A 57,671-nucleotide genomic window follows, 5' to 3' on the forward strand; every position below is an offset into this window, starting at 1 on the left:
TCATTGGCTTTTGTTTGAAGAACGTTCCCTTCTTCATCCACTAGTTCAAAGTCGAATTCATTTGCTTGTAAGGTGCGGCCGGTCAAGACTTTCTCGGCACTTAGTACGACACTGCCTGCTTGTGGCGTATAGCCGTTTTCAAAGACTTGATTGCCCTCATACGTTGCTGTTGCCACCAGTTGCCCGTCTTCATCGGTGACTTTCACAACAACGCCAATTTCTTTCGTGTCATAGGTAATGGTACTATCTGCGCCAACTTTTTCTCGAATCGTATAGCGGTATTCGCCGATTTCGTCATACGTCAATTCATCGAAATAGATTTGGCCAGTTGCATCATTGGTTTTCGTCTGTACTACATCGCCTGCTTCATCGACTAGTTCAAAGGCAAACTCGTTGGCTTCTAACGCGCGTCCCGTCAACACTTTCTCTACATTCAAGACCACACCGCCAGCTTTTGGCGTATAGTCATTTTCAAAGACTTGATTGCCTTCGTATTCGGTAACTGCCGTGAGCTGTCCGTCTTCATCGGTGACGGTCACAACTACCGCAAGTTCTTTTGCATCGTAAGTGATGGTGCCGTCAGTTCCTGCTTTCTCACGAATGGTGTAGTGATACTCACCTGTTTCCTCGTAAGGGAGCGCGTCAAAGTAGATCTTGCCCGTGGCATCATTGGCTTTTGTCTGAAGTACGTTGCCTGCTTCATCGACTAGTTCAAAATCAAATTCATTTGCCTGTAACGTACGACCAGTTAAGGTTTTCTCGGCACTTAGTACGACACTGCCTGCTTGTGGTTGATAGCTGTTTTCTAAGACTTGATTGCCTTCATATTCCGCTACTGCAATCAACTGCCCGTCCTCATCGGTGACGGTCACAACTACTGCAAGTTCTTTTTCATCGTAGGTGATGGTGTCGTCAGTTCCTGCTTTCTCACGGATGGTGTAGCGGTATTCACCTGCTTTATCGTAAGGAAGAGCGTCAAAGTAGATCTTGCCAGTGGCATCATTGGCTTTTGTCTGAAGCACAGTTCCTGCTTCATCAACTAGTTCAAAGTCAAATTCTTCTGCCTGCAAGCTTCGACCCGTCAAAATTTTCTCAGCATTCAAAACGACACTGCCAGCTTTTGGTGTATAGTCATTTTCAAAGACTTGATTGCCTTCATAGACTGCTGTCGCAATCAACTGATTATCTTCTTCTGTCACTGTCACAGTTACCTTTAGTTCTTTGTCTGTATAGGTGATGGTTGGATCGCTGTCGGCTTTTTCCCGAATCGTGTAATGGTACTCGCCAGGCTCATTGTAAGTGATGTCGTCAAAGGTGACTTGACCGTTACCGTCATTGGTTTGGGTTAGAATCACAGAGCCAGCTTCATCCACCAGGTAGAAAGTAAATTCGCCGTCTTTCAGCTCGCGTCCATGAAGCAGCTTCTGGACATTCAAAGCATGGGTCGTTTCTTTGATTTCTCGCTTGTTGGCTAGCTCAAAGACATAATTGACTTCTTTATCAGAGATAGTGAAGGTGTACTGAGTCGCATCTCGTTCGTATCCTTCTGGTGCGGTGATTTCTTGGATCATATAATCGCCGTAACGCAGATTATCGATCCGATCAATGGCGTTGCCGTTTTCCATGATTTGATTGTTTTTGACCACCAGATTCGACAAGATGACTTCATAGGTATTTTGCGCATTTTTGCGGCTTAATTGGAAAACTGCTTCTTCATCGATCCCTCGTTCTTTGGTGCCATCGGCATCGTATTTCACGATCGTCAAGGAGCCGTTCGTCCCAGAAGAGGTTCCGCTGCCGTCTGTCGATTTGATGGTGATTTCTTTGGTCACTGTGTGAATCTCGATCTCACTACCCGTTAAATTGACACTATTGGCCACCCGTTCATTGTTCAAAATCCCAGGATCAAGCTGTGTTTGATAAACGATAAAGTACGGTTTATCAATCATTTCTTCAAAAGCGATCACTAACGATTGCGTACCTGCTACCACATCCGAGGTGATTTTCGGATTGTCCTCGTTGGTGAAGGTGACTTTTTCTCCTTTTTCCCACGTGCCATTGTTTAAGACCGCTTCATACACGTCTACGATCACGGCATCGTTGGCATCGCGTAAAAAGGTGTGCTGATTGTAGTTGATGGTATCGGTGACTACCGCATTGTGGATTTTGCGACTGTCAGCGTTGATCATGATTTCCCAATCGATCAACCGATTGTTGTCGGCATTCTGGCTGCCGTTTTTCATCAACCAGTCCGTTTTTGCGGACTTGTCGACTTGGCCATCGGCAGTCAAGGTTGTGTCATTGTCCGTCAATGTGATGGTATTTTTGTAGGTAAATACCTCTTCAGCTGCTTCGGTTGCCAAGAAGACCGCCAGTGTTTCAGACGTTTCTTTCAGCAAGGTGATCGTAACTTTCTTCGTATCAGGATCATAGGTGTAGATGTAATCCTCATTCTCCACCAATTGTTCTTTCAGCGCTCTGACTTGCGTCGTATACCCAGTTACTGTGACCGTGTAAAGCGCCAAGTATTTCAAGGTTTGGCCTTCTTGCAGCTGGTCAGTGATGACTGCATCTTTGTTGATTTTTTCTTTGTACGTATTGAATAGCCCCATCCAATAGACTTGATCGCTAGAAGCGGTCTGCTCATCAAAAATAGTTCCTAGGTCTCGATTAAATACGGTTTTAATCGCGGTGGCGACATCTTCGCCTTCACCAATAAATAGGCCGTATTTCAAGGCATTTTTTAACCAACTGGTGTCCATCCATGTATTGGTTTCAGAAGCTTCCGTGAACGTATTGCCAGCTTCGTCTTTATAATGGACAAACGCTGCATTACTAAAACGTCCGGTAGAGCTGCCCGGTAACGTACCCTGTTGCACGATATCAAAGCTGGTTTTGAAGTTGACAGTGATCGTTGCTGAAGTCGTTTGGTACGCCCCTTGCAGCTTGATGCGAAAACCCGTCTCAAGTTCCTTCGTTGTGCCGTCCGTCAGTGTTTTCGTTTCTTTGATCAGCTCCAGCGTATAGTCGGTATCAAGAACCAAAGGCTCGGTCACGCCGCTCGCCGTCACTACCAGCGTATCCGCCAACAAGGCCAGTGCGCTGCTGTTTGCGCCAGAGATCAATTGATAGCGGTCTTCGATGATCAGGTCGCTAACTGTTTGCTGATTGGTATTGGCATCAATCTTCCATGCGACAGTCTTCGTCTCATAATCTTTGGTGCCAGCTGTTTTCACGACACCGATCGTTTTGGTTGGCGTCACGATCCCACTGCCCGTCAACGAGGTATTTTGATTGTCGCGGACCGAAGCGTAGTTGTAAATACGGGTATCGGCTAAAACCGATTCATACAGCTGGGTATCGTATTGAATCTTGTAGTAGCCAGCTTTGGCAAACGTGATGCCAAAGCGTACGATTTCCCCCTCTTTATTCTGTTGTTCTGTCCCATCAAAGGACCAGTCCTCTGAAGGGATTGGATTACCGTCTTTGTCAGTGATCACCAAAGTTTCTGGAACAAAAAAGTGCAAGGCTTTTTCAGGATCTGTTCCCGAGTAGGTCTGATCCAAAACTCTGGCTTGATCTTTGTCCAATGTAACGGAAATTTCCCAAGATGCTCGTTTCGTTTCTGGATCGTAGCCTTTAAATCGTTTGTATTCTGATTGTTCATCGTAGGTAACCGTTGCTTCTGCGGTTTTTTCTGTAAAATCGCTACCGTTGATTGTTGCCGTGTTTTTGAAAGAAGAAGCCGTTGGATCGGTGACTGCACTATTGATCACGATTCGAACCGGTTGATTAACCGTTTGATTGAAGGTAAACGTGTTGTTGACGCTGTTAAAGGTATATAAGCCATCGGTACGAACCCACTCCTTGGTAGCTTCATCGTACAAGTAGCCCGTCGAGGTACTATAAGATAAGCCTTGAGGCATCTTATCGGTGATCACCACATCGTGCAATTCACGACTGGTTTGGTTAAAAATAATTTCCCAAACCACTGAACCGCTGGAAGTCACATTACCAGTCTTAATGATATCGACTTCATAAATCGGCAATGTAATGATGATCTCATGACCATCTTCATCGTAGATCCCAGTATGAATCGTCACTTCTTCAGTAACAGTACTCACACTTAATTCCGTGATTAGATCAATGGTCCCCGAACGATTGGATAATGTCTGTGCGGCCTCATTAAACGTGACGGTCAATGTACCATCATGATCCAAGGTAAAGGTTCCGATCGATTGTCCGCCAGAACGAGTCAATTCGCCGCTAACGGTATTATGAATGGCAAAATAGTCTGGCAATTGATACGTATAATAATCGCCTGCGCGAATTTCTTCCGTGTCTGCTAACGACCAGTCAAAATGGATTTTGATGTTGCCGTTATACATCGGTGGATTTTCGGCAGTGAAGGGTTGATCGTTTAAGTCAGTGATCCGAACATTATCAAATAGCTGCACGCCCCGTTCATTTAGGTTGGCACTAAGATTCTCCGCGGTAGCCGAAGCTTCCGTTTCCGTCTCAGCATCTGGTGCTCGCGGTTGAATACTGTTTTGATTCAATGTCGAAGATGCTTGGGTTTCTTGACTCTCGCTAGGGACGGTAGTTGGTGCTTCTGTAGATTGAGTAGTCGTAGGTTGTGTTTCCTCTGTCCCAGATGAGTCCGTCGGTGCTTTTTCCGAATCGATCGTTTCGCTCTCTGCTTCGCTACTTGCTAGCGTTTCTGTCGTCCGTTGCGTGCTATCGGTTGCGTTAAGTGCTTCCGCCAATATGATCGTTGGTTCACAAACAATTGAACCAAGCAACACCAGCAAACATATATAGATAGAAAATGGCTTTTTCATGATTATTCATTCCTTTTGTATAAAGTTTTTTTATTCAATTGATTTCGGAAGTGCTCCACGAATAAAATTGTTCAACAGTGAGCAAGATATCCCAACAAACAACTGCTTTTTTCCCCCTCCCCATGATTCTACGATTTAGGTCTTTGCTACTTGCATCAAACGTGTTACTACTATCCCACACTTCTATTTTCCCAAATTATCACGTGGTGATGTATTCAAAAAAAATTCAACAGGTAATTTTTTTGAATACATGTAAAAACATGATACTATTTAGTCAAAAGGAGGCTTGGAGGAAAATATGTTACGGAAATTGTTATCATCCACTTCACAAAAGAAACTACAGCTGATTGAGTATTTATTGGACGATCAAGGCACCAGTCTTCACGATTTAGCACTGAAATTTTCTATCTCCATGTCCTCAGCAAAAACCTATATCGCAGAAATTGACAATGAATTTTCGTTTCTGGACTTACAATTTGATGATTTTTCAGCGGTTCGCTTGCACTTACATCCCTTTGCTACTCGTTTGGATATTTACAGCCACTTTTTGAACCGTTCTTCTGCGTTTCAATTACTGGAATTATTGTTTTCTTCCAGTTTTACCAGTTATGATATGCTGGCGCTGGAATTAAATTTAAGCAAATCATCGATTATTCGTTTAATTAAGAGGATCAACTTGATTCTGGCTCCTTTTGATTTCTTTATCGCAACCAAACCTATCCAGTTAAAAGGCAATGAAAAGAATATTCGCCAATTTTTTCTGATTTTCTTCTTGGAGAAATACCAATATGAATTTATCGACGCCAACATCAATCAAGAACAGGAATTTTTGAAAATCGCCCATATTATGGCAGCAGCGACGCCCTTAAATCTCTATTTTTCCGATATCAAAAAGATCGCTTTTGTCATCTATATCAATACGAAGCGTGACCGTTTTGCTGCCTCTGAAACCAATGCGGATCATATCGAGTATTTTTTAGAAAAAATCGACTTGAGTGAATTTACTGGCTACACCCGTGCCTATGTAGAAAAAATGGTTGGCTATGTCACGACGCACATTGGGCAAGACCCCGCTGTCTTTCACAAAACCAAACAAGAATTTTATCATTTGACGAAGCAATTGTTTCGAAAATACAACTACCGTGAAAGCAATTTTGAAGAAAAGCTGGATGCCGTCGTCTTTTCCTATTTTCTTGGGATCAATCTGCAGGTTCCTTACTGCATTTTGGATGATCGCTTCGACCGCTTTGTTGCTAATTGTGATTTTGTTCAGCAAGCAGTCAACCAAGACATCATTCAGCTTTTGACCCATTCGAGTTTACCGATCATTCGACCAAGTACGATCAATTACCTGATTTATATTTTTCATACTTCTTTTCCCAATTTTGCCAAAGAAATCATCGACGCCAATGCTGACTTTCACTTAGCCTTGTTCTATGATACGAATAGTTACCATACGGAATTTATCCAGACGAAAATTCAACAGTTTATTCCCTATCAGCTAACGATCACGATTTTAAATCCTCTAGACTCGTTTTCACTGACTATGCTGGATGAGACCTATGATCTGATCATCGGCAATCTGACACCTTCAAGCAGAAAAAATGTGTTTCATTATGCGGATATCAATCTGACTTCAAATGACTTGGCTTTTATTGCGCAGCAGATTCAGGAAAAAGGGATCGCCAATTTACAAAAACGGCAGGAAGACCGATGAAAAACAAAAAAGCCCCTCAAAAGGAGCTATTGAAGTGCTATCCCTTCAGAAGTTAGAGCAACTTCTGAGGATACAAGCTTCGTTTCACTTTTGGCGGGGCTTTTTAGTATGCCAAGAGCGTTCAACATTTGATCCTATATAACTACAAAAAAAGCTTGCCATTCCGAAGAATGACAAGCTTTTCCGTCACACTGAGTTAATCAGGTGCTGGGCATTGATTAGTTTTGGCTGTTCAATGCGTCTTCAGCAGCCATTTGTGCTTCGATGTCTGAGATGCTGTAGACATTTTCGCTGGCAACTGTTACTTCTTTTGGTTCCATTTCACGGTAACGAGGCATACCAGTACCAGCTGGGATGATCTTACCGATGATAACATTTTCTTTCAATCCAAGAAGTGGATCTTTCTTGCCGCGGATCGCTGCATCGGTCAACACACGAGTGGTTTCTTGGAAGGACGCAGCAGACAAGAAGCTGTTGGTTTCCAAGGATGCTTTCGTGATCCCTAATAGGACTGGACGGCTAGTTGCAGGAACGCCGCCGGCTACCAATGTGTCGTAGTTGCGGTCTTTAAAGTCGGCGATATCCAACAATGTTCCTGGCAAGATGCCTGAATCACCTGGATCCATGACGCGGACTTTACGCAGCATTTGACGAACCATTACTTCGATATGTTTGTCGCCGATTTCTACCCCTTGCATCCGGTAAACGCGTTGAACTTCTCGTAATAGGTAGTTTTCAACAGACAAGACATCGCGAACTTGTAACAGTTGTTTTGGATCGATCGATCCTTCCGTCAATGGCGCACCACGATGGATAAAGTCGCCTTCTGCTACTTTCATCCGGGCAGTATAAGGAACGGTATACGTACGCGTATCGGTTTCCCCTTTGATGGTCACTTCTTTGGTCCGAGTTGAAGGGTCTTCTGAGATATCGATGACTTCTCCGGTAACTTCGGTAATGACCGCTTGTCCTTTCGGATTACGGGCTTCAAAGATTTCTTGGACACGAGGGAGACCTTGCGTGATATCGTCTCCGGCAACCCCGCCGGTATGGAAAGTACGCATGGTCAACTGAGTACCAGGTTCACCGATTGATTGGGCAGCGATGGTACCGACTGCTTCCCCAACTTCAACTTCAGAACCAGTGGCTAAGTTGCGGCCATAACAATGTTTACATACACCATGTTTGGTGTTACATGTAAAGACAGAGCGAATGGATACTGTTTCGATACCAGCGTCCACGATGGCTTTAGCTAAATCTTCAGTGATCAATTCATTGACCCCTAGAAGGACTTCGCCAGTTTCAGGATGGATCACTGATTTACGTGTGTAACGTCCAATCAAACGTTCTTCTAAGGATTCGATGATTTCGTTTCCTTCGCGAATTGCTTGAATGTCTAAACCACGGTCAGTGCCACAATCGTCTTCACGGATGATGACATCTTGGGCAACGTCAACTAGACGACGTGTCAAGTAACCGGAATCGGCTGTTTTCAAGGCGGTATCGGTCATCCCTTTACGGGCACCATGGGTCGAGATAAACATTTCCAAGACAGATAGACCTTCACGGAAGTTTGAGATGATCGGCAATTCCATGATTCGTCCGTTAGGCGCGGCCATCAATCCACGCATCCCAGCAAGCTGAGTAAAGTTGGAGATGTTACCACGGGCACCGGAATCAGACATCATGAAGATTGGGTTTTTCGCTTCCAATGATTCCATCAGTTTTAACTGAATTTCATCTTTGGCTGCATTCCAAACACCAATAACTCGTTCATAACGCTCGTCATCGGTAATCAAACCACGACGGAATTGTTTCGTGATCGTTTCTACTTGTTTGTGGGCATTGTCGATGATGTCATGTTTTTCGTGCAAGTTCATGATATCAGCGATACCAACGGTGATACCTGCCATTGTTGAATGGCTGTATCCTAAGTCTTTCATGCGGTCAAGCATGCGTGACGTTTCAGTGATGCGGAAACGTTTGAAGACTTCTGAAATGATATTTCCTAAGTTTTTCTTCTTGAATGGGCCCACAAGCTCTTGTTCTTTAATGAAGGCAGGCACATCTGTACCAGCTTCAATAAAGTACTTGTCTGGTGTTTGAACCGTCAAGTTGTAGTCAGTCGGTTCGTTCAAGAATGGGAATTCTGGCGGCATGATCGAGTTGAAGATCACTTTACCTACCGTTGTTACCATCAAACGTTGTTTTTGTTCAGACGTGAATGGTTTGTCCCCTAAAGTGTTTGGATTGATGGCGATCCGTGTGTGTAAATGCACGTAGCCATTGCGCCATGCCGTAACTGCTTCGTCCATGTCACGGAAGATCATGCCTTCCCCTTCACGGCCTTCTTCTTCCATCGTCAAGTAGTAGTTCCCTAGGACCATATCCTGAGATGGTGTTACAACTGGTTTTCCGTCTTTTGGATTCAAAATGTTTTGGGCTGCTAACATCAGCATACGTGCTTCTGCTTGCGCTTCTTCGTTCAATGGTACGTGAACGGCCATTTGGTCTCCATCGAAATCGGCATTGTAGGCTTCACAAACAAGTGGGTGCAAACGAATGGCACGGCCTTCAACTAAGACTGGTTCAAATGCTTGGATACCTAATCTGTGAAGCGTAGGTGCCCGGTTCAATAGCACTGGATGTTCTTTGATAACATCTTCTAAAACATCCCAAACTTCGTCTTCTTGACGTTCGATTTTGCGTTTGGCATTTTTGATGTTTGACGCGATTTCACGAGAAACAAGCTCACGCATCACGAATGGTTTGAACAATTCGATCGCCATTTCTTTTGGCAGACCACATTGGTACATTTTCAGGAATGGACCAACGACGATAACTGAACGACCTGAGTAGTCGACCCGTTTTCCTAGCAAGTTTTGACGGAAACGACCTTGTTTCCCTTTCAACATGTGAGAAAGAGATTTCAATGGGCGGTTCCCTGGCCCTGCGACTGGACGGCCGCGACGACCGTTATCGATCAAGGCATCGACTGCTTCTTGCAGCATCCGTTTTTCATTTTGAACGATGATGTTTGGTGCATTCAAGTCTAACAAGCGTTTCAAACGGTTGTTACGGTTGATTACACGACGATACAAGTCGTTCAAGTCACTTGTGGCAAAACGTCCACCTTCTAATTGCACCATTGGGCGCAAATCAGGCGGGATAACTGGGATAACGTCCATGACCATCCAGCTTGGTTTGTTTCCTGAAGCACGGAATGCTTCTAAGATATCCAAACGGCGGATCGCACGCGTCCGTTTTTGACCAGTTGCGTTTTTCAATTCTTCTTTCAATTCAGCAACTTCGCCTTCAAGATCAACGCCATCTAATAATTGTTTGATGGCTTCGGCACCCATCGCTGCTGAAAATTCTTGACCGTATTGGTCACGTTTTTCACGGTATTCCCGTTCAGTCAATAGTTGTTTTTTCTCAAGGCTGGTGTTTCCTGGTTCAATCACTACGTATGAAGCAAAGTAGATGATTTCTTCCAATGCACGTGGGCTCATGTCTAAGACAAGACCCATCCGTGAAGGAATGCCTTTGAAGTACCAAATGTGTGATACTGGTGCTGCTAATTCAATGTGTCCCATGCGTTCACGACGCACTTTTGAACGTGTTACTTCCACGCCGCAACGGTCACAAACGATGCCTTTATAGCGGATCCGTTTGTATTTGCCGCAAGCACATTCCCAGTCTTTGGTTGGACCGAAAATACGCTCGTCAAACAACCCTTCGCGTTCAGGTTTTAACGTACGGTAGTTAATGGTTTCTGGTTTTTTTACTTCACCATAAGACCAGCTTCTGATTTTTTCAGGAGAAGCCAAACCGATTTGCATACTTTCGAATTTATTTACATCGATCAAAAAAGGTTCCCTCCATTTCATTTCATGGACATATCCGATAGAACGGGGGCTATTTCCGCTAGTGGCGGAAATAGCGAGGGCCGTCTATTATTGCAAGCGATCTTCTGCTGTCTCGATTTGTTGGTTCAACGCGTCGGCGGCATTTTTAGCTTCTGTTTGTGCTTTTTGTTCTAATTCGCGGGCTGTTTGTTGCTCCGCAAATTTTGTTAAGGCATCAACGGTGATCAAATCATCATCGTCATCATCCATATCACGTAGTTCGATCTCTGCATCATCGATATCTAGGACACGCATGTCTAGACCCAGTGATTGCAATTCTTTTACTAATACGCGGAATGATTCTGGTACACCTGGTTTTGGAATTGGTTCCCCTTTGACGATCGCTTCGTATGTTTTCACACGACCAACCACGTCATCTGATTTGTAGGTCAAGATTTCTTGCAAGGTGTAAGCAGCACCATATGCTTCCAGTGCCCAAACTTCCATCTCTCCGAAACGTTGTCCACCAAATTGGGCTTTTCCTCCCAATGGTTGTTGAGTAACCAATGAGTAAGGTCCAATGGAACGGGCATGCAATTTATCATCGACCATGTGGGCCAATTTGATCATGTACATGACACCAACGGAGATGCGGCCATCAAATGGTTCGCCGGTACGTCCGTCGTAAAGCACTGTTTTGGCATCGCTGGCCATTCCTGCTTCAGCAACCGTTGCCCAAACATCTTCATCGCTGGCACCATCAAAGACTGGTGTTGCCACGTGAATGCCTAGTTGACGCGCAGCCATTCCTAAGTGTAACTCTAATACTTGTCCAATGTTCATCCGAGAAGGTACCCCTAATGGGTTCAGCATGATGTCGACTGGTGTGCCATCTGGTAAGAAAGGCATGTCTTCTTCTGGCATAATGCGAGAAACGACCCCTTTGTTTCCGTGACGTCCGGCCATTTTATCCCCTTCATGGATTTTCCGTTTTTGAACGATATAAACGCGAACCAGCATGTTCACACCTGGTGACAATTCATCGCCAGCTTCGCGGGTAAAGATTTTGACATCGTGGACGATTCCGCCGCCGCCGTGAGGCACGCGTAGAGAAGTGTCACGCACTTCGCGGGCTTTTTCACCAAAGATTGCGTGCAATAAACGCTCTTCTGCTGAAAGTTCCGTTACCCCTTTTGGCGTGACTTTCCCAACAAGCAGATCGCCATCTTTGACTTCCGCACCAATGCGGATAATCCCCATTTCGTCTAGGTCTTTCAATGCGTCTTCCCCAACGTTCGGGATTTCGCGAGTGATTTCTTCAGGTCCTAATTTTGTGTCGCGGGCTTCTGATTCATATTCTTCAATATGGACAGAAGTGTAAACATCATCTTTCACCAAACGACGGCTCATGATGATGGCATCTTCATAGTTGTACCCTTCCCAAGTCATGAATGCGACTAAGACGTTTTGTCCTAGTGCCATTTCGCCTTGTTCCATAGATGGGCCATCTGCTAAGATGTCGCCTTTTTCGACTTTTTCACCAAGTGCTACTAATGGACGTTGGTTGTAGCTGGTTCCTGAGTTTGAACGACGGAATTTGGTAACAGAATAAACGTCCAATGCGCCATTGTCACGACGAACGCGCACTTCGGCTGCATCCACGTATTCTACGATCCCATCATGTTTACATAACAAAGCAGCTCCTGAGTCATGTGCTGATTTGTATTCCATACCAGTACCAACCCAAGGTGCTTTCGGATTGATCAATGGTACAGCTTGCCGCTGCATGTTGGCACCCATCAAGGCACGGTTGGAGTCATCGTTTTCCAAGAAAGGAATACATGCGGTTGCGACTGCGACTACTTGTTTTGGTGATACGTCCATGTAGTCGACTTTATCGATCGAAACTTCCAAGTTTTCAGAAGTAGCACGCGCCATAACAACGTCGTTTACGAAAGAGCCGTCTTCATTTAACAAGCTGTTTGCTTGGGCCACAACGTAGTGGTCTTCGGTATCGGCAGTCAAGTAATCGATCTTGTCAGTAACACGGCCTGTTTCGCGGTCAACTCGACGGTATGGTGTTTCAATGAAGCCATACTTGTTGACTTTGGCATAAGAGGCCAAGCTGTTGATCAACCCGATGTTTGGTCCCTCAGGCGTTTCGATCGGACACATACGGCCATAGTGGGAATAGTGAACGTCTCGGACTTCATAGCCGGCACGGTCACGGGTCAAACCACCAGGTCCTAAGGCAGATAGACGACGTTTATGGGTCAACTCACCCAGTGGGTTTGTTTGGTCCATGAACTGTGACAACTGAGAAGAACCAAAGAATTCTTTGATACTTGCGACAACCGGACGAATGTTGATCAATTGTTGCGGTGTCAAGGTTTCGGTGTCTTGGATCGACATCCGTTCACGCACGACACGCTCCATCCGAGCAAGCCCGATCCGGAATTGGTTTTGCAATAATTCACCAACAGAACGAATCCGACGGTTTCCTAAGTGGTCGATGTCATCGACATTGCCAATGCCTTCCATCAAGTTGAAGAAGTAGCTCATTGAAGCAATGATGTCTGCTGGACGAACCGTACGTGTAGCAGTATCTGGATAGCCATTACCGATCACGTTGACTTCTTGTTCTGGATCTTTTGGTGAAAAGACTTTGATGACTTGGACGGTCATTGGTTCGGTCACGACCCCATCTTCTGATGGATAGTACGTTACACTGTTTAAGCCATTATCGATAAATGCGCCTAGTGTTTCCATGACTTGGTGAGTCAAAACAGTGCCTTTTTCAACAATGATCTCGCCTGTTTCAGGGTCAACCAAGGTTTCTGCTAAGGTCAAGTTCAATAGACGTGTTTTCAAGTCTAATTTTTTGTTTACTTTGTAACGACCAACATTTGCTAAGTCGTAACGTTTTGGATCGAAGAAACGTGCGTTCAGCAAGCTGCGTGAGCTGTCTGCTGTTTTTGGCTCGCCTGGACGAAGACGTTCGTAAACATCTTTCAATCCTTCTTCGGTACGAGAATCGCTTGCGTTTTTATGCAAGTCTTTTTCGATCGTGTTGCGCAATGATTCACTGTCGCCGAAAATTTCAAAGATCGTGTCATCAGAACCAAACCCTAGGGCACGGACTAAGACCGTCAAAGGAATTTTACGGGTACGGTCAATCCGTACGTAAGAGATATCTTTGGCATCAGTTTCCATTTCTAACCACGCACCGCGGTTAGGGATAACAGTTGAACCAAAGCCTTCTTTGCCGTTTTTATCGACTTTGCCATGGAAATATACACCTGGAGAGCGGACCAACTGAGAAACAATAACCCGTTCTGCCCCGTTGATGATAAAGGTTCCTTGTTCAGTCATTAATGGGAAATCACCAAAGAATACTTCTTGGGATTTGATTTCCCCAGTTTCACGGTTCGTCAAACGCAAAGTAACATGTAATGGTGCCGAATAGTTTGCATCATGGGCACGGGCTTCTTCTACTGTATACTTTGGTTCTTTCAATTCATAATCCACAAATTCTAGGGACAAGTTACCGTTGAATCCTTCGATTGGCAAAATATCTTCAAACATTTCTCTTAGGCCCTCATCTAGGAACCATTGGTAAGAGTCGGTTTGAATTTCAATCAAATTCGGTAATTCTAATACTTCACTGATCCGTGCGAAACTTCTACGTTCGCGATGCTTTCCGTATTTTACTACGTGTCCAGCCAAGCTCTTCACCTCTTCATAAAGTCTTTCAAAAAGGCTATCCGATTATTTACAAAACTGTAACAAATATTAAATATAGGTTACAGAAAGCATTTTTTGCGGCTTTTAGGCAAAAAAAAACCAAAAATAGAACGGATGCATTGGGCATTTTCTACTTTTGTTTCCTTATTCCTAAGCCGAAACGGACAATATTTCGTTTCTGCTTTTTTCGTTCAGATAGTTTTTGCAACTCCTTATTATACAGATGAAGCACTTTTCTGTCAAGCTTTCATTGGAAGTTACAATGCTTTTCTGACGCACCCATTTCCTAAGATTTTCTAAAGAAAAAAATGAACCGAGTGCGGACTGTTTTTCGTAAGAAACTACTTTGCTTTTTGCCGATTTCTTGCTATGCTAACGAAAACGTTACACGTGAAACATTAGGAAGGATATCCTTATGACGACAAAAGAAAAAATACTGACCTTATTACAAAAAGAAGATACTGTACTGTCCGGAGAAAAACTAGCCCAAGCCTTGTCGATCTCTCGTACAGCAGTCTGGAAAGCCATTAAAGAACTTGAGAAAGAAGGCTATCATTTCGAACACTTGGCCAACGGCTATCGCTTTGTCTCCGCTGACCGCTACGATCAAGCAGCACTTGCAGCCGCCTTGCCGATGATCCCCACGATTCAAATCAAGGATGCTGTTGAGTCCACCATGAAAGAAGCCAAGATCGCCGCTTTGGATAATGGACTGGCAACCCCCGCCCTTTTTTTGACCGAAACGCAAACAGGCGGTCATGGCCGCTTCGAACGACCGTTTTTCTCACCGAAAAAACAAGGGATCTACATGAGCTTGCTCTTAAAACCCAACCAAGCGTTTCAAGAATTGCCGCAATATACCGTTTTGGCTGCGGTGGCAGTCGCAGAAGCCATCGATGCCCTTCTAATGAAGGAAACGGCCATTAAGTGGGTCAACGATCTGTACTTAGATGGAAAAAAAATCTGCGGTATTTTGTCTGAAGCAACCAGTGACTTTGAAACAGGCCGCATTACCTCGGTTGTGATCGGTATCGGCATCAGTTTTTCGATTCCGCAACAGCAGTTTCCAGTAGAGATTCGGGAAAAAGCGACTTCACTCTTTCCTGGTGAAGAGTATCCAACCTTTTCTCGGGCAACCTTGATCCAAGAAATTTGGCGCCGTTTCTTCCAATTATTGGCAAAGCTGCCTGACATGGATTATATGGCCCGCTATCGGCAGAAATCCTTCGTTTTGGGCCGCACCGTTCGGTTTACACAACAAGGTGTGACCTATGAAGGAATCGCCAAAGACATTACTAACACCGGTGAATTAGTGGTGGAAACAGCAACGGAGCGCAAGGTGCTTTCTTCTGGAGAAATCAGTTTGGAACGGTATTGATGCTGCAAAAAGTCGCAAATCCGCTTGCTGATTCGCTGCTTTCGTAAGGAATCAGTCAAGCATAAATGCTCCATAAACAGATCTGCTTATTCCGAGGGGTCATACAAAAGAACAACCTAGGCAGCTCCCCTTTCTATCGGGTTTAGCCACCGTCACTAAAACTTTACTGTTGCAATCAGGATCGCAGAGAAAGCGAGCCTCATCTTTTCATACTAAGTAGGATGCTCGTTCTTTTATCATGTCTTTTCTACAGTTTTTATGCGCTATTTCATTCCCCACATAAAAAAGATCGACCTGCTCTTTCAAGAGCGGGTCGATCTTTTCTTTTACAGCAATTGCCACAGCAGACACAAAAGTAAGCCCAAGGCATAGCTGCTGTTGAATAAAATCATGTTCTTAATCGAATAGCCGAAGCTACGTGGGTGGGGCAGGCTGGCTTGATGCTCCTTCAAGTTTTGGCGGATTTTTGGCAGTGTCAGAAACACGAGCAATATCGGCCATTGAAAGAGTCCAAACAAGAGGCCCAATAAAATAGCGGCATAAGACGCCAACATCATGCCTTGAAACAGACGGATACCTGCTTCGCGACCGATGTAGTACACCAGCGTGTAGCGATGGTTTTCGATATCGGCTTCCAGATCCCGTAAGTTATTGGCTAACATGATGTCAGCAATCGTGAAAATCAATGGCAAAGATGCCAACACGATGGCACACACAGCCCAGAGGTTCCCTACTAAGCCAAAGGTTCCGTTCGCAAAATCAAGTGCCAGATAAAACACTTTTTGATCAATGGTATTGATATAGATCGTGATGGCAAAAATCCCTAATCCCATCGTTACACCGCTGAATACCTCGCCTAAAGGCATCCGCGATAACGGAATGGGGCCAAAGGTATAAAAGACCCCGATAAAACAAACCACCAGCCCCATCACTAGCAGCAGCCAGCCGGTAACAAAGGTCAAGTAAAGACCGATCAGTAAGGTTCCTGCCAGCATCGCAAAAATCAGATTGCGAACAGTAGCTTCTGAGATGTTTTCGCGCCCGATCACATTGTGCTGGTATTTGTAGGTCTCTGATTTGGCTTTTTTGAAATCCATATAATTGTTGATGGACGTCGTCGTCAAATCAAACAGCAGCATCCCCAGAAAAAAAATTACAGTATTCAACGGATGAAATTCATGAAAATACACCAACGAGAACAACACACCCATAATGAAGGGGAAGACACTCGCCACCTTGGTGCGGATCTCCACCACTTCTAAAAACACTGAAAGAGACATCTTTCACTCCTCCTATTCTAAATCAGCACGATCACCCATCGTGTAGCCTGATTCCTCTGACAGCTCAAAGGTATCTTTGATGCCGTCTGTTACGTACACTTTATCTTCTTTTGTGATAAAGATCGCATCGGTTCCCTTTTCGGTATGCTGTTCGATATAAGCCAAGCCTTCTTTGACTCCTTTATCAAACGCCACCGTAGTCAACCCGTCACCATCGATGGATTTGTCAGTGATCACAGTCACACTTGCTACATCGCTATCGTAAGGATAGCCAGTCTCAGAATCAAAAATATGGTGATACGTTTTGCCGTCTACTTCTAAGTAGCGTTCGTAGATCCCTGAAGTAACTACTGTTTTATTGGTTTCTTTGATACTGCCGATAATCGAGCCGCGAGATTTGTTTGGATCTTGGATTCCGACATTCCATGGCTCATCTGCACCGCGGTTGCTATGACCTAACACATAGACATTCCCGCCCAAATCGACGATCGCGGAAGTCACGCCATTGTCCTTCAGCACTTTGACGACTTCATCCGTGATGTAGCCTTTGGCGATCGCACCAAGGTCAAGGATCATGTCCTTGTCTTTTAAATACACCGTGTGGTCTTCGTCGTTAAACTCGACTTGTTCATAATTGATATGTTTCAACGCTTCATCGATCTCAGATTGCTCTGGCTTGCGGGCATCATCAAAGCCGATTCGCCATAATTGGGTGATCGCACCGATAGCCATATTAAAGCCGCCTTCTGATTTCACACTATAATCATAGGCTTCTTTCAACAAATAATAGATATCATCTGAGACCTTCACTGGCTTGATGCCAGCTTGCGCATTGATTTCATCGATCTCTGATCCTGCTTGGTTGATGGTGATTTTATCGCCTAACTCTCTGATACGGTCAAAGGCAGGCTTCATAGCGTCCTCTTTGCCTTCATCATAAATGCGAATCCGAGTATAAGTACCTAATAAAAATTCTTCTTGAAAATATGGTTCTTCGCGCAGCGTCGTTGCTTCCTGATCACTGCCACAGGCTGCCAACATTGTGCCTAAAAAAACAAACATCAGAAAAAACGTTACTTTCTTTTTCATGATTTTCCTCTTTTCTATTGTCTTCAACCTTCATATAATAGCCTTTTTTTGGCAGAATGAAAAGGGGCATTCCGTGATTCCTCAACGTATTTTAGGAATCCTTAATCGAACCTTTTCTTCTTTGTAAAAAACAGTTCTTTTTTAAAAAAACCTTCCCACCAGATTGCTTCCTTTTGCACGAACTTGCTTTTGTGACCTTGTTGCCCACGAAAAAAAGACAGCACTCAAAACGAATGCTGTCCTCTTAATGGAAAGAAGTTGTGATTATTCAGTAACGAAGTTATCCACTTCGATTGTTGTTTGGTCGCCTTTTTCAGCGGCATTCAACAATTGTTGTGCATAGATAACAAAGCTGTGGAAGCTGTGGGTTGCCCCTGAAACAACATCCATGTCTGCCACAGAGCCGTCTTCGGCATTGACTGCAGAAACAAAGGCTTCATTGAAGTTTGGAATGAACTCTTCTGGACTTGTACCAGATTTTGCTTCCATGTTTTCGTTGTATGATGCATCATCTTTTTTCGACTCGCCTGCTTCGTTTAGGTAGTCGTAGTTTGATTCAGAGATTTTGCCGTCAGCCACAGTCATTGAGAAGACTACACGGTAACCGTTTGAGTAGTTCTTTTCTTCTAATGTATAGGTTCCGTCTTTCAAGTCTGCACCATTGTCGATTTCAATGGTTTCCGTGTTGCCTGCTTGCGCCGCTTGAATCAATTGTTGTGCATAGTTTTGGAAGGAATCAAAGGAATGAGTCGCGCCAGAAACTACTTCGATTGAAGAAGGGCTTTGTGCGGCAACTAACTCTTCATTGAATTTAGGAATAAATTCTTCTGGGCTGATGCCTGCTTTTTCTTTCATTGTTTCATTGTATTCAGTGTTTTCTGTTTTTGATTCGCCATCCGCATTGACGTTGTCATATTTTGATTCAACAATTTTGCCGTCTTTGACTGTGATCTCAAATGTGACACGGTAGTCGTTTTTATAGTTCTTTTCTTCTAAACGATACGTACCATCTTGCATTGGCTCGCCTGCAACGACGGTTGCTTCTGAGCTTTCTGTAGTTGCAGAATCGCTTGCAGAAGTTTGTGATGTACTTTCACTAGTTGACGAAGAACCTGTATTGTTGTCGTCTGCTCCGCATCCCCCTAACAATAATGCTGCGAATGAAAATACCGCCATACCTACAATCAATTTCTTTGCTTTCATAATTATCCACCTTTTACTTGTTTATTTTCCCCACAAAAAAGTTTGTGATACATCTAACATTGTAAAGTAAATTTACGAGATGTCAACCGCTTCCTTTCCGCTTTTTCAATAAAAAATGACTTATTTTTTGATTTTCGCAAGTTTTCACGAATTTCAGGAAATATGCGTTTTTTTCATCAGAATCGTTAGACAAATGAACCATTTGTCTATATAATAGGAACGATTGTGTAATTATTATCATAGATTATTTTTATTAAGGAGAGATTTGCAATGGCAAAGAAAAACATTGTCGTTGTCGGTGCCGGTTATGCAGGCGTTTCTGCTACGAAGTACATGGCAAAGAAATTGAAAAAAGACAATGATGTTGAGATAACATTGATCGACCGTCACTCTTATCATACGATGATGACTGAACTGCATGAAGTCGCTGGAGGACGTGTAGAACCTACCGCAATTCAATATGACTTGCAGCGCTTGTTCTCACGCAAGAAAAATGTTCGTTTAGTAACCGATACAGTAACTGGGATCGATAAAGAAAATAAAACCGTCCAAACAAAATTAGGCAGCTATTCATTTGACTACTTGATCTTAGGGATGGGTGGCGAACCGAATGACTTCGGTACACCTGGTGTCAAAGAAAATGGCTTTACTCTATGGTCATTTGACGATGCTGTCCGCATTCGCGAACACATTGAAAAAACTGTCGCAAAAGCAGCGATCGAACCAGATGCAGCATTACGCAAAGCAATGTTGACCTTTGTCGTTTGTGGTTCTGGATTTACCGGGATCGAAATGATCGGTGAACTGATCGATTGGAAAGATCGTTTAGCTTCCGATTATAAATTGGACCCAAGTGAAATCAGCTTGAAAGTCGTTGAAGCAATGCCAACGATCTTGAACATGCTTGATCGTAACGATGCAGCCAAAGCAGAACGCTACTTGAAGAAAAACAATGTTGATCTTGTCTTGAATGCACCAATCGTTGAAGTGGCACCTGACCACATCAAACTAAAAGATGGTTCAACGATCCCAACCCACACATTGATCTGGACTGCCGGTGTCAAAGGAACTAGTGATGCTGCTGATTTCGGTTTAGAAACAGCCCGTGGTTTCCGTCTAGTTGCCAATGAGTACATGGAAGCAAAAGGCTACGAAGACAAAAACATCTATATTATTGGTGACTTGGTTTACTTCGAAGAATTCCCGAATACACCAACACCACAAATCGTGCAAGCAGCTGAACAAACAGGTCACACTGCAGCAACGAACATCGTTTCAGCCATCAAAGGCGGCGAAAAACATAAATTCAAAGGAAACTACCAAGGATTTATGGTTTCCATCGGTGCCAAATGGGGCGTGGCGAACTTATTCAATAAGATTCACCTGAGCGGTTTCTTAGCGATCATTATGAAACACATCGTTAACTTGAAATACTTCTTTGATATTCGTTCTGGTTACTACATGTTCCAATACTTGATGCATGAAATCTTCCACATCAAAGATGACCGGACAGTCGCTCGTGGTCATACGTCTCGTTACGGTAACGTCTTGTGGAGTGTTCCGCTTCGTATTTTCTATGGTCTTGTCTGGTTCGTTGAAGCCTTCAAGAAAATTTTAGGTACGAATGGGGAAGTCTTCAAACCTGGTACTTGGTTCGGTGAAGGTTCTTGGTTCCAAGGCAACAGCGTATTCCCTTGGACTTGGGAATATCAAACAGTCGCTGATGCAGCAAGTGGTGCTAGTGAAGCAGCCGATGCAGCAAGTGCCGCTAGTGGTGCCGGTGAAGCAGCCGATGCAGCGACACAAGCCGCACACTTCGGTTTGAGCTATGCCTACGGTGAGCAACCAATGATCGTGATTGAAAAATCACCTGACTGGTTCACAAAAGTTATGCAATTTATCATGCCAAACAACGACGTTGCAATGTTCTTCCAAAAATTCATGGTCTTCTTTGAAATTGCTTTAGCTCTTGCATTGATGGCTGGTCTCTTCACTTGGTTAGTAAACGCAACGACTATCGTTTTAGTGTTGACTTTCTGTATGTCTGGTATGTTCTACTGGGTAAACATCTGGTTCATTCCAGTTGCATTTGCCTTGATGAACGGTTCAGGACGCGCAGTCGGTTTAGACCGTTGGGTAATCCCATGGTTGCAACGTACCCTTGGAAAATGGTGGTACGGTACCCCTCGCTCCTTATACGGCAATAAATAAGCCAGCAAAATAGAATACCTGTACGACTTCATGAGACTAAGACATTCTGATTTTCAATCAGTGTCTTGGTCTCTTTCCAAGTACAGAACTTTTTCTTGATCGTCCTTGCACAGAAATCGGTGGATTATTGAGGATTCAGCTAGTAGAATCTTGTCTTCTTATGCTAGAATGAGACACATCACATGAAAGAACAGGAGTCTTTTTTGATGAAATTAAAAGAATTTATCCGCGATGCCCATTTAAAACCATGGGATGGCGTCATCATACTTGTTTTGATCCTCAGCTCTTTTTTACCGATTTTTATTTTTGGCCAGGCGCAAACAGCGGACAAAGAAGCCGTCTTGCGGGTCGATGGGACAGAAATCAAGCGTTTTGACTTAGTTGAAGGTCAAAAAACGTACACCTATCTTTATGAAGATGAAGATGGCGATACCAATTTACTGGAGATCGAAGGGGATCGGATCCGAATCAAGGAAGCCGATTGCGGCGACCAGATTTGTGTCCGCCGTGGCTGGGCTAGTAAAAATGGGGAAACCATCGTCTGTCTGCCTCATAAATTGGTGATCGAAATCCAAGCCGCAGATGGGAGTGAGACCGACGATCTAATCTATTGATCGTTTGCTTATGAGTCGATTACAACGAATAATTTTCATCTCACTGCTGGTCGCCCAAGGGGTCGTGATTGGTTTAGTTGAAAATATGATCCCTTATCCATTTGCCTTTGCGCCTGGTGCGAAACTAGGTTTGGCAAATTTAATTACCATTATTGCTTTGTTCACCATGCCAAAAAAAGACAGCTTTCTCTTGATTTGGCTAAGACTGATCTTAACGACGTTACTAGGAGGAACGGTTTCGACCTTCTTATATAGTATGAGCGGTTCCTTATTGAGCTACTTTGGGATGTCTTTGGTGAAACAGTTGGGGCCTAAGCGTGTCAGTATCATCGGCATTAGTGCGGCCGGCGGGTTCTTACACAACGTCGGACAGTTGATCACTGCCTCATGGATCGCTCAATCTTGGAGCGTGATGCTCTACTTGCCGGTCCTGTCTTTCTTTGGGATCTTGTCCGGGATCGCTATCGGAATCGCCGCCAACTACTTGCTGCGCCGTGTCGAAACACTGCGCCGTTTTCAAATTGATTATGAACGCCAGACCAAAGTCAAATGGCGCTCGGATTCAGAATAAAGGAGTTAATTATGAAACTTCATTCCATGTGGCAAGAGTATCCAGCACTGCAAGCTGACTTATCTGCCTCCTTGCAATTGATGGAAAAATCATTAAAACTAAAAAACAAAGAGGTCGAACAAGCGATCCTGTCCATGATCCATTCAGGTGGGAAACTGCTGCGTCCTGCTTATCAGCTGCTCTTTTCTGCTTATGGCAGCGACAAAGGTCGCGAAAAAGCTGTCGCATTGGCGGCCTCGATCGAAATGCTCCACACTGCCTCGTTGATCCACGACGATATCGTCGATCATGCGGACATCCGCCGCAAGCTGCCGACCATTCGTTCCGAATTTGGCAATGATGTCGCTGTCTATGCTGGTGATTACCTCTTCGTCTGTTGCTTTAAATTGATGGCGGATTATGCCAGCTCCATGAAAAGCTTGCAGATGAATTCCCGTAGTATGGAAAAAATCCTGGCCGGCGAATTAGGACAAATGAGCAAACGATACGATTTGTCCGTCACTGTCGAGGATTACTTAGAAAACATTCGCGGCAAAACCGCTGAATTGTTTGCTTTAAGCTGCTTCATCGGAGCTTACGAAAGCGGCACCTCCTTGCGCTTTGCCAATCAAGCCCGTGAGATCGGTGAAGCCATTGGCCTTGCCTTTCAAATCATGGATGACGTCTTGGATTACAGCCAAGATGCGGCTGCTTTAGGAAAACCAGTATTGGAAGATGTTCGGCAAGGCGTCTATTCCCTGCCGCTGTTAATGGCACTGAAAAGTGACCGCCAACAGCTGCTCCCATTGCTGGAAAAACAAGACGCCATGACGGACACCGACACCCACGAAGTCTATCGGATCGTCCAAGAAAGTGCTGGGATCGAGGAAGCCAAGAAACTCGCAGCCGACTATACGAAAAAAGCTTTGCAGGCGATCCAGAAATTACCTGAGACCAAAGATGAAACCAAAACGTATCTTTACCAGATCACTGCTCAGATCCTTGGGCGAAGCAATTGATCTAATGAACGAACACCAAAAAGCATGGTCGCTGCCAAAAGCGATCATGCTTTTTTAGTTGAGCAAGGGAATCCCTCATGAACTCATTTCTCTTTGGGCAAACACTAAATCTGCAGCAACATAGGAAGAGGTAAAGGTTTTGCGGTATTGGTTTGGTGTATAGCTGGTTTCACGTTTGAAGATCCGGGCGTAATAACCCGCATCATCATACCCCACTTGTTCAGCGATAGCAGCAATGGAATCCTCCGTAGTAACCAGCAGCTTTTTGCTTTGTTCTATTCGATAAAACGTCAAATATTTAGTAAAAGTCATCCCAGTGGCTTCTTTAAAAATCCGGCTGATATAGTTGCGATGCATGTGGCTGAAAGCAGCAAGGACATCTAAGGTGATCGGCTCTTGATAGTTGAGATGGATGTATTCAATGATCTGATTAACTTGTTCAGCAATATTATCAGTGATCGCTGACGTGGAATAGTGCAATAGGGAAATTTGATTCAACGAGAGAATACTACGGTGGATACTGTGCTGAAGCTCTTGCTTGCTTAAAGGCCGCACTAAGTAATCAATGGCTCCGCAGCGCAGTGAGCGATGAAGATTGTCGAAGTTCTTCGTCTCGTCAATCAAAATCAGTTTGATGTTCGGCTGTTTTTTCATGACTTCGGCTGTCCAATAAAAAGGATCTTCGGCCTCATTAGAGATTGACAAGATGAGGATATCAACGTGTACTTTCCCAGCGATCGCTACCGTTTCAGCCATTGTCCAAGCATCTTGCAAGAGCGTGGCGTTAAAAAAATCTTTTCTGACCACTTGTTTTATCTGATTTCGTTCCTTTTCATCTGGGGTAGAAACTAAAATGTAGCACATGAAAGCAGCTCCTTTCCTTGTTCTCTTTTTCAAATTATACCATATTTAATCATTTATCATTAAGTTCATTGCTTTTTATGAACAATAACAACACATGTTAAAAATATAACAATCTTGGATAAAATTGTCCTGAAACAGCATAGAACCCTCCTAAAGAAAACGCTTACTTTCGCATATAATTAAAGTATAAAAAACAAGGAGGATGATTGATATGATGACAGAGACAAAGATGCACAGTCCCTTAACACTGGTTGATTCCTTAATGAAACAAGCGTCAGACGCCCAAGAACTTTATCGTACTGCCTCGCAAGAAACGGTTGATTACGTGGTGGGAAAAGCTGCAGAGAAACTGACCAGCCACTCGATGCACTTAGCAAAATTGGCACAGAAAGAAACCGGCTTTGGAAACGCAGAAGATAAAAACATCAAAAATTTATTTGCCAGTGAAATATTATATAACAGTATCAAAGATATGCCGACGGTTGGAATCGTAGAAGAAATTCCTGAGAAAAAGATGCTAAAAATCGTTGCGCCATTGGGGGTCTTAGTTGCTTTGATCCCCTCCACCAATCCTACATCCACCACGATTTTCAAAGTACTTTTGGCATTGAAAACGAAAAATGCAATCATCTTGTCCCCTCACCCCCGAGCGCTGCAGGCAATCAAGGAGACCGTGTCCCTCTTTAAAGAGGTGCTGCAAGCATGCGGATTGCCGATCGATTTGGTTCAATTACTAGAAGAACCGACAATTGAGGATACCCAAAAATTGATGGCACATCCCGATACCGATCTAATCTTGGCTACTGGTGGTAAAGCGATGGTTCGAATCGCATATTCTTCGGGCAATCCAGCAATCGGTGTCGGCCCTGGTAATACCCCTGCACTGCTAGAAAAATCTGCAGACATCGCGAAAGCCGTTGATCAGATCATCCGTAGCAAAACCTTCGATTATGGGACGATCTGCGCCTCTGAACAGGCATTAGTCGTTGAGCAATCGATCAAAGATACAGTGATCTCTGAATTGAAAGCAAATCACGGCTACTTTTTGAATCAAGAAGAGTCTGAAAGGCTGGCTGATTTTATCACCACGGCTGAGGGCGGTCTGAATCCCCGGATTATCGGTCAGCCAGCAGTTAAAATTGCCGAAATGAGCGGTCTATCGGTCCCAAGTGATACGAAAATCCTCGTTTCGGAACAGACGGTCATCGCTAAAGACAATCCCTATGCGCGGGAGAAACTTTCGCCGATCCTCGCGTTTTATACCGTGGCTGATGCCGAGGAAGGCATTCGTTTTTGCCAAGAGTTGCTAAAGATCCAAGGTGCTGGACACACCGCTGTCGTTCATACCAAAGACGATACCTTTGTTCGTGAATTTGGGCTGGCGATCCCTTCTGCCCGAATCTTAGTCAATACCCAAGCAACTTTAGGAGCCATTGGAGGCACCACGAACTTAAATCCTTCCTTGACTCTAGGTTGCGGGTCCCATGGAGGCGGCAGTACTTCAGAAAATATCCATGTCGCACAGCTTTTAAACACTCACTACATCGCTTACGATGTCGAAAAATAAAGAACCTAGGTGCTTCAAGATAAGCGGCTGAACAATACAGCCCCTTCCTTTCATAAAAACGAGCAGGGAAGAACGATCCATTCGTTTTTCCCTGCTCGTTTTTTCTTCTATTTACTAGTTAACGCATCGTCACAAATTCTTCTGACCCTGTCGGATGAATGGCAACGGTTTGATCAAAGTCTGCTTTTGTAGCACCCATTTTGATGGCTACAGCGAAGCCTTGCAGCATTTCATCGACACCGATCCCGATGCCGTGCAGACCGATGATTTTTTCTTCTTTTCCTAAGCACACCAATTTCATCTCACATTTTTGGCGATACTCATTTAAAGCAAAGTACATCGGTGTAAAGCGCGAGCGATACACCTTTATCTGCTCTTGGCCGTATTTTGCCAAGGCTGCTTCTTCGGATAAACCAATCGTGGCAATCGGTGGATGAGTAAAGATGACCGTCGGTACTAAGTGATAATCCAAGTACGCATCGCTTTGACCGTTGAACAAGCGTTCAGACAAGCGACGACCGGCGGCGATCGCAACCGGGGTTAAATCCAATTTTCCGATGACATCCCCCACCGCAAAAATCGAGTCAGCTGTGGTATTTTGATATTTGTCCACAATGATAAACCCTTTTTCATCCAATTGGACATCGGTGTTTTCCAGACCTAACTTATCCGTATTCGGCACGCGACCACCAGCAAAAAGGACGCAATCGCCGGTCAAGGTTTCGCCATTTTCAAAGTGAACGAGATACTCGTCACCTTCTTTAATGATACGAGAGGCCACGTAGCCTGCATAAGTTTCGATTCCTGATTCTTGGTACATCTCCACGAGATTATCCGCAAGCATCTTGTCAAAGGTTCGTAATGGCCGCTCTTTGCGGTACGCCCAAGCCACTTGGCTGCCCAGCTGTTGGCTGACACCGCTGATTTCGGCTGCGATGTAGCCTGCCCCTAAGACGACCATACGCTTTGGTGCTTCTCGCAACGCAAAAAAACCATTCGAGTCAATGGCGTACTCACCGCCGGGAATATTCATCGCGCTAGGTTTTCCACCGGTGGCAATCAAAATGTTTGCTGCATGGTAGTTTTCCCCATTGACGGTAACCGTGTGGTTATCCACAAACTGTGCATAACCGTGGATAACTTCTACATTGTTACTGTCTAAGCCTTTTTGATAGGCTGTGTGTAAAAAATCAATGTATTTTTCACGGTTATCCACAAGCTCAGTAAAATTAAATTTATCCACATGTGGATAAATGCCGTAGCTAGTTGCGTCCCGTTTGATCATTTCTAACATCTCACTAGCTTGCCACATGACTTTTTTCGGTACACAACCGACATTGACACAGGTGCCGCCTAATTCATTGCCTTCGATCAATAATACTTTGGCGCCGTGCATCCCTGCCCGATTGGCTGAGGCGATTCCGCCGCTGCCGCCACCAATTACTATGTAGTCGTAGGTTTCCATATTTGTTGTTTCCTCCTTAAGATTGTCTATGTTCTCATCGATCCTTTTTGGCTGGATTGATTCAACAAAAAAAGCCGAGAGAAACTCTCGACCTTATTTTTTCTTCCGAATCATGTCTCCGACTTCCACCGGTTCTTTGACCGGCATCGTCAACAGCATCATAGGATTTGGTGCACGATCGATGGATTCACCGTCTTCATTATACATGACTTCGACGGTTTGGTGAAAGTGATGGAATCCGGGACCGTAAAATTCGATTTCATCGCCAACGGAAAAGTGGTTCCGTTGCCGAATCGTAGCTGTTTTCGTTGCCGGATCATACGCCATGACTTCCCCAATAAATTTGTATTGCGGAATTTTCCGACGCGGACCAAACAACTGCTCATTTTCACTTGGGGTATCGTAGTAAAAGCCTGAGGCAAGCTCGCGCTGCGCAACTTTCCACAGTTCATCGATCCATTCTTGTTTGCAGACATAGTTCTCTGGATCGGCCATGTAACTGTCCACGGCTGCTTTATAAACGTTCGCCACAGTTGAAACATAGTGGATCGATTTCATGCGGCCTTCGATTTTGAAACTATCCACGCCGTTTTCAATCAGATCAGGGATATGTTCGATCATCGACATATCCACGGCACTCATGGAAAACTCTTCTTCCACTGTCCCGTTTTTAGTCAAACTGTTTCGTTCCGTTGCAAAGGGCATGTCAAACAGATCATATTTCCAGCGGCAAGATTGCGAACAGCCGCCGCGATTGGCGTCTCGCATCGACATATGATTGGACAAAGTACAACGGCCAGAATAAGAAATACACATGGCGCCATGAATAAAGGCTTCGATCTCCACGCTAGTATTTTTGCGGATCTCAGCGACTTCCTCCATGGACACTTCTCGGGCGAGAACGACCCGTTCTAGGCCTTCTTCCCGCCAAAATTCCAATGTTTCATAGTTCGTGGCACTAGCTTGGGTGGACAAATGGATCGGTAGACCTGGCGCTTCTGTTGCGCAGATCTGGATCAAAGCGGGATCAGAAACGATCACTGCCGAAATACCGACATCTCGCAATTCCCGAAAGAATTCCCCTGCACCTTCTTGATTGCCCTCATGGGTCACCATGTTGGCTGCTACATAGACTTTTGCGTTGTGGGCTTTGGCAAAAGCCACCCCTTCCGCCATTTCTTCATAGGTAAAGTTTCCCGCGCGACTCCGTAGACCATAGGCATTGCCGCCGATATAGACAGCGTCAGCGCCATAGTGGATCGCTGTTTTTAATTTTTCTAACGTACCAGCTGGTGCTAACACTTCTGGTCGTTTCAATGCTTGTTTAACGGTCATTTGTTCTTGCTCCTTACTTGATATCGTCAGGATCGATGGCATAAAATCCAGTGTCCAACCCACGTTCTGCTGGATGAAGTTGGGCAACTTGTTCACTTAGCACAGTTGCTTGCTCTGCTTGCCACTTCCCACTTTCTACAAGGGCCTTGGCTTGGGCAAACAGCTTAGCAATTGCCACAAAGGCAGCCCCTCGTGTATAGATTCCGTCCAGCTTCCAGGTTTGAAAGCCTGTTGCGGCTAATTCCCCCAGCTGCAGCATCAGATTGATGTCGTTATTGGCAAAAATGTGCGTGCCGTGGCTATCTTCATAAATGGAATAGTGAGTTTCTTCTTTTTTCGGTTCAGATAAAAACAACCCACGGTCGTGGTTCTTTTCTTCCGATTGTTGGGTATAGTTATAATAATTTTGTAAAAGCGGACGCTTCGATTGGTGAATACAGGTCGCACCATAAACCAATACTTCCACAGGAATATTTAGTTGCGGTGCCATGATTTTCATTTCCTCGAAAGGAACTTCTCGCGCTAAAACGGCTGCCTTTGCTCCTTTTTGTCCCCAAAAATTGATTTGACGAGCGCTCGTTACTAAGGTTTCCCCTGCATAGATAAATGGCAAGGCACATTCTGGATTTTGCTTCATGCGGTAAATGATCCCAGGATCTCCGAGAGCGATTTGATCGGCTTGATTGGTCTTCAGAAATGCTAGGTATTCTGGAATCCGCTTCATTTTTTCTGGATGCATGATGCCATTGACTGCGATCGTCACTTTCTTTCCAGCTTCGTGGGCCATGTCGATCAGTCTGATTTGCTCTTCACGAGAAAAAGAGGCCGGTAGGCGCAGCCCGAATGTCTCTTCTCCAAAAAACAATGTATCAACATAAGGGATGAGCTGCTGTGCTTGCTCGATCGATTCCACCGTGGCGATAATCTCAACCATAATACTCCTCCTTTTTTCAACTCATTCATAGTATCACACAGCAGAATTCTTTCCAAGAGGTCTCGTTACTCTTTTTTTCACGAATATCGCTTTTTCCGTTAATCAACCGTTGTCATAAAGCTATTTAGAAGGATATTTTTTTGTGAATCATCAATCATAATTAATAGAGATCACTTGATCACTACTAGACATAGCAAGACAAAAAAGCGACGTTTCTATGGGTGCCGATTACTCGACCATAGAAACGCCGCTGCCGTTATTGGCTCGACTTAAACTTGTTGCAAGACCCGTGCTTGTCCCTCTTTGACATTGAGAGTGATCGATCCTTTGGAAGCACCAATCGTCACTTTGTCACCTAAATGAATTTGTCCTGATAGGAGTGCTTCACTTAAACGGTCTTCGACTTCTTTTTGCAATGCTCGACGAATCGGCCGTGCCCCATATTCTGGATCAAAACCAGCTTTACCGATCACATCGATGGCAGATGGCGTGATCTTCAATTGGATGTCTTGGTTGCTTAACCGTTTGATGATCGCTTTGCTCATAATCTTCACGATTTCGTGAATCTCCCCTTCACCTAAGGATTGGAAGACCACTGTTTCATCCACACGGTTCAAGAACTCTGGACGGAAGGCTTTTTTCAGCTCTTCTAAGATCCGTTTTTGCATCGCTTGGTGATCTTTCGTTAAATCAGTGACATTGAATCCAACGCTTTTTTCTTCGCGGATTTGTTGGGCACCGATATTAGAGGTCATGATCAAAATCGTGTTGCGGAAATCGACCTTCCGACCTTTGGCATCCGTCAAATGTCCATCATCTAGCACTTGCAAGAGGATATTGAAGACATCGGGATGGGCTTTTTCCACCTCGTCCAATAAGATGACGGAGTAAGGTTTTGAACGGATTTTTTCCGTCAATTGCCCACCTTCATCATAGCCGACATAGCCTGGCGGTGAACCGATCAAACGGCTCGTGCTGTATTTTTCCATAAATTCGGACATATCGACACGAACCAAGGCATCTTCACTACCAAACATCGCTTCCGCTAAGGCTTTAGCAAGCTCGGTTTTCCCGACACCAGTCGGGCCTAAGAACATGAAGGAACCAATTGGACGGTTGGGGTCTTTCAACCCACTGCGGGCGCGACGGATTGAACGAGCGACTGCTTTGACCGCTTCTTCTTGACCAACTACCCGTTGATGCAAGATCTTTTCAAGATCCAACAAGCGTTCGCTTTCTTTTTTCTCCATCTGTTGCAAAGGTACACCAGTCCATTGGGAAACGACCGTAGCAACATCTTCTGCAGTAACACTATCGGCATAGCCTGACGCTTCTTTGACTTCCATAAACGCCACTTCCGTCAGTTGTTGGGTCAATTTCTTTTCCTTGATCCGCAGACGAGCTGCTGCTTCAAAATCTTGCTGGCGAATGGCTGCTTCTTTTTCTTCGATCAAGTTAGCGATCTCGTTTTGTAGATCTGCCAATTCCGAACTTTCATCGGTTTTGTCTAGACGCACTTTGGCTGCTGATTCATCCATCAAATCGATGGCTTTATCTGGTAATTGGCGCGAATTGATGTAACGTACGGACAATTGCACAGCAGCGTGTAACGCATCATCAGAAATTTCCACCCCATGATGTTCTTCATAACGAGGACGCAAGCCCCGTAAAATTTCTTCCGCTTCTTCTGGTGTTGGTTCGTCGACTTGCACTCGGGCAAAACGGCGTTCTAACGCAGAATCTTTTTCAATGTATTTTTGGTACTCATCTAATGTCGTGGCACCGATAGTTTGCAATTCTCCACGGGCTAAGGCTGGTTTCAGGATATTCGAGGCATCAATCGCCCCTTCGGCTCCGCCGGCCCCAATCAGTGTATGCAATTCATCAATGAATAAGATGATTTGACCATCTTGATAGATCTCATCGATAATTTTTTTCATTCGGTCCTCAAATTCTCCACGGTATTTCGTTCCAGCAACTAAAGCCCCCATGTCCAGCATCATCAAACGTTTGTTTTGCATGTCTTCTGGGACTTCCCCATTGATGATTTTTTGGGCTAAGCCTTCGGCGATCGCGGTTTTCCCAACACCAGGTTCCCCAACGAGAACAGGGTTGTTTTTGGTCCGACGGCTAAGGATCTGGATCAGCCGTTTGACTTCTTTGGCACGACCGACAACAGGATCTAGTCGTTTTTCACGGGCTAATTTGGTCAAATCACGGGCTAAGGAATCCAAGGTCGGTGTTCCTTGCTGCGCTTTGGCTTGGGCTGGACGACGACGACCAGCACTTCCGTTGGTTTTGCTTTCATTGAAGCCCATTTTTTTCTTCAAAAGCTGACGCATTTTCGCGAGACTCAAGCCGAGATTCAGCATGATTCGTGAAGCCAAAATGTCTTCGTCTCTTAATAAGCCTAATAATAGATGTTCGGTACCGATTTGTGGAGCCCCTAAACGCTTGGCTTCATCCCCTGCATAAGCAAATGTATGTTTTGCTCGTGGTGAATACGCGAGATAGGCGTTTTCTGGGTATTGACGAACGGTGCCGTACCCTGTTAAATGTTCGATTTCTTCACGAATATCGTTTTCTGTGATATTCATTTCCCGTAACGTTTTGCCAGCGATCCCGTTTTGTTCAATGACCAGTGCCAATAGAATATGTTCAGAACCTACCGCTTGGTGCTTAAAGTATTTTGCTTCTTCTTGGGCGATAGCCAAAACGGCTTTCGCGCGTTGGGTGAATAATTCATCCATCTCTTTCACTTCCTGTCTTCGTAACTTAATCGTTCTAGAATTGCATGGAGCAAATCTGCTCGTGTTCTATTTTCATAAGGAGAACGTCCTAGAACTGCTTTCGCGATGACGGTCAACAATAAATTGCCTTCTCGCTTGGACAGGATTCCTTCCTCATAAAGTTTCTGGATTATTGCATACGCATCTTTTTCCGAGATGGTTTCATCGAATAGTTGATTCATTTCTTTTAAATAGTGGTGGCTGTCAGTAATTTTGACTTTCTCGATCCGAATATAGCCGCCCCCGCCGCGTTTACTTTCAACCGCATAGCCTCTTTGAACGGTAAAGCGGGTATTGATCACGTAATTTATTTGTGAGGGCACGCAGTTGAACAAATTTGCCATTTCTGCGCGACGAATCTCAATGGTTTCACTGTCTTCAAGAATTTTCTTCAAATATGCTTCAATCAAATCGGAAGTGTTGTGATGACTCAATTCATTCCCTCCCTTGACTAATTCTGACCTTCATTATACCCAATTTTTGAATCCTTGGAAAGATGTACGCTTGCACAAAAGGAAGGTCTAAAGGAAATTTTAAAGACACTTATCCCTCGCTTCAGCTTTTTTAGCTACAAAAAGAAACAAGCAGCTCGTCGGGGAACAAAAAGAAAATTCTTTGGTCCCCGACGAGCTGCTTGTTCTTCTAACATAAACGTTCGTCTTATTGCGTACTTTCTGAACTACTTTCACTCGTTGACGAGCTGCTGCTTGAGGAGGATGAGCTGCTTGACGAAGAAGAATCCTGTGGTCGAGGACCTCTGGAAACCGTCACGGTAACAGAACTTCCTACTGCTACAGAAGTACCTGCTCCGGGCGTAACGCGCACTACTTCTCCAGCAGGCACAGAGTCGTTATAATCAGATTCTTGTTCTATCGTATACTGCAGTCCTGCTTCATTCAAATCTGCTTCTGCATCGGCTTGGCTTTTGCCAACGATTCTTGGTACATTGACCATTTCTTGCCCGCTGCTGACAGTTAATGTAATGATGGTTCTGGAAGTCACAACGGACTCGCCACTCGCTGGTGCTTGACCAATGATCGTACCTTCCGGTTGGCTACTGGATTCGTAAGTGACATTGATTTGTGAGAGGCTTACCCCACGAGAAGTCAATGCTGCTCGTGCATCTGCCTCTGTCATGCCATAATAGTTGTCCATTGCGAAGCTATCTGGTCCGGAGCTGACCTTAAAGGTGATTTCATCTTCTGCTGGGGAAACTTCCCGCCCTGCTGCTGGTGATTGACTGATAATATCCCCTTCATCGACATCATCTGACGACTCTAGCTCTTCTTTGATCCTGTCTTCATCAAAGCCCAAATCGATCAACTCTTTTTTGACATCATCAAAGGAGCGACCTTCATAATCATCAAGAGTGATTTTCTTGGCTCCGCTGCTGATATAAAGAGTCACGACGGAATTCTTTTTGACTTCATTGCCTTCTGGCGGATCGGTCTTGACGACATTGCCTGCTTCGACTTCATCGTCTTCGATTTCTTCTACCTCGTCTGCCACTTGCAAACCAGCAGCTTCCAGCTCGGCACGGGCAGCTGCTTCTGTTTGACCACTGACTTCAGGAATTGCCACATCTCCCCGACCACCGCCGAATAGGAAGTAACTGCCTATGCCTAGCAGTGCGATCACCATAATGATGGGCAGCAGCAGCCACCGTTTGCGTTTTTTCTTTTTCGGCTGCGCTGGTTCTTCAGCTTGATCCGCAACCTTATCTTCTACGGGTTCTTCTACTGGCGGCGTTTCGACTTGGGCTGCTTCCACAGGAGTCAGCACTCTCGTTTCATCCATCAGAGCATGAGGTTCCCATCTCGGTTCATTGAGTCGGTCAGGAGACAACACGGTATCAAGGTCCGCTCGCATTTCATCGGCGGTTTTGTACCGATCCGCCGGTTCTTTGGCGGTCGCCTTCAATACGACGTTTTCCAGCGATTGCGGAACATTTTTGTCATAGATCCGAATCGAAGGGATCTCATCTTGGAAATGTTTCAAGGCGATCGTTACGGCTGATTCGCCATCAAAGGGTACTTTGCCCGTTAAAATTTCATAGAGAATGATTCCAATCGCATAAATATCTGATTGATTGGTGGCCATACTGCCTCGTGCTTGTTCTGGTGAAAGATAATGCACCGAGCCTAGCATCGAGTTGGTTTGGGTGATCGATGTTTCTGATAGGGCGATCGCGATCCCAAAATCGGTGATTTTCACCACGCCGTCTTCATTGATCAGCACATTCTGGGGCTTTAGGTCCCGGTGAATGATGCGGTGCTGATGGGCCAATGCCACCGCTGATAAAATTTGTTGGATGATATCAACGATCTGCAAATAAGGTACGGGATAGTGCGTTTGGATATAGCGCTTGAGATCCATCCCTTTGACATATTCCATCACCAAAAACTGCATGCCGTCTTCTTCGCCGACATCATAAACGGTTACGATGTTTGGATGAACCAGCTCAGTCGCCGCCAAGGCTTCTCGTTGAAAGCGCCGAATCGCACTTTGGTCGTTTTGGAAGTCAAAACGAAGCACTTTGATTGCCACTTCACGGTCTAAGATCAAGTCATGCGCCAAAAACACATTTGCCATTCCGCCGCTGCCGATATTGCCGATGATTTTGTATCGGCCGTTTATCTTCTTCCCAATTTCGATCATGGGCGCTCTCCTCCAACTTTAATCAATAATACCGTGATATTGTCGACACCACCGCGTTCGTTGGCTTGATCGATCAATGATTGCACTGCTTCTTCCAGCACAGGGGTTTCTTGGATCGTTGCTGTGATCTCTTCATCTGAGACCATGTTGGTCAATCCATCTGAACACAGCAGCAAATAATCCCCGTCTGCAATAAAGTGGATCGCCACATCGACTTCGACTTCGCTTGGCATACCGATCGAGCGGGTCAAAACGTTTTTGCGAGGATGATTCAAGGCCATTTCTGCCGTGATTTGTCCCGACTTCACCAATTCATTGACCAGTGAATGGTCCTCTGTGATTTGAGTCAGCACTTGATTGCGTAAAAGATAGGCACGGCTGTCCCCGACATTGGCGATCGTAAACTGGTCGCCTAATAAGGCCACAGCAATGATCGTGGTACCCATGCCGCTAAGTTCTTCTTGTTCTTGTCCTTTTTGGAAAATCACTTGGCTTTCCGCTTGGATTTTTTGGATCAGCCATTGGGCAGTTTTTTCACTGTCTGTCAGCTCTGTCTGTTCCCAAGCGGTGCCGATCTCACTGACTGCTTGACGGCTAGCGACATCTCCGGCCCGGTGGCCCCCCATGCCATCGGCAAGCAAGGCCAATGTCACATTGGCTTTATTTACATAGGTTGCTGCAAAATCTTGGTTTGTGTTGCGACGTTTGCCGACATCTGTTTGAAAACGAATCTCCAATTTCTTTCACCTCGTTACTTTTTGCGTAGACAACTGATAAAAAAGCCATCTGTCATAAAATCTTGCGGATAGATCGTCAACATATCCTCTTGAACCGCTTCGGCTGCCAGCGGTCCTACCGCAAGAGGCATTTGCTCAAATTCAGGATGGTCAGCGAGAAACGCTGCCACGACTTGTTGATTTTCTTCCGCTAGAATCGTGCATGTGCTGTAGACCATTATACCCGATTTTTTCAAGGTTGGGGCGGCACTTTCCAAAATCTCTCGCTGAATCTGCGGCAAGCGTTGGAAATCGGCTTCCGTCTTGCTGTATTTGATGTCCGGTTTACGGCGCATCAACCCTAATCCAGAACAAGGGGCATCCACTAAGATGCGATCAAATTGTTCGGGTGCAAAGGTTTGAGCCGTCTCCCGCGCATCCATCACGCGGGTCTCCACAACTGCTTCGACGCCTAAACGTTGGGCATTTTGCTGAATCAGCTTAACCTTATGGGCATGGATATCCAATGCTGTCACTTTGCCGCCCTCTGCGGCAGACAAGAAGGCAGCGATATGGGTCGTTTTGCCTCCTGGTGCTGCGCAGGCATCCAGTACTTGATGGTCTCGGGCTACTTGTAAAACGGGGGCAACCAGCATCGAACTTTCATCTTGGATCGTCAGTAAACCTTCTTTGTAGAGGGACGAGCCCGCCATAAAGCCTTTGTCAGCCACAACCCCATAGGGGGAAAGCTCACTTGGTCGTGCGTCGATGCCTTCTTCTTGCAGCCGTTCGATCGCTGCTGCTTGCGAGATGCGCTGCAGATCGATACGACCACTGGCATGATTGGGTTCAAATAGGGCATAGCCCAGCTCACTGGTTTCTTCGATCCCAATTTGTTTGACTAGTTTCTTCGTTAGCCACAGGGGCAAACTGATTTCCGTTGCTAAACGTTCCATTGGGTCTTTGATCAATGCCAAGTCTGGCACTCCTTGTCGTTGGATCGTGCGCAGGACGCCATTGACGAATTTTCCAGTTCCCGGATTGCCTTTGGCTTTCGCAATATCCACGGCTTCATGAATGATGGCATGGGCGGGTACTTTATCGAGATACAGCATCTGATACAAGGAAAGCCGCAGCAGCGTTTTGACCCACGGGTCGACTTTGCGGGCATTTTTAATAAACCGATCCAAATAATAATCCAATAAAAGCTGACGACTGATGGTGCCGTACACCAATTCAGTCAGCAAGCGACCGTCTTTGTCATTTAAACGCCCTTGATTCATCAATTCCCGCAGCAGTAGATTGGAATAAGCGCCGCCTTTTTCGATTCGCAACAACGCTTCTAGTGCCACAAAACGCACTGTATATTGTATGTCTCCAAGATTACGCTTCATAGGTACCTACCTGATCCCCTTTTTGAATCTGTTGTCCACTGCCGTTTAAGAATGCGGCAATGTCTTGTCGGCCTTTTCCAGCTGGCTGCAATTCATCGATAGCCAATACCGTGCCTTCCCCACAAGCGATCAGCAACGTTTTTTTCGTCCGTTCAATGATCGTTCCTGGTTCGGCTGTCGTCGTTTGCTCCAGCGGTGTTACTTGCCAAAGTTTCCAGCGGTTGCCATTTTGTGTCGTAAAGGCGATCGGCCATGGTCGCATGCCTCGGACTTGGGCATCGATTTGCACCGCCGTTTTCTGCCAGTCGATGGCTTCTTGTTCACGGCTGATATTTGGTGAAAAGGTGACTTTTGCTTCTTCTTGCGGGACAGGCTGCAGCTCTCCCGACAAGATTTTCGGCACAGTTTCCAGCAGCAAGTCTTTGCCTAATAGGCTCAACTTATCAAACATCGTCCCCACATCATCTTGGGCCGTGATCGGCAAACGAGCTTGAGCAAAAATACCGCCAGCATCCATTTTTTTGATCATTTCCATGATGGTTACACCCGTTTCTTGCTCACCTTCCATGATGGCATAATGCACAGGTGCTCCGCCACGGTATTTCGGCAGTAGGGACGCATGAACGTTGATAGCGCCATGCTTTGGTACTTCTAGTAAAGCACTAGGTAAAAATTGGCCGAAAGCTGCCGTGATCAGCAGATCAGGTGCTAAAGCTTGAATCTGCTCCATTTCTGGTGACCCACTGATTTTTTCTGGTTGTAAAACCAACAAGCCATGCTTCATCGCCGCTTCTTTAACGGGGGTCGGAGTGATGGTTTTTTTGCGACCGACGGGACGATCCGGCTGTGTCACGACTGCTGCCACTTCATAGCCGGCTTCAAGCAAGCCTTCTAAAATTGGGACGGAAAACGCCGGGGTACCCATAAAGACGATTTTAGTCATTTTCATGTTCCTCCATATACTTTTCTAAGTCTTCTTCAGGAATGCGTTCGACGAGCTTGTCGACAAACAGCACGCCATTTAAATGATCGATCTCATGCTGCATCGCACGCGCCAAGTAGCCGAATGCTTCCACTTCCATTTCCTCTCCTTCTCGGTCGAAATAGCGGACAGTGATCTCGTCTGCTCGTTTGACGGTCCCAAAGGTGTGGGGAATACTCAAGCAGCCTTCCACATCAAGGGATTCACCAGAAGAAGCGATGATCTCAGGGTTGATCATTTCAAAGCGGTCGTCTTCTTCGACTTCCACGATCGCCACTTGCAGGTTTTTGCCGACTTGCGGTGCGGCAATACCGATCCCGTCGTGGGCGACCATCGTTTCATAAAGGTCGTCTAGTAGCTGAACGAGCTCATCGGTAATAACTTTGACGGGTTTTGCTTGCCGACGAAGACGTTCATCGGGGGTGATAATAATAGGATAACGCATATTTTCTCCTCTAAATAAAATTCAACGGCTCTTGGTCAATCGACACGTACAATCCTTTGCGCTGATCGATTTGACTTTGATCCAACAGACGGGTCAACAAAGCAGGTAGCTGCGGTTCATTTTTGTATTTAATGATCAATTGGTAGTAATAACGGTTTTTCACCCGTAAAATCGCACTGGGTGCCGGCCCCAACAAAATACTCTGCGGTGACAGCTCCTGCTGCAGATCCCGCGCGATCGCAAACATCTTCTGAGCTGCGACTTGCTCTTCGGGATGGCTGCAGGTGATTTTGACGGTGAAATAATACGGTGGATAGCCGCTTTGGTGCCGCATCCACATCTCTTTTTGATAGAAATCTTCGTAATCTTGCGACTGCGCCAATTGGATGGCGTAGTGCTCAGGGTTGAATGTTTGGATCACCACTTCGCCGGTTTTTTCCGCCCGACCTGCTCGACCACTGACCTGAGTCAACAGCTGGAACGTCCGTTCACTTGAACGAAAATCTGGCAAATTCAAGGCGGTATCGGCATTCAAGACCCCTACCAGTGTGATATCAGGGAAATCCAAGCCTTTGGCGATCATTTGAGTCCCTAACAAAATATCCGCTTTTTTCTCCCCAAACAAGGTCAAGATTTTTTCATGGGCGCCTTTTTTGCGGGTGGTATCGACATCCATCCGTAAGACCCGCGCTTCGGGAAACAGTTCCTTCAACTCTTCTTCCACTTTTTGCGTACCCGTTCCGTAATAACGAATCTTGTCTGCATTGCAGTTGGGGCAACGATGGGGGATGTGTTCTTCATGTCCGCAATAATGACAACGCATCGTTTTGGTATCCATATGCAGCGTCAAGGAGATGTCGCAATTTGGGCAAGGCAAAACATACCCGCAATCGCGGCACATCACGAAGGAAGAGTAGCCGCGCCGATTCAGCAGCAAGACGATCTGTTCTTTGCGGGCCAAGCGGTCTGTAATTTTTTCCTGTAACGGACGAGAAAAGGTTTGATACTTTTTATTGGCAAATTCGGTACGCATATCCACGACTTCGATCTGCGGTAATTGCGCACTGGTTTTTGCCCGCTGATTCAATTTCAATAAGCGGTAGACTTCTTTTTGCGCCCGGGCACGAGATTCCAATGACGGCGTCGCACTGCCTAACACCACTGGACAGTGATGGTACTGGCTGCGCCAAATCGCTAAATCTCTCGCATGGTAACGAGGGGCTTCATCTTGCTTGTAGGAGGCTTCGTGCTCCTCATCGACGATGATGACCCCGATGTTTTTCAACGGAGCAAAAATCGCCGAGCGGGCGCCAACCACCACCTGCGCCTCCCCGCGTTCGATCTTACGCCATTCATCGTATTTTTCACCTTGGGACAAGCCGCTGTGTAAAACAGCCACTGCGTCGCCGAGACGGCTTTTAAAGCGTTCGACCATTTGCGGGGTCAATGCGATCTCTGGCACGAGCATGATCGCGGTTTTGCCTTGTTTCAGCAATTGGGCGATCGCTTGCAGATAGACTTCTGTTTTTCCACTGCCGGTGATCCCTTCCAGTAAAAAAGTCTGTGCCTCTTGGTTATCCGCACAAGCAGTGATTTGCGCTACTGCAGCTGCCTGTTCTTCATTTAATTCAAGCGGGACCGTTTTTTGAAATTGACGGTCTTTATAAGGATCACGGTAGGCTTCAACTTCCGTAAAGGTCAGCCAACCAGCTTCTTGCGCTTGGTTCAAAGCCGCGGTGGAAATCCCTTGTTCGGTAAAAAAGGAAACCGGCAAGCGGGCTTCCTCTGTCAAAATCTGTAAGATTTCCAGCTTGCGTTTGGACCCTTTGCGCAGCTGTTGCTGGACGGCGGGGATTTCTGCTGGATCGATCTTGCGTTCAATGTAACGGGTCATTTTCGCTTTGTTTTTATTTTTCACGAGATACTGCAATTCAACTACTGCGGCTTCCCGCAAAGGCTTCAACTGCGGCAACAGCCCTGCACTTTCGGCGTCTTGCCAGCTGAGGATGCCGTTTTCGGGAAAATATTCTTTGATGGGATGATTTCCTTCCAGCAAAACGATCTGCTTTTGGTACTCGGCTTTCATCACACTAGGCAGCATCGTCTGCAAGCAAGTGATCTTAAAGGCAAAGGTCGTTTCCTTCATGTAGTCGGCTAATTGGAGAAGTTCTTCATTGACGACAGGCGACAAATCCAACAAACGAACGATTGGTTTTAAGGTCTGCTGCGTTTCGGCAACTTCTGAAAGGCCGACGACGAACCCTTGGATATGGCGGTCGCCCTTGCCAAATGGCACTTCGACCCGCATCCCTGTCTCAATGGCGGCTTGTAATTCTGATGGGATCAGATAGGTAAAAGGCTGATCGGTCTGCATCGTGGGAACATCCACGATCACTTCTGCTATGTACGCCATTTCTTCTCCTCCTACTACAATATATTTATAGGTTATAAGGCACTACTAGTATCATTAGTAATCCCTTTGATCTATCATGTTGCTTAAGCTGTTAGAATGAGAGGGCAATGGTCGGGCATTCTCCTCCTTGGACTTTACGTCCGTAAAAAAGTCTGCCAACCAGCTGCTCATTCACAGCGTTCGTTTTATGCAGGTTGAACTGCTGTTTCCCAGTACGTTCGTGTCACACCCCAGTAGATTGAATCGGCAATGTGTTTATGCTGGCTTTCCATTGCGAATAATCTGAAGGAGCTGATCATCTTGAACGCAGTAGGTATTGATGTTGCTAAAAGTAAAAGTGTTGTTTCGATCATTCGACCTTTCGGTGAAGTGATTTCTAGCCCTTTTGAACTCTGCCATACTTCTAGAGACATTGATGAATTTATTCATTCTCTTTCCAAACTTGAAGGAGAGGTTAGAATCGTCATGGAGTACACAGGCCGCTATCACGAGCCTGTCGCTCATTGGCTTACCGATGCGGGTTTTTATGTCAGTTTGGTCAATCCAAAACTCATTAAAGATTTTGGAAACAATTCCCTTCGTAAAGTGAAATCTGACAAAAAGGATGCCGTCAAAATCGCTCGTTATGCGCTTGACAACTGGAATGACCTGCGACAGTATAACCTTATGGATAAGACAAGAGACCAACTAAAAATCATGAACCGACAGTTTGATTTTTACATGAAACATAAAACAGCTCTCAAAAATAATCTCATTTCTCTTTTAGATCAAACGTTTCCTGGGGCGAATACTTTTTTTACCAGCCCTGTTCGAAAAGACGGCAGTCAAAAATGGGTTGATTTTGTCACCTCTTTTTGGCATGTCGACTGTGTTCGGAAAGGCTCTCTGGCTGCTTTCACTGAACGTTATCAGAAGTTCTGTACGCGTAAAGGCTACGACTTTCACCCAGAGAAACCAGTACAAATCTTTGAAGCCTCTAAAAAGTTGATTGCTCTTTTACCGAAAGATAAACGGACAAAAGGTCTGATTATGCAAGCGATTGAGCAGTTAAATACTCTTTCTAGGACTGTTGAGCAGTTGCGCCTACAGATGGATCATACAGCTGCGCAATTGCCAGAATATCCGATAGTCATGGCTATGAAAGGCGTGGGCCCATCATTAGGACCACAACTGATGGCGGAGATTGGCGATATTCGACGGTTTTCTCATCGAGGTGCTTTGACTGCTTTTGCAGGAGTAGATCCTGGTGTGAATCAATCCAGCAGCTATAATCAGAAAAGTGTCCGAACTTCCAAACGCGGATCTGCTCAACTACGTAAATCACTGTTTCAGGTAATGGACGTTTTAGTGAAAACTTCGCCTGAAACGGATCCGGTTTACGCATTTATTTCTAAGAAGCGAGCAGAGGGAAAACCGTACTACGTTTACATGACTGCGGGTGCGAACAAGTTTCTACGCATCTACTACGGACGAGTAAAAGAGTACCTTGCATCACTTCCAGGTGAGGATTGATCTTAGTTTTTAAGCATAAGTCGAAACCAGCGATAATCGGTGGTTCTATTTGTCATGCCTTCAATTCAGATAAATCTTTATTCATTTTCCTCTTGACTTTTTATTTGCAGGCTTTTAGGTTCTATTTTACTAAATGGGTGGGGGTTTGTCTGTACCCCTTACAAAAATTTAACCATCATCATTCAAAAGAAAAAGCCAGAACACAGGCGTGCTCTAGCTTGCTTTTGTCTATAGCTTTTGTTCGTCGCGGATACGCGCTTCTAATTCTTTTTGTTCTTGGTCTTTTTGCGCTTTGCGCTCTTCTTGTTCCATTTTCAAGCGGGCACGCTTGATTTCTGGATGCGGATCATTAACGACTAATTCCGCTTCGATTTCTTCAAGTGCTTGACCCACGCTTTTCACTGAATCAAAGTTTTCTAGTGTTGCTTGCGCACCGGCATCAAGTTCATGCGCCCGTTTGCTTGCTAAGATCACTAATGAATATTTTGAATTGACACGATCCAACAAAGAATCGATTGAAGGTTTTAACATCATATTTCTTACAGCTCCTCTAACATTTTGATATAGGTTCCGATCACTCGGTCAACGCGAAAATGTTCACTTGAAATAATTTCGCGAATTCGTTGGACTGCCTTAGGTACTTCATCATTGACAACGGCATAATCATATAAAGCCATCATTTCGATTTCTTCACGGGCGACACGCATCCGTTCATCGATCACTTCGGCAGAGTCGGTTCCTCTTCCTGTAATACGAGAGCGTAATTCTGCCAGATCAGGTGGCGTCAGAAAAATAAACACACCATCGGGAACTTTGTCTTTTACTTGTTTTGCCCCTTGCACTTCGATCTCTAAAAACACATCTTTTCCTTGATCCAGTGTCTGTTGGACATAAGATAATGGGGTTCCATAATAATTGCCGACATATTCGGCGTATTCCAGCATTTCACCGGCTTCGATCAAGGCTTCAAATTCTTCACGCGTGCGGAAATAGTAATCGACCCCTTCCACTTCCCCCTCGCGTTTTTGACGAGTGGTCATTGAAACGGAATATTGAAAATCGTTGTCGTCACTCTCAAAAATTGCTTTGCGCACGGTCCCTTTCCCTACTCCGGAAGGTCCTGATAAAACTATAAGTAATCCTCGCTCTGACATAATGACGTCCTTTCACTGACATTTGCTTAACGTCTATTTTGCACTTTTTTTCAGCAACTTTCAAGAACTACTTTATTATAATGGGAATTTCATGAAATTGCTAGTCTACACTTTGGCCGCTTTCTTAAAAGCCCATGTTGCTTAAGGTATTGATGACCCCTGCCAATTCGTCTTTAGCGGTGATCGCTTTTTCAGTAGGATCCGTCACTTCTTGGCAATCGATACGTACGATGTACCGACGATTTAAAGAAACAGCTACGCCATCAACTAATAGATGGAGAAAATCTGGCTCGATGGCTACGCAAGCATCTTCCCACGCAGAGAAATTCTCTTTGTCAGAAGGAATACTGCGCTTGATGACATTTTTTCCGCTTAGTTCGTGAAAGGTGATATCGTAATATTTCATTGGTTCATTCCTCCTACTCGATGTTTTGAACTTGTTCTCTGATTTTTTCAATGATCGTCTTCATTTGGACGACACTGTTTTTGATTTGGATCGGACTTGATTTTGAGCCAATCGTATTGACTTCTCGGTTCATCTCTTGAATCAAGAAATCCAGCTCTCGACCTATCGGTGTCTCAGCTGCCAGCAGCTCCGTCATCGTCGTTAAATGGATACTTAAACGATCCAGTTCTTCGTGGATATCGCCGCGTTCTAATAAAATCGCTAACTCTGTCAGTAAACGATCGCGATCGACTTCTTCCCCTAAATAAGCAGTCAGTTTCTTTTCAAAGCGTTCTTGGTAGTCCGCCTCATAGAGGGCCACGAATTGTTTGAGTTCTGTCAGCTTTTCCTGCAGCTGTCGCTGGTTTTCTTGCAAGATCTGCAAAATACCTTGCCCTTCCACCCAGCGGCTTTGATCGATCGCTGCCAGCGCTTGATCTAATGCTTCCATCACGCCATCGGCCAAGGTGCTTTCTTCTGGCTCTTGATCAGAGATCGTTAGAAAGGCCTCATGGAGCAGGAATTGTTCTAGCAATGCTGCTTTTGGCAGCTCTGCTAGGTCAAAACGGTCTTTGGCTTCGGTATCGATCTCCTGCATGAAACGTTCCAGCAAGTCCCATTGGATCTCGATCTGTTTCGTATTTGTGGTTTTTTCTTTTAACGTCACATACAATTCGATTCGTCCTCGCTGGAGGGTCTGCTTGATCGACTGCCGTAAAGCACCTTCTAGAGGATTCAATTGTTTGGGCATTCGCAGCTGCAGGTCCAAAAAGCGCTGATTGACACTTTTGATCTCAATTTCGATCTGCACATCTGGCGTTTCTGCACTGCCTTTGCCAAAACCAGTCATACTTTTCATTTGATCACTCCTCACCGTTTTGCTTTCTTACATGGAAAGCAGGGCTTTTTTAAGTTCTGCAAATTCTTCATTGGATAAGGTCACGCCTTTGCCCATCTTTTCGTGCTCTGGGCCCCAATCTCTCAGATCAAATTTTGGCGGACGCCCATTCCAGCTCACCAAATTCAATTCTTTGCGCCAGCCTCTTTGATTTTCCGAAAGCACGGCGATCTCTTCAACGATTTCATACGAAAATTTATCCATTTTCTGCTCCTTTCAAAAGATAGTGACTATACGCTGCCATTAAAGCGGTCAGCGGGTAACGCCGACGAATCTGCTGAAGGGCGGGCAGATTCAATTGCTGCGTCCGATAAAAAAAGAAAAAGCGGTTTTGCTCGGACAAGACAAAAAAACGGTCGCGATAATAGCTCAGCCACTCGGTGATCGACCAGGCATCGGCTTCTTCCACTGCCTTTAGCGCAATTTTTTCAGCTAAAGCCGTTAGAATCGTTTCCTCCTCATAAATCACCGTAGGCGCTAGATACAATACTTTCGCGGTACACTCTATCAGTATACGCCCCCACTGCTCAAATGGCACATCCTGTTGATAGAATTTACGCATTTTTTTCCAAAATTCTTTTTTCTTTAGTTCCTGATAAAGCAGCGGGTCTGTCTGGCGCAGCTCTTTCAAAAAGCCCCGCCATAACGGCTGAAAATCAACCGTCCTTTCAAAGGTATACCAATGGCCTTGGTATTTGCCGAACACTTTCAAGGTTTCCAAATAGCCTAAGGTCATATTATCCAGCGAACGCTGGGCATCAAAAACCAAAAAGCTGCCTAAGGACCAAGGAGACCCCAACGAAAGCTGCGCAGTTTCTTCCGTCACAACCGTCCTTTTATTGATGCCAGGTCCTTGGACATCCACGGTGATACATTCCGTTGCCCCTTGCTGGACAGCGACATCGATGGGCAGGTTGTTGCGGTAGCCGCCATCGATGTAATAAGCGTCGTTAATTTTTTGCGCCTGCATCGCTGGATAAAATGAAGCGGATGCCAACAACCAATGCAGATTTTCCTCTACTGCGGATGGATCAAAGGCATAAACCGTCTCCTTGAAATCGGGCAGACGAGTCGTACAGATCAGCAAGCGACAAGCAGTTTGGCTGAATTTTTCTTGATCAAAGGTCTTTTGCAAAAGCTTTGCCAACGGTTCGGTACTGGCACCGTTGCTTTTGACCGCTTCGCGGACCAGCGAATTGGCTTGATTCATCAAATCTCGCAGCGTTTGGGCACGTACCGAAGCAAGCGGATAGTGCAATACTTGCTCGTTAGAGATATTTGCCCATAAATCGACGGCCGCTTCCACATCGTTCATTAAAATCAAGGCGCCATTCAAGGCACCGACGGAAGTTCCCGTGATCCATTTAAAGGTGATGCCCCGTTCTTGCAGCGCTTGCCAAACACCGATTTGATACGCCCCGTGAGCACCGCCACCGCCTAAAACCAGCGCCGTCTGATAAGCTAGCGCTTTTTGATACCCTTGAGGGACCACCTGATACCCTTGCTGGATAAACCACTCAGCCAAGGGGGTTCGATGAGGAAGCTGCCACAAGACAGCTGCTACAAAACGACTGCGAGCAAAGCTTTCTGTCACGGCTAGCAGTTGTTTCCAAGTAAAATCGGCGGCTGCTTCCACCAGCAGATTGGTGATAGTCAGTGTCTTTTGGTCAAAATCAAACTGCCCAGCAAAGTAAAAACGTCCGTAACGGCTGTCGATCTGCCAGCCCTGCTGCGCTATATCGGCTAGAAAGGCTCGTCGCGCTTTTGAATGCGACTCAAAAAAGGAAAAGACGAGTCGGCTTTCTTGAAACCCTGCCCTTTGTGCAAGAAAATCGATCGAAGTCAGTTTTTTCACTTTCATCAAGACGCCTCCTCAAGCAAAAAAGAATAGACGAATGACACGCCAGCTGCCGTACCACTCGAGCTATTCTTTTGATTAAAATGTTCGTTGTGCCATGTTGAATGCCGCCAGCATCTCATCCGTTGCTTCGTCGACAGGCGTTACAGATTCCAGATCCCCTTGGATCACACGACGGGTGACACCGCCCATTTCGCCACAGGTGATCAGCGTGATCATTTTACGGCCTTCCACTTCGTCAAGCAAATAGACATCGGTCGGGTCGACCCGCACAGAAGAAGTCGCGGTATACGTGTAAATATTTTCCAGATCGGTCACATAGATAGCCGCTCCGATGGCGACATCATCCAATGGCGTAAACAAAAGCTCTGGCGATTGAGCGCGATGGCTGGCTAGTGCGTAATTGCGTTCCCCCATTTTTTGGGTGGGACTTAACGTACCAGCACCATACAGCAAGGCCTCGTTGGCCAAGCCTTTAAAAATCGGCAGATTGATCCCCACACTAGGAACCGCCACGCCGCCGATCACTGGCAAGGCTTTGTTGCTCAGCTGCGCCCGTAAGACTGCTTCTGAACTCGCCGGCTCCACGGCATCAAAATCAAAGGTCGCTTCCGCTTCCATATTTTTTTCCACATCACTGCGATCAATGGTGCCGACTGCGTAAGCTTCACCTGTTTGCTTAATAAAATAATTTTTGATTTGATTATTAAAAATCAATGCTAAACCAATCAATAACAGCAAAAGCAAAAAGAGATTGCTCAGCCAATTCGAAAGTCTGCGTTTCTTTTTTCTCATAGGTTTTCGTCTCCATTAGTTTCTTCTTTTATCATACCAAAATCCTCATAAAGACGCCAATTTTGGCCAGTTTTTTTACGAAAAGACAAGATTTGCCTTTTTTTGTCGAAAAAGGGAACTTAAAAATTGTTTTTTCTGTTATTTTGTAATATAACTTTAAACGAAAAGATACAAGCAATTTTCAGCGCTTTGTTGTAGAATGAACTTAGTATATAGGAGGGATCGATCGGCATGTCTAACACGATTTACGTACATATTGATACAACCAGCAATGCCGTCTTGACCCGCGGGCTTGCCCCCCAAGATTTTAACAAGAGCATCGTCCATCAGCCCAAGAATTTGCTCTTACTTGATCCTTCCAGTGATTTCGGCGAATTCGACGGTCATACAGGCTTAAAAGTGATACGCGGAATGGAAGACGTCCAACTGTTTTTTCAGCAGATCAACAAAGGTCGTGTTGCCGAAGAAATGAAGTGGATCGATTTTAATGATTACGAGATGGTCAAAGAATTGACGCCTTTAGAGATCTCCGAGTTGTTATATTTTGGCCACATGAAGACACACCTCCACTCCCCTTTCTTTTACAAACTGCAAAATAACTTTGTTTTCTTTGACTTAAAAGATGCACGTTCCCGCGTTTATTATCGCTATTTAGATGAATATTATCGGATCTTGGCGGATCGGATCACCCGCATCGTCTTAGAAAAAATCAATGATCGCCTCTCCTTTTTTAAAAAAGCAACACCGGTGGAAAAGCTCGATTTTAATTTGCTGAAAGAATTGCGGGGAATCATGCAAGAAGGCATCGTCTTTTGTCTGACACAAGAACAATTGATCGACAGAACCTATACGATCCCGATCTATCTGTCAGAAGATGCTGGCTTAAAAAACACGCTGGTCAATCAAAAAGAGCTGGATCAAATCGCTGTTTTACGCTATTCAGCCAGCAAAAAAAGCTGGTCGTTGGAAATCGACCAAGAAGATCTAGCGTTTGGCTTTATCGACAAAAAAATGTCTTGATGCTTCTCTTTCTCAAAGAGCATCAAGACATTTTTTGATGGTTCCATTTCTAAAACTAAGCTTTCGGGACAAATAATTTCGGGGCTGCCTTGACTAAGAGACCTAGGACGACCCCTACATAAACGATATTGATAATGACCGATGTCCCATTGAAGATCAAGGAATACAGATACGGACTTTGTCCTGGCGGTGCATACATTCCCCAGACAAAGACCCCAGCCCAATAATGCCAAAACCAACGGCTGATCACCGCCACGATGCCCCCTAAGACGACATACCACGTAACGGTTTTGCTGTTTTGACGGATCGCTTGCTGGATTTTATTAGCAAACAAGCCGCCCATCCCGCCAAAAGCAAAGGCAAAGGGGTATTCAAAGATGATCTGTGGAACGGTGATAAAGTTACGCATGGCGCTACCAATCAAAATATTCAGCAAGCCCCACATAAATCCAGCCGTCATTCCCGGCAGCACTCCGCGACGATACGAATACAAGACCAAGGGCACGAGACCTAGAGACAAGTCGATACTGGAATTGGCTGTCTGGATCGGGATATACGACAAGACGACCCCAATTGCAGCGATCATCGTTCCTTCCGTCCACACCTGCAGCGACATTTTTCGTTTCAAAAAAAACTCCTCCTTTAGAATCATCACAATTCACAAAGGAGAAGTGTTGGACACTTCAACTCGTCACAATTCCTACGTTCGCATGATCGAAACAGGTACGAAGGGTTTAGAGTACTCTCATTCTCAGCCTTTGCAGACTCCCCTTTGTGATTAGATTCTATTTTATTTTTTGCTTGCATTTCGCAAGTCACTTTCAAGAATACCATAAATTGGTGAAAAGAAACATGACTGCGATCGTTTTTTCTAAAAACATCCTGAAACTCCTCAGAAAAAAACAGCCAATGAGGGGCTAAAGACCGACCATTGGCTGTTGTTCTCATGCTTATGAGACACGATTAAATTGATAATTTTGATTCAAACAGTGGACTGACTGGTTTGTTCTCATGGATTCGTTTGATCGCTTCGCCCATCAAGGCACCGACACTGATCTCATCGATTTTTTTCGACTTGCGGTCTTCTGGCAAGTGAATCGAATCTGTCACAACTAGATGCTCAATGGCAGAATCTTCGATCCGTTCCAAGGCAGGTCCTGACAAAACAGGGTGGGTACATGAGGCGTAAACACTTTTAGCACCTGCTTGTTTCAACGCATTCGCAGCCAATGTGATGGTACCAGCAGTATCGATCATATCGTCGATCAAGACACAAGTTTTGCCCTCAACATGACCAATGATATTCATGACTTCTGCTACGTTGGCTTTCGGACGACGTTTGTCGATGATCGCGATTGGTGACTTAAGAAACTCAGCTAATTTACGGGCACGAGTCACGCCCCCGTGGTCTGGTGAAACGACGACGACGTCATCGCCTTGAATGCCTCTTTCCAAGAAGTAGTTGGCGATCAATGGTGCACCCATCAAGTGGTCAACTGGGATATCAAAGAACCCTTGAATCTGTGAGGCATGCAAATCCAGTGTAACCATGCGGTTCGCACCGGCTTTTTCGATCATGTTTGCTACAAGTTTTGCGGTGATTGGTTCTCTTGATCGCGCTTTGCGGTCTTGTCTTGCATAACCATAATAAGGCATTACTACATTGATCGTCTTCGCACTGGCGCGCTTCAAAGCATCGATCATGATCAGCAATTCCATTAAGTTATCGTTTACAGGGCTGCTGGTTGATTGAATCACGTAGACGTGGGCACCACGAATACTTTCTTCAATATTCACTTGGATTTCACCATCGCTAAATTGTTTGACTGAACACTTACCTAATTCAACACCTACTGCAGCTGCGATTTTTTCCGCCAAAGGACGATTTGAGTTCAGAGAAAAAATCTTCAATCTTGGATCAAAATAATGATTTGACATGAGAACCTCCACTTTCTTTGCGTTCATCTAGAAAAAAATGACTCCTTTTACTAGAATCTTCTTCCTAATAAATAGTAGTCATTTTTCCTTAAGAAATCAAGTCATTTCGCTATTTCTAATTTAGATAAGGCAACTTTTTCGCGTAATCCGCTTTATTTTCCTGACGGGCGCGGGCAATCGCCATACTGTGTTTAGGAATATCTTTGGTGATCGTTGAGCCAGCAGCGATCATCGTTTCCTCTTCGATGGTCAATGGTGCAACTAGATTGGAGCCAGAGCCGATAAAGCAATTGTCGCCGACAGTCGTTTTGAATTTGCTCTTGCCGTCATAATTAACAAAGACTACGCCGCAACCGACATTGATGTTTTTGCCTAAGGTCGCATCGCCAACATAAGACAAGTGTCCGACTTTGGTGCCTTCACCAATCGTCGCATTTTTGACCTCCACAAAGTTCCCGATATGGGCATGGGCCAAAATTTCCGCATGGGGACGAAGATGGGCATTGGGACCGACATCGGCGCCATCATGAATGATGCTCTCCTCGATCGTCGATGCCTTGATCGTCACTTGGTTGCCGATCTTGCTGTCTTCTATTTCAGAAGCTGCCGTAATGACACAGTCTTCTCCGATCGTCGTCTTCCCTTTGATGGTGACACCGGCTTCGATCAGAGTATCTGATCCGATCACAACACCTTCGTCGATATAAGTCGTTGCCGGATCGATCAAGGTCACGCCATTTTGCATGTGCTGACGATTGATCCGCTGACGCATCAAGCGATTGGCTTCGGCTAAGGCGATGCGGTCATTGACTCCTAATGATTCATGAAAATCTTCGGTTTGATAAGCAGCGATGATTTTGCCGTCTTCCTTTAAGATCTCGATGATATCAGTCAAGTAGTACTCCCCTTGGGCATTGTCCGTATCTAATTTTGCCAAGGCGTCAAATAACAATTCATTATCGAAGCAATACGTCCCTGTATTGATTTCTTGGATCAGCGCTTCTTCGATCGACGCATCTTTTTGCTCAACGATTTTCTCCACGATACCGACACGATCCCGCACGATTCGGCCATAGCCTGTTGGGTCTGCCGCTTGCGCCGTTAAGATTGTCGCCGACGCATTTTTCCCTTGGTGGTAATCGAACAAGTTATTCAAGGTTTCCGTCGTCAATAACGGTGTATCCCCACTGATCACTAAGGTCGTCCCTTTTTTGCCTTTTAAAAACGATTCGGCTTGAACGACAGCATGGCCAGTACCCAATTGTTCGGCTTGTAAGGCATAGTTGGTGCGATCCCCCAGTTGCTCTTTGACCATTTCTGCCCCGTGACCGACGATCGTCACGATCTCTTCAGGATTTGTTTCCACCACTCGATTCATGATGTGCTCCACCATTGGTTTGCCACAAACAGGATGTAACACTTTATATAACTTCGATTTCATGCGCGTGCCTTTTCCAGCCGCTAAAATTATTGCAAAACGTGCGTCCACGTATTCCACTCCTATCAATCTGAACGATTTTTGTTCACTGAATTTCCTATAAACAGTTTAGCCCAAGTACTTGTAAATTTCAACGATTTAAGGAATCCCCACCTAGACCAATCAAAAAAGACTGGCGGCCGCCGTTTAAAAAACAGCTGCTTGCGCCAGTCTAAGAGCCACAAAAATCAGGCTTTTTTCTCAAAGTAATTTCCCGGTACTACCGAGATCGTTTTGGTCTGGGTATCGACATCTTCAACATACAGCAGAGAACTGTAATCGCTGATGGCCCGCTTGCCTTTGAATTTCGTTTCGGCAAAAACCGTAATACCGACTAATTCGGCCTCAAATTCTTCAATCAAGCTCTTCATCCCATTGACCGTGCCGCCGCCTTTCATAAAGTCATCGACCACCAATACTCTAGAGCCGCGCTTTAAGCTGCGCTTGGATAATTCCATTTTTTCGATGCGCTCTGAAGAACCAGAGACATAATTGACACTCACGGTCGAGCCTTCAGTGATCTTGGAATCACGACGAACGATCACGAAGGGAACATTCAAGTAGTAAGAGACTGCTTGAGCGATCGGCACTCCTTTAGTAGCAACGGTCATCACCGCATCGATTTGTTCGCCTAAATATTTGGAAGCGATGATGCGGCCGACTTGACGCAGCAATTCCGGTTCGCCCAATAAGTCAGATAGATAGACATAGCCGCCAGGCAGCAAACGGTCTTGCTCAGACAAGCGTTCTGCCAGCCCTTCGACGTACGCATACGCTTCTTCTTCAGAAATTTCAGGCACAAAAAAAACACCGCCAGCAGCGCCTGGCACGGTATCAAGAATGCCTGTTCCTCGTTCTTTAAAGGTCTTTTTGATAATAGATAAATCTTCGCTAATCGATGATTTTGCAGAGGCATATCGTTTAGAAAAGAAGGACAATGAAATCAATTCATGGGGATGATTCAACAAGTAATGTGTCATATCGATCAGTCGTTCACTTCGACGTATTTTCACACCGGACAACTCCTTTAGTTTATTCGCCTTATTATAAGGCTTTTTCGGGATAAATGCGAGCATTATCTAAAATATTGCTTATATTGTTCGGTTTTGATTAGAGTTTAAAAAAAAGAAACGAAAATTCTTCGTTTCTTTTTCATAAAGCCCTTTATTTTAGGCGTTGTTTTCGTTGCACGAGGATCACGATGCGTTTGATCAAATTGATCACTAAGAAAAGAGCGATAAAAACCAGCGTGATCGTCGCTCCCGGTGGTGTGTCCAAATAAAAGGAACTGGTCAAACCAGACATCATCCCAATCATGCCGATCACGACACTGATCAAAATCACGGCATTGAAGCTCTTGCCTAAACGCATACTGATGGCAGCTGGTAAAACCATGATCGCAGAGATCAACAATGCACCCGCAATCGGGATCATCATGGCGATTGCCACCCCCGTCAAGACATTAAAGAGCATCGACATCACTCGCACAGGCAAGCCATCGACATGAGCGGTATCTTCATCAAAGGTCAAAATGTACATGGGCCGTTTGAATAAGAAGAATAAAGCAAAAACGACTAAAAACAAAAAGCCTAAGATCCAGACTTGTTCTTGTGTGATCGTAACGATCGACCCAAACAAATACGATTGGATACTCGTTGCGGAGTTCCCCCCGCTAAGGTTCATCAAGACGAGGGCTAACGCTAAGCCGCCAGACATCAAAATGGCGATCGAGATCTCTGAATAACTGCGGTACAGTGTTCGCAAGTATTCCAAAATGATTGCGGCAATGACTACGATCAATAGCGTCGTCAAACTCGGATTTAGATTTAGAAAGAAGCCCAGTGCCACCCCTGCTAAAGAGACATGGGACAGCGTATCAGCCATCAATGACTGTCGCCGAATCACTAGAAAGACCCCCAGCATCGGTGCGATACCAGCAATAAAAATCGCCGCAAGAAAAGCTCTTCTCATGAATTCATATGAAAGCAACGCCATGGTGAATCCTCCTTCCGCACTAAACGGATCTGACGGTCCGCGTATTCTTTGATATCTTCGTGATCATGGGTGATCATCAAAATCGACTTGCCGTGGTCATGAGCATTGTGCCGTAGCAGTTCATAAAACAGATTGCGGGATTGTTCATCCATCCCCGTAGTCGGTTCATCTAAAATAAATAAATCAGGGTCCGTGGCAAAGACCCGTGCCAAGCTGATCCGCTGCTTTTGGCCACCGGACAACTCGCCGATCCGTTTATGACGCACGTCCCACATACCGACGGCATCTAATGCACGGCGGACATGTTCATGGTCTCGTTTCGTCAAGCGCTTGAACCAGCGATCTCTTGGGTAGCGGCCCGATTGGACCAATTCCAAAACGGTGCTGGGGAACCCGACGTTAAAGGAAGCAATCTGCTGAGGAATGTAGCCGATGCTTAATTTTTCACCAGCAGCATTCTTGGTCGCCAAGGTGACTGCTCCTTTAGAAGGTTTCAACAAACCAAGGGTTGCTTTGATCAAAGTAGATTTTGCCGCCCCATTTTCGCCAGTCAAAATCACGAATTCGCCGTCTTCGACAAAGTAGGAAATGTCTTCCAAGACGGGCTCATCATCATAATAAAAGGTCAAATCTTTTACATCGATATAACGCACGCAGGCGCCTCCTTAGTGAATACTTTTTTGTAATGCTGCCAAATTGTCTTCCATTACAGACAGGTATGTTTCGCCGTTATCCATCTGCTCTTGCGTCAAGCTTTCTAATGGATTCAAGACCGCCAGCTCCACTCCTGTTTCAGACGCTAAGGTCTCAGCCACCTTCGATGACGCGTTTTCTTCAAAATAGATAACTTTGACTTGTTTTTCTTCTACATATTCTTTCAGCTCAGCCAACCGACTTGGTGTTGGTTCTTGATCGGGTGAAATGCCCGAAATCGATTCTTCGACTAAATCATACTGCCGTGCCAAATAGCCAAAGGCTGCGTGCTGCGTAACGAAGGTTCGTTGGGTCGCATCCTTTAACGCCGCTTGGTAGGCTTCATCTAAAGCAGAAAGCTTTTCGATATAGGCAGCTGCATTTTCCGTGAAAGTTGCCTTTTGCTCAGGAAACTTCGCAATCAAGTCATCGCGAATCGTTTCTACTTCTTGGATCGCTAAGACTGGGTCGGTCCAAACATGAGGATCGTACGTATGATCATGGCCTTCATGGCTGTCTTCGCTTTCGTGATCATGCGCGTCATGATCTTCCTCCTCTGTGCCTTCCACCAACTGAATGTTTTTGGCCGCTTCGATCACGGCTGTTTGCTCAGGATCGACGGAATCCGTCAAACTAGCGACCCAAGTTTCTAGCTCAGGACTATTGTAGACAAAGGCATCTGCATCCATGATTTTGGTCATATCTTTGGCACTTGGCTCATAGTCATGAGGTTCGGTTCCTGCAGGGATCAACAAGGAGACCTCTGCTGCGTCGCCTACGACTTCTTTCGTAAATTCGTACATTGGATAAAACGTCGTGACGATCGACAGCTTCTCTGTGTCACTCGATTGGCTTGTCGCTTCTTGCTGCCCACAAGCGCCAAGAAGCACGCCCCCTAAAAGGAGTGCTGTAGTAAGTAAGATTTTTTTCATCGGGATTTCCCCTTCCATTTGCTGGCTCTTCTTTTTATTTTAAAACGGAACAACTCCGTTTTGTTAGCAAAAGTTACTCTATCAAATGATTTCCGGTTCGTCAAGACAAATCGTACGTTTTACGATTTAAAACTTTTATTTCGAGATAAATCGGAAAACATAGGAGAAAACGTTCATTTGAAGCGGATTCTTCTCTCAGGAACTTAGCTATATTTTACGCCATTCGCCATGCGCCCCTGCTGTACCAGCTTGAAAAATTAGAGAGTATGTAGGATAATAACCTAAAAGCACTTGGAGGAAACGAAGATGAACGAATTTGTAACTGTGCCGCCAACTGTAAACAACAGCGACTTGTTGACTCGAATCGTCTTACCAGAAGATCCTGCATCGCAGCAAACCGAAGAAATCCGCAAAACGATCGACAAACCATTGTATGAAGAAGACAAAAAGAAAAAATCCGCAAAGAAGCAGCACCAAAAAGAATAGCCTTTGCTTTACGTAAAGAATCAGACCCCGACGCCTTATTTTCGTCAGGGACTTTTGTGTAGGGCAGCTTCTAGATGCTTCCTTCCCCACTTCAGCTGCCTTTTTCTTTACTATTGAAATAGAAGGCATACAAAAAAACACAGGCGAATTCAGCCTGTGTCCTTGACTCATTCATTTCAATGTACGTACAAGATAAACCTCATCGCAGAATCCTTTTAAGGCATTATAGACCCGCTGTGCCCGCGAATATTTTTGACAAAGAGCAAAGACAGTCGGTCCGCTGCCGGTCATCAAGGCAACATCGGCACCATATTTCATCATGCGATCTTTGATCTGTTGGACGATCGGATACTTCGGGATCGTGATGGCTTCTAGGCTATTGCCCATGGCAGCGATCATTGCTGGATAATCTTCGGCTAAGACGGCGGCCGACAATGCCGCGATATCTGGATGGTGCAGTTGGTCTAGCTCAACTTCTTGAAAGATTTTCCCCGTTGAAACACTCAAACGAGGTTTAACCAAGATGACCCAACATTGCGGCATCGGCCGCAGCGGCGTCACCAGCTCCCCTTTTCCTGCAATGTGGGAAGTGGTCCCATAAAGACAATAGGGAACATCGGTGCCGACTTCCATACCAATATCGATCAGCTCTGCCATGGAAAGGTCTAAATGCCAGAGGCGAACCATCCCCCGCAGCGCTGCCGCACAATCCGTACTGCCCCCACCTAACCCAGCTGCCACCGGGATATTCTTGGTGATGCGGATACGGATGCCTTTTTTGATACCATAGCGTTTTTTTAAGATACTGGCGGCTTGATAGACATTATTGCGTTTGTCGATCGGCAAAAAGGCTTTGTTGGTTTCTATAATGATCTTATCTTCTGCTATCTCTTCCATTATCAGACGGTCGGCTAGATCAACACTAGACATCACCATTTCCAACTCATGGTAGCCGTCTGTTCTTTTCTCTAACACATCGAGACCGAGGTTGATCTTAGCTGGCGCTTTTTCAATAATCTCCATCTTCATTCATCCAATCATCTGATAGTTATTTAGTTCTATCATAGCAGATTCTTATAAGATAGTTGAGTGATTTCTCTTGTTTTTATGATTGTTGCCATTTTGGTTGCCCTTTGGCTTGGTTCCTCGTAAAATAGAAGTACCAACTCAATAGATAAAAGAAAGCGGGGGAACCACATGGCAAATTTGATTCCAAGAGATTTCGCAGGCAGCGAAGAACTATTAGGCAAATTAATGAACAGTTTTTGGCAAGAACGGCAAATGAACACGGACATTAAAGAGTACGAAGACAAGTATCTCGTTCAAGCAGATTTACCCGGCATCAAGAAAGAAAACATCCGCGTCAGTTACGTCAACAACACGCTGACGATTTCAGCGGCTCAAACAGAGAC

44 protein-coding genes and 1 riboswitch (1 of these 45 only partly in view) are annotated in these 57,671 nt (G+C 45.2%); of the genes, 11 read left to right on the plus strand and 33 right to left on the minus strand.

Features of this window, described 5'->3' with window-relative positions; translation table 11 throughout:
- Positions 1–4,841, minus strand: a 4,841-nt coding sequence (locus A5883_RS13185) for a Spy0128 family protein (protein WP_086338824.1), incomplete at its 3' end; no start/stop codon positions are given.
- A 298-nt stretch (positions 4,842–5,139) separates the two neighbouring features.
- Here A5883_RS13185 and A5883_RS13190 point away from each other — a divergent pair.
- Positions 5,140–6,558, plus strand: coding sequence for a helix-turn-helix domain-containing protein (locus A5883_RS13190; RefSeq protein ID WP_086338825.1), 1,419 nt, complete (start codon positions 5,140–5,142; stop codon positions 6,556–6,558).
- A gap of 218 nt (positions 6,559–6,776) precedes the next feature.
- Here the strand turns inward: A5883_RS13190 and rpoC are convergent, their stop codons facing one another.
- Both rpoC and rpoB read right to left on the minus strand, forming a co-directional pair.
- On the minus strand, positions 6,777–10,427 hold the full coding sequence (rpoC, locus tag A5883_RS13195; protein WP_015510610.1) for a DNA-directed RNA polymerase subunit beta': 3,651 nt from the start codon (positions 10,425–10,427) through the stop codon (positions 6,777–6,779).
- 87 nt (positions 10,428–10,514) lie between these two features.
- A complete protein-coding gene (gene rpoB / locus A5883_RS13200; protein ID WP_008381746.1) occupies positions 10,515–14,132 on the minus strand; it encodes a DNA-directed RNA polymerase subunit beta in 3,618 nt (1,205 codons plus the stop codon).
- Positions 14,133–14,565: 433 nt separating this feature from the next.
- Here rpoB and A5883_RS13210 point away from each other — a divergent pair, with 433 nt between their 5' ends.
- On the plus strand, positions 14,566–15,528 hold the full coding sequence (locus A5883_RS13210) for a biotin--[acetyl-CoA-carboxylase] ligase (RefSeq protein WP_086338826.1): 963 nt from the start codon (positions 14,566–14,568) through the stop codon (positions 15,526–15,528).
- A gap of 326 nt (positions 15,529–15,854) precedes the next feature.
- Here A5883_RS13210 and menA read toward each other — a convergent pair whose 3' ends face one another.
- From menA to pplA, 3 genes are all read right to left on the minus strand, one after another.
- Positions 15,855–16,808: a 1,4-dihydroxy-2-naphthoate polyprenyltransferase gene (gene menA, locus A5883_RS13215; protein ID WP_015510612.1), complete on the minus strand. Its 954-nt coding sequence runs from the start codon at positions 16,806–16,808 to the stop codon at positions 15,855–15,857.
- 12 nt (positions 16,809–16,820) lie between these two features.
- A complete protein-coding gene (locus A5883_RS13220) occupies positions 16,821–17,897 on the minus strand; it encodes an FAD:protein FMN transferase (RefSeq protein ID WP_005230331.1) in 1,077 nt (358 codons plus the stop codon).
- Between the two features lie 264 nt (positions 17,898–18,161).
- Positions 18,162–19,100, minus strand: coding sequence for an extracellular electron transfer flavoprotein PplA (gene pplA, locus A5883_RS13225; protein ID WP_016608361.1), 939 nt, complete (start codon positions 19,098–19,100; stop codon positions 18,162–18,164).
- 270 nt (positions 19,101–19,370) lie between these two features.
- On the opposite strand from pplA, the gene A5883_RS13230 reads away from it, so the two are divergent.
- The 4 genes from A5883_RS13230 to A5883_RS13245 all read left to right on the plus strand — a co-directional run bounded on the left by A5883_RS13230 (position 19,371) and on the right by A5883_RS13245 (position 23,494).
- The gene (locus A5883_RS13230) at positions 19,371–21,311 is read left to right on the plus strand and encodes an NAD(P)/FAD-dependent oxidoreductase (RefSeq protein ID WP_005230327.1); all 1,941 of its coding nucleotides are present in this window, start codon (positions 19,371–19,373) and stop codon (positions 21,309–21,311) included.
- 206 nt (positions 21,312–21,517) lie between these two features.
- On the plus strand, positions 21,518–21,925 hold the full coding sequence (locus A5883_RS13235; RefSeq protein WP_086338827.1) for a NusG domain II-containing protein: 408 nt from the start codon (positions 21,518–21,520) through the stop codon (positions 21,923–21,925).
- Between the two features lie 10 nt (positions 21,926–21,935).
- Positions 21,936–22,496, plus strand: coding sequence for a Gx transporter family protein (locus tag A5883_RS13240; RefSeq protein WP_005232987.1), 561 nt, complete (start codon positions 21,936–21,938; stop codon positions 22,494–22,496).
- An 11-nt stretch (positions 22,497–22,507) separates the two neighbouring features.
- The gene (locus A5883_RS13245) at positions 22,508–23,494 is read left to right on the plus strand and encodes a polyprenyl synthetase family protein (RefSeq protein ID WP_176324008.1); all 987 of its coding nucleotides are present in this window, start codon (positions 22,508–22,510) and stop codon (positions 23,492–23,494) included.
- A gap of 75 nt (positions 23,495–23,569) precedes the next feature.
- On the opposite strand, the gene A5883_RS13250 is transcribed toward A5883_RS13245, so the two are convergent.
- On the minus strand, positions 23,570–24,358 hold the full coding sequence (locus A5883_RS13250) for a response regulator transcription factor (protein WP_074934233.1): 789 nt from the start codon (positions 24,356–24,358) through the stop codon (positions 23,570–23,572).
- A 211-nt stretch (positions 24,359–24,569) separates the two neighbouring features.
- On the opposite strand from A5883_RS13250, the gene A5883_RS13255 reads away from it, so the two are divergent.
- Positions 24,570–25,925, plus strand: a complete 1,356-nt coding sequence (locus A5883_RS13255) for an aldehyde dehydrogenase family protein (RefSeq protein WP_254907869.1) — start codon at positions 24,570–24,572, stop codon at positions 25,923–25,925.
- Between the two features lie 118 nt (positions 25,926–26,043).
- On the opposite strand, the gene gor is transcribed toward A5883_RS13255, so the two are convergent.
- From gor to priA, 11 genes are all read right to left on the minus strand, one after another.
- Entirely contained in the window at positions 26,044–27,390 is a 1,347-nt protein-coding gene (gene gor, locus A5883_RS13260) for a glutathione-disulfide reductase (protein WP_086338830.1), read from the minus strand.
- A gap of 93 nt (positions 27,391–27,483) precedes the next feature.
- On the minus strand, positions 27,484–28,725 hold the full coding sequence (locus tag A5883_RS13265; protein ID WP_008381725.1) for a peptidase U32 family protein: 1,242 nt from the start codon (positions 28,723–28,725) through the stop codon (positions 27,484–27,486).
- A gap of 13 nt (positions 28,726–28,738) precedes the next feature.
- On the minus strand, positions 28,739–29,659 hold the full coding sequence (locus tag A5883_RS13270; protein WP_086338831.1) for a peptidase U32 family protein: 921 nt from the start codon (positions 29,657–29,659) through the stop codon (positions 28,739–28,741).
- Positions 29,660–29,928: 269 nt separating this feature from the next.
- On the minus strand, positions 29,929–32,409 hold the full coding sequence (locus A5883_RS13275) for an ATP-dependent Clp protease ATP-binding subunit (RefSeq protein WP_010748867.1): 2,481 nt from the start codon (positions 32,407–32,409) through the stop codon (positions 29,929–29,931).
- Positions 32,410–32,414: 5 nt separating this feature from the next.
- Positions 32,415–32,882 (minus strand): CtsR family transcriptional regulator, encoded by a 468-nt coding sequence (locus A5883_RS13280; protein WP_005230319.1) that lies wholly within the window; start codon positions 32,880–32,882, stop codon positions 32,415–32,417.
- A gap of 226 nt (positions 32,883–33,108) precedes the next feature.
- Positions 33,109–35,106 carry a Stk1 family PASTA domain-containing Ser/Thr kinase gene (gene pknB, locus A5883_RS13285; RefSeq protein WP_086338832.1) on the minus strand — a complete coding sequence of 666 codons (1,998 nt, stop codon included), beginning with the start codon at positions 35,104–35,106 and terminating at the stop codon, positions 33,109–33,111.
- Positions 35,103–35,843, minus strand: coding sequence for a Stp1/IreP family PP2C-type Ser/Thr phosphatase (locus A5883_RS13290; protein ID WP_005230317.1), 741 nt, complete (start codon positions 35,841–35,843; stop codon positions 35,103–35,105). Before A5883_RS13290 ends, pknB begins: the two co-directional genes overlap by 4 nt.
- Positions 35,844–35,857: 14 nt before the next feature.
- On the minus strand, positions 35,858–37,216 hold the full coding sequence (gene rsmB, locus A5883_RS13295; RefSeq protein WP_015510616.1) for a 16S rRNA (cytosine(967)-C(5))-methyltransferase RsmB: 1,359 nt from the start codon (positions 37,214–37,216) through the stop codon (positions 35,858–35,860).
- Complete coding sequence (fmt, locus tag A5883_RS13300) at positions 37,206–38,159, minus strand: methionyl-tRNA formyltransferase (protein WP_086338833.1); 954 nt, start codon at positions 38,157–38,159, stop codon at positions 37,206–37,208. Before fmt ends, rsmB begins: the two co-directional genes overlap by 11 nt.
- Entirely contained in the window at positions 38,152–38,643 is a 492-nt protein-coding gene (gene def, locus A5883_RS13305; protein ID WP_005230314.1) for a peptide deformylase, read from the minus strand. Before def ends, fmt begins: the two co-directional genes overlap by 8 nt.
- 10 nt (positions 38,644–38,653) lie before the next feature.
- Entirely contained in the window at positions 38,654–41,056 is a 2,403-nt protein-coding gene (gene priA / locus A5883_RS13310; RefSeq protein WP_086338834.1) for a primosomal protein N', read from the minus strand.
- 300 nt (positions 41,057–41,356) lie between these two features.
- On the opposite strand from priA, the gene A5883_RS13315 reads away from it, so the two are divergent.
- Positions 41,357–42,568, plus strand: coding sequence for an IS110 family transposase (locus A5883_RS13315; RefSeq protein ID WP_176323941.1), 1,212 nt, complete (start codon positions 41,357–41,359; stop codon positions 42,566–42,568).
- Positions 42,569–42,796: 228 nt separating this feature from the next.
- Here the strand turns inward: A5883_RS13315 and rpoZ are convergent, their stop codons facing one another.
- The 7 genes from rpoZ to A5883_RS13350 form a co-directional block, all read right to left on the minus strand.
- Positions 42,797–43,102 (minus strand): DNA-directed RNA polymerase subunit omega, encoded by a 306-nt coding sequence (gene rpoZ, locus A5883_RS13320; RefSeq protein ID WP_005232977.1) that lies wholly within the window; start codon positions 43,100–43,102, stop codon positions 42,797–42,799.
- Positions 43,103–43,107: 5 nt separating this feature from the next.
- Positions 43,108–43,722: a guanylate kinase gene (gene gmk, locus A5883_RS13325; protein ID WP_005230308.1), complete on the minus strand. Its 615-nt coding sequence runs from the start codon at positions 43,720–43,722 to the stop codon at positions 43,108–43,110.
- A gap of 124 nt (positions 43,723–43,846) precedes the next feature.
- Entirely contained in the window at positions 43,847–44,128 is a 282-nt protein-coding gene (locus tag A5883_RS13330) for a hypothetical protein (protein ID WP_005230307.1), read from the minus strand.
- Between the two features lie 13 nt (positions 44,129–44,141).
- Positions 44,142–45,026, minus strand: a complete 885-nt coding sequence (locus tag A5883_RS13335; RefSeq protein WP_010748861.1) for a YicC/YloC family endoribonuclease — start codon at positions 45,024–45,026, stop codon at positions 44,142–44,144.
- Between the two features lie 27 nt (positions 45,027–45,053).
- A complete protein-coding gene (locus A5883_RS13340; protein WP_005230288.1) occupies positions 45,054–45,269 on the minus strand; it encodes a YdbC family protein in 216 nt (71 codons plus the stop codon).
- Positions 45,262–46,926 (minus strand): patatin-like phospholipase family protein, encoded by a 1,665-nt coding sequence (locus A5883_RS13345; RefSeq protein WP_086338835.1) that lies wholly within the window; start codon positions 46,924–46,926, stop codon positions 45,262–45,264. Before A5883_RS13345 ends, A5883_RS13340 begins: the two co-directional genes overlap by 8 nt.
- A gap of 75 nt (positions 46,927–47,001) precedes the next feature.
- Complete coding sequence (locus A5883_RS13350) at positions 47,002–47,718, minus strand: class A sortase (protein ID WP_086338836.1); 717 nt, start codon at positions 47,716–47,718, stop codon at positions 47,002–47,004.
- 231 nt (positions 47,719–47,949) lie between these two features.
- On the opposite strand from A5883_RS13350, the gene A5883_RS13355 reads away from it, so the two are divergent.
- A complete protein-coding gene (locus tag A5883_RS13355; RefSeq protein ID WP_005230281.1) occupies positions 47,950–48,738 on the plus strand; it encodes a hypothetical protein in 789 nt (262 codons plus the stop codon).
- Between the two features lie 55 nt (positions 48,739–48,793).
- Here the strand turns inward: A5883_RS13355 and thiT are convergent, their stop codons facing one another.
- The 7 genes from thiT to A5883_RS13390 form a co-directional block, all read right to left on the minus strand.
- Positions 48,794–49,366: an energy-coupled thiamine transporter ThiT gene (gene thiT / locus A5883_RS13360; protein WP_280517189.1), complete on the minus strand. Its 573-nt coding sequence runs from the start codon at positions 49,364–49,366 to the stop codon at positions 48,794–48,796.
- A 52-nt stretch (positions 49,367–49,418) separates the two neighbouring features.
- A riboswitch (TPP riboswitch) is annotated at positions 49,419–49,520 on the minus strand.
- Positions 49,521–49,701: 181 nt separating this feature from the next.
- A complete protein-coding gene (locus tag A5883_RS13365) occupies positions 49,702–50,676 on the minus strand; it encodes a ribose-phosphate diphosphokinase (protein ID WP_005230276.1) in 975 nt (324 codons plus the stop codon).
- A gap of 115 nt (positions 50,677–50,791) precedes the next feature.
- Positions 50,792–52,165 (minus strand): bifunctional UDP-N-acetylglucosamine diphosphorylase/glucosamine-1-phosphate N-acetyltransferase GlmU, encoded by a 1,374-nt coding sequence (gene glmU / locus A5883_RS13370; protein WP_005230274.1) that lies wholly within the window; start codon positions 52,163–52,165, stop codon positions 50,792–50,794.
- A 176-nt stretch (positions 52,166–52,341) separates the two neighbouring features.
- Positions 52,342–53,166, minus strand: coding sequence for a pur operon repressor (gene purR / locus A5883_RS13375; RefSeq protein WP_005230273.1), 825 nt, complete (start codon positions 53,164–53,166; stop codon positions 52,342–52,344).
- 151 nt (positions 53,167–53,317) lie between these two features.
- On the minus strand, positions 53,318–54,148 hold the full coding sequence (locus A5883_RS13380) for a metal ABC transporter permease (RefSeq protein ID WP_005230272.1): 831 nt from the start codon (positions 54,146–54,148) through the stop codon (positions 53,318–53,320).
- Positions 54,121–54,801, minus strand: a complete 681-nt coding sequence (locus tag A5883_RS13385; protein WP_005232967.1) for a metal ABC transporter ATP-binding protein — start codon at positions 54,799–54,801, stop codon at positions 54,121–54,123. The genes A5883_RS13380 and A5883_RS13385 overlap by 28 nt, the downstream gene beginning before the upstream one ends.
- A 12-nt stretch (positions 54,802–54,813) precedes the next feature.
- Positions 54,814–55,773 carry a metal ABC transporter substrate-binding protein gene (locus tag A5883_RS13390; RefSeq protein ID WP_034696266.1) on the minus strand — a complete coding sequence of 320 codons (960 nt, stop codon included), beginning with the start codon at positions 55,771–55,773 and terminating at the stop codon, positions 54,814–54,816.
- A 306-nt stretch (positions 55,774–56,079) separates the two neighbouring features.
- On the opposite strand from A5883_RS13390, the gene A5883_RS13395 reads away from it, so the two are divergent.
- The gene (locus A5883_RS13395) at positions 56,080–56,259 is read left to right on the plus strand and encodes a hypothetical protein (RefSeq protein WP_005230269.1); all 180 of its coding nucleotides are present in this window, start codon (positions 56,080–56,082) and stop codon (positions 56,257–56,259) included.
- A gap of 171 nt (positions 56,260–56,430) precedes the next feature.
- Here A5883_RS13395 and ispE read toward each other — a convergent pair whose 3' ends face one another.
- Positions 56,431–57,282: a 4-(cytidine 5'-diphospho)-2-C-methyl-D-erythritol kinase gene (ispE, locus tag A5883_RS13400; RefSeq protein ID WP_034858541.1), complete on the minus strand. Its 852-nt coding sequence runs from the start codon at positions 57,280–57,282 to the stop codon at positions 56,431–56,433.
- Positions 57,283–57,456: 174 nt separating this feature from the next.
- Between ispE and A5883_RS13405 the strand changes: the two genes are divergently transcribed.
- A protein-coding gene (locus tag A5883_RS13405) for an Hsp20/alpha crystallin family protein (protein ID WP_086338838.1) crosses the window boundary here: on the plus strand, positions 57,457–57,671 show its 5' portion. Its footprint extends 193 nt past the window's final position; only the first 215 of its 408 coding nucleotides appear in the window; it begins with the start codon at positions 57,457–57,459; its stop codon lies beyond the right edge, outside the window.

The sequence above is a fragment of the Enterococcus sp. 5B3_DIV0040 genome (assembly GCF_002140755.1).
Classification (GTDB): domain Bacteria; phylum Bacillota; class Bacilli; order Lactobacillales; family Enterococcaceae; genus Enterococcus_D; species Enterococcus_D casseliflavus.

Excerpts from the sequence above, each read along its gene's own strand:
- A5883_RS13190 (WP_086338825.1), top strand. The coding sequence starts at position 5,140 with ATGTTACGGAAATTGTTATCATCCACTTCACAAAAGAAACTACAGCTG.
- A5883_RS13210 (WP_086338826.1), top strand. The coding sequence starts at position 14,566 with ATGACGACAAAAGAAAAAATACTGACCTTATTACAAAAAGAAGATACT.
- menA (WP_015510612.1), bottom strand. The coding sequence starts at position 16,808 with ATGTCTCTTTCAGTGTTTTTAGAAGTGGTGGAGATCCGCACCAAGGTG.
- A5883_RS13220 (WP_005230331.1), bottom strand. The coding sequence starts at position 17,897 with ATGAAAAAGAAAGTAACGTTTTTTCTGATGTTTGTTTTTTTAGGCACA.
- pplA (WP_016608361.1), bottom strand. The coding sequence starts at position 19,100 with ATGAAAGCAAAGAAATTGATTGTAGGTATGGCGGTATTTTCATTCGCA.
- A5883_RS13230 (WP_005230327.1), top strand. The coding sequence starts at position 19,371 with ATGGCAAAGAAAAACATTGTCGTTGTCGGTGCCGGTTATGCAGGCGTT.
- A5883_RS13235 (WP_086338827.1), top strand. The coding sequence starts at position 21,518 with ATGAAATTAAAAGAATTTATCCGCGATGCCCATTTAAAACCATGGGAT.
- A5883_RS13240 (WP_005232987.1), top strand. The coding sequence starts at position 21,936 with ATGAGTCGATTACAACGAATAATTTTCATCTCACTGCTGGTCGCCCAA.
- A5883_RS13245 (WP_176324008.1), top strand. The coding sequence starts at position 22,508 with ATGAAACTTCATTCCATGTGGCAAGAGTATCCAGCACTGCAAGCTGAC.
- A5883_RS13250 (WP_074934233.1), bottom strand. The coding sequence starts at position 24,358 with ATGTGCTACATTTTAGTTTCTACCCCAGATGAAAAGGAACGAAATCAG.
- A5883_RS13255 (WP_254907869.1), top strand. The coding sequence starts at position 24,570 with ATGATGACAGAGACAAAGATGCACAGTCCCTTAACACTGGTTGATTCC.
- gor (WP_086338830.1), bottom strand. The coding sequence starts at position 27,390 with ATGGAAACCTACGACTACATAGTAATTGGTGGCGGCAGCGGCGGAATC.
- A5883_RS13265 (WP_008381725.1), bottom strand. The coding sequence starts at position 28,725 with ATGACCGTTAAACAAGCATTGAAACGACCAGAAGTGTTAGCACCAGCT.
- A5883_RS13270 (WP_086338831.1), bottom strand. The coding sequence starts at position 29,659 with ATGGTTGAGATTATCGCCACGGTGGAATCGATCGAGCAAGCACAGCAG.
- A5883_RS13275 (WP_010748867.1), bottom strand. The coding sequence starts at position 32,409 with ATGGATGAATTATTCACCCAACGCGCGAAAGCCGTTTTGGCTATCGCC.
- pknB (WP_086338832.1), bottom strand. The coding sequence starts at position 35,106 with ATGATCGAAATTGGGAAGAAGATAAACGGCCGATACAAAATCATCGGC.
- rsmB (WP_015510616.1), bottom strand. The coding sequence starts at position 37,216 with ATGAAGCGTAATCTTGGAGACATACAATATACAGTGCGTTTTGTGGCA.
- fmt (WP_086338833.1), bottom strand. The coding sequence starts at position 38,159 with ATGACTAAAATCGTCTTTATGGGTACCCCGGCGTTTTCCGTCCCAATT.
- def (WP_005230314.1), bottom strand. The coding sequence starts at position 38,643 with ATGCGTTATCCTATTATTATCACCCCCGATGAACGTCTTCGTCGGCAA.
- priA (WP_086338834.1), bottom strand. The coding sequence starts at position 41,056 with ATGGCGTACATAGCAGAAGTGATCGTGGATGTTCCCACGATGCAGACC.
- rpoZ (WP_005232977.1), bottom strand. The coding sequence starts at position 43,102 with ATGATGTTAAAACCTTCAATCGATTCTTTGTTGGATCGTGTCAATTCA.
- gmk (WP_005230308.1), bottom strand. The coding sequence starts at position 43,722 with ATGTCAGAGCGAGGATTACTTATAGTTTTATCAGGACCTTCCGGAGTA.
- A5883_RS13330 (WP_005230307.1), bottom strand. The coding sequence starts at position 44,128 with ATGAAATATTACGATATCACCTTTCACGAACTAAGCGGAAAAAATGTC.
- A5883_RS13335 (WP_010748861.1), bottom strand. The coding sequence starts at position 45,026 with ATGAAAAGTATGACTGGTTTTGGCAAAGGCAGTGCAGAAACGCCAGAT.
- A5883_RS13340 (WP_005230288.1), bottom strand. The coding sequence starts at position 45,269 with ATGGATAAATTTTCGTATGAAATCGTTGAAGAGATCGCCGTGCTTTCG.
- A5883_RS13345 (WP_086338835.1), bottom strand. The coding sequence starts at position 46,926 with ATGAAAGTGAAAAAACTGACTTCGATCGATTTTCTTGCACAAAGGGCA.
- A5883_RS13350 (WP_086338836.1), bottom strand. The coding sequence starts at position 47,718 with ATGAGAAAAAAGAAACGCAGACTTTCGAATTGGCTGAGCAATCTCTTT.
- A5883_RS13355 (WP_005230281.1), top strand. The coding sequence starts at position 47,950 with ATGTCTAACACGATTTACGTACATATTGATACAACCAGCAATGCCGTC.
- A5883_RS13365 (WP_005230276.1), bottom strand. The coding sequence starts at position 50,676 with ATGTCAAATCATTATTTTGATCCAAGATTGAAGATTTTTTCTCTGAAC.
- A5883_RS13380 (WP_005230272.1), bottom strand. The coding sequence starts at position 54,148 with ATGGCGTTGCTTTCATATGAATTCATGAGAAGAGCTTTTCTTGCGGCG.
- A5883_RS13390 (WP_034696266.1), bottom strand. The coding sequence starts at position 55,773 with ATGAAAAAAATCTTACTTACTACAGCACTCCTTTTAGGGGGCGTGCTT.
- A5883_RS13395 (WP_005230269.1), top strand. The coding sequence starts at position 56,080 with ATGAACGAATTTGTAACTGTGCCGCCAACTGTAAACAACAGCGACTTG.
- ispE (WP_034858541.1), bottom strand. The coding sequence starts at position 57,282 with ATGGAGATTATTGAAAAAGCGCCAGCTAAGATCAACCTCGGTCTCGAT.